Raw genomic sequence first — 44,682 nt, 5'->3', positions numbered from 1 at the left:
ACTCGGCGTGCAGCACGGGCTCGGTGGTCCCGGCGTGCAGGACCGGTTCGGCCGACTCGTCGCGCATCATGGGGTCGGCCGGCCCGGCGAGGACCACCCGCCCGATCGACTCGGCGTGGATGAGCGGCTCGGTCGACTCGGCGTGCAGCACGGGCTCGGTGGTCCCGGCGTGCAGGACCGGTTCGGCCGACTCGTCGCGCATCATGGGGTCGGCCGGACCGGCGAGGACCACCCGCCCGATCGACTCGGCGTGGATGAGCGGCTCGGTCGACTCGGCGTGCAGCACGGGCTCGGTGATTCCGGCGTGCAGGACCGGTTCGGCCGACTCGTCGCGCATCATGGGGTCGGCCGGACCGGCGAGGACCACCCGCCCGATCGAACCGGCGTGCACGACCGGCTCGGTCGCCCCCGTGCGGTCGACCGACGTGCCCGGTCCAGCGGACCTCACCGGCTCGGTCGATGCGGCGCTCACCGCCGGCTCGGTCGCCGCGGGGCCGGTCTCTGCGGGGGCGCCCTGGTCCGCCCCGGTGCCCCTGCCCGCCCGCTGGTGCGGCATCGGCAGGCGCGCGTCCGCGCCGGCGGGCGTGCCCCGCGTGGAGGACGCTTCCACCGGCGGCGGGACAGCCGACGTCACCTCGGCCGAGGCCGGCGCCGTCTCGCGTGTCAGCCGCTCCGTCGTCAGCATGATCAGCCCGCCCGCCGCCACCACCCCGCAGCCCAGGGCGAGCACGGTGCCCGTGGTGCCGTAGCGGAACGTCTCGCCGAACATCAGGATGCCGACCGCGGCGGCCAGCACCGGGTTGACCACGGTCAGGGTGGCGAGCGGGGCGGCGAGGCCGCCGCCCCGGTAGGAGGCCTGGGACAGCAGGACGCCGGCGACCGCGAACAGGCCGATCACCGCGAGCGAGGGCAGGTCGCCCAGCGCGATGCCGTGGCTCCAGTCGACGGCCACGGTCTTGGTGAACACCGACGACATGCCGAACGCGATGCCGGATGCGGTGGCGAGCAGCACGCTGCGCACGGCCGGGTGCCGCTGCGCGGCCAGGCCCGCGAACATCAGCGCCACCACCGCCCCGCCGGTGACCAGCGCGACCGCCAGCCGTTGGGCCGGGGCGAGGGAGTGCGCGGAGGAGGAGCCGACCAGGGAGAGCAGACCGGCGAGGCCCAGCGTGGCCATGAGCGCGCCGCGCCAGGCGGTCGCGCCGGCCCGGCGGCCGACGCACAGCGCCGCGAGCGGCAGCGCGAAGACGATGGTCAGCGCGCCGAGCGGCTGGACCAGGCTGAGCGGCCCGTACGCCAGCGCCACGACGTGCAGCACGCCGCCGAGACCGTTGAGCGCCAGCGCACCCCACCAGCCCGGCCGGCGCAGCGGCAGGTACCCGCTGTCGGGGGAGGACACCGCGACCTGCTCCTGCACGATCGCTCCGCCCGCGTAGGCGAGGGCGGAGACGACCGACAGGAGCACGGACAACGCCAGGGCGCTCATCGGTGTCTCCTCTGCGTGCGACGGGCGTCCTGGGCCCGGCGCGGCGTACGGTCGGCTTCCATGGCCAACACTCTGCCCGCCCGGTTGCTTCCCGTCGTCGTACCTGAGCACGCAATGCGTCCTACTGCCGATGGAGTACAGCAGCGGCCTGATCATCCCCTGGACGGGTGAGGGCGGGCGGGCACCCGCCCGATCACCCCTGCGCCGCGCCTGGTACGAGTGTCTGTCGTGGACCTGGACCCGGATCTCTCAGCCCTGCGCCCGCTCGGCGGCTTCTTCGCCCTGCGCGTCCTCCCGGGAGCCGCCGACGGCACCGGCGCACGACGGCCGCCGACCCTCGCGGAGGGCTACGCGGGGGCGGCCACGGAGGCCGACAGGGATCCGGTGACGCTGCGCGTCGTCACCGTCGCCGGCCGACTGCGGACCGGTGAACCCCGGGTCGCCGCCTCCCTCGCCCAGCAGGGGCTGGCCGCCCGGCTGTGGTCGGTGGCCCTCGGTTGTGCCGTCCTGTACGGCCGGCTGCCCGACCTGGACCCGCGCCTGCTGCGCTGGGACGCCCGCGCCACGGTCCCCGACGATCTGTGGCTCACCGAGCTGCGCCCGCTGCCCGGCGACGCGACCACCCTCGCCGACGCCGTGCTGCACGGCCACCTGGAACCCCTGACGGCGGTCCTGCGGGCCCGCTACGGCGTCGCGCCGGGCCTGCTGCGGGGCAACGCGGGCTCCGCGCTGGCCGCGACCGCACGGGAGCTGAGCCGCTGGGCCCGCGCCCAGGGCCGTACCGACGTCGCGGCCCGCACCCGCGCGCTCACCGGGGAACTCTTCGCCCACCCCCTGCTGAGCGCCACCGGCACCCGCACCGGCACGGCGTTCCGGCGCCGCAGCTGCTGTCTGTACTACCGGGTGCCCGGCGGCGGGCTCTGCGGCGACTGCTGCCTCACCCGTCCGCCGCTTCCGTCCCCTCGCTCGTCCCCGCGCTCTTCCCCGGGCGCCGCATCTGGGTGACCATGAGGGGAACCTGCCACCGAGACCAGGGGGTTGTCGGGTGCGAGTGGGACTGCTGACCCGGGAGTACCCCCCGGATGTGTACGGCGGCGCCGGGGTCCATGTGGAGTTCCTCGCCCGCGAGTTGACCGCCCTGGTGGACCTTGAGGTGCACTGCTGGGGCGAGGGGCGCGGCGTCGGCGTCGTACGCCACCGGCCCTGGTCCGTCCTCGACGGCTCCAACGACGCGCTGCGCACCTTCTCCGTGGACCTCGCCATGGCCGCGGCCCTCGAAGGCCGCGAACTCGTCCACTCCCACACCTGGTACGCCAATCTCGCCGGCCATGTCGCCAAGCTGCTGCACGGCGTCCCGCACGTGGTCACCGCACACTCGCTGGAGCCGCTGCGCCCCTGGAAGGCCGAGCAACTCGGCGGCGGGTACGCGCTGTCGGGCTGGGCCGAGCGCACCGCGATCGAGGCCGCCGACGCGGTGATCGCCGTCTCCGGCGCCATGCGCGACGACATCCTCGCCTGCTACCCGGCCCTCGACCCGGCCCGCGTCCACGTCGTCCACAACGGCATCGACACGCGTCTGTACCGGCCCGATCCCGGCACCGACGCGCTCACCCGGCACGGCATCGACCCCACCCGCCCGTACGTCCTGTTCGTCGGCCGGATCACCCGGCAGAAGGGCGTGCCCCATCTGCTGCGGGCGGTACGGGACATCGACCCCGGCGCCCAGGTCGTGCTGTGCGCGGGCGCGCCCGACACCCCCGAGATCGACCGCGAGTTCCAGGAGCTGTTCGAGGAGCTGCGCCGGGTCCGGGCGGGCGTCTTCTGGATCCCCCAGATGCTGCCGCGCACGGAGGTGATCCAACTCCTCACGCACGCGACGGTGTTCGCCTGCCCGTCGGTGTACGAGCCGCTCGGCATCGTCAACCTGGAGGCGATGGCCTGCGGCACGCCGGTCGTCGCCTCCAGGGTGGGCGGCATCCCCGAGGTCGTGGACGACGGCCGTACCGGTCTCCTGGTCGACGTGGACGACGACTTCGAGTCCGGGCTCGCCCGCGCGCTGGACACCGTCCTCGGCGATCCGGACGCGGCCCGGCGGATGGGCGAGGCCGGACGGGCCCGCGCGGTGGGGGAGTTCGGCTGGGACGCGGTGGCCCGCCGCACCGCCGGACTCTACGAGGAGATCGTCAAGCAGGCTTAGTCCGGCCCACTCGGGGCAACCATGGTTCAACCACGGTGAGGGGAGCGGCGATGCGTCGTGGAGGGCCTTCCGTACTCGGGATCGTGCTGGCCGGAGGCGAGGGCAAACGCCTGATGCCGCTGACCGCGGACCGCGCCAAACCGGCCGTCACCTTCGGCGGCACCTACCGCCTCGTCGACTTCGTCCTGTCCAACCTCGTCAACGCCGACGTACTGCGCATCTGTGTGCTGACCCAGTACAAGTCGCACTCGCTCGACCGGCACATCACCACCACCTGGCGGATGTCCAGCCTCCTCGGCAACTACGTCACCCCGGTCCCCGCCCAGCAGCGCCTCGGCCCGCGCTGGTACCTGGGCAGCGCCGACGCCATCCTGCAGTCGCTGAACCTCGTCCACGACGAACAGCCCGAGTACGTGGCCGTGTTCGGCGCCGACCACGTCTACCGCATGGACCCGCGGCAGATGCTCGCACAGCACATCGAGGGCGGCGCGGGGGTGACGGTGGCCGGCATCCGGGTGCCGCGCGCGGAGTCCTCCTCCTTCGGGGTGATCACCCCGGGCTCGGACGGCCGTACCGTCGAGCGCTTCCTGGAGAAGCCCGCCGACCCCCCGGGCCTGCCGGACGACCCGGAGAAGGTCTTCGCCTCGATGGGCAACTACGTCTTCACCACCAAGGTCCTGATCGAGGCACTGCACCGGGATGCCGAGGACAGCCAGTCCGTGCACGACATGGGAGGCTCGATCCTGCCCCAGCTGACCGCGCGCGGCGAGGCGCAGCTCTACGACTTCAGCGACAACCACGTGCCCGGCGAGACCAGCCGCGACCAGGGCTACTGGCGGGACGTGGGCACCCTGGACGCCTACTACGAGGCGCACATGGACCTGATCGCCGAGCGCCCCGCGTTCAACCTCTACAACCGGCAGTGGCCCATCTACACGCACTCCTACCAGCTCTCCCCGGCCCGCTTCAACGCGGGCGGCATCGCGAGCGAGTCCATCATCAGCGCGGGCTGCCTGATCCGCGGCCAGGTCACCCGGTCGGTGCTGTCGCCGGGCGTACGGGTCGACCCGGGCGCGGTCGTGCAGGGCTCGGTGCTGCACGACAACGTGCACGTCGGCCGGGGCGCGGTGGTCCGCGGTGCCGTGCTGGACAAGAACGTCGAGGTGCCGCCCGGCGCGACGATCGGCGTCAATCCGGAGCGGGACGCCGAGCTGTACACCGTGTCCAAGGGCGGGGTCATCGCGTTGGGGAAGGGGCAGCGGGTGCCCTGACGGACGGGACGTCAGCGGCCCTCACGGCGCGACGCGTTCGACATCACCCTCTCGGAATGCCCAGGTTTGCACCGTCGGCCGTCCAGGATGCAGGCAACGACGTCCAACCTGCGGAGGTCATCCGACATGAGAGGGACCCGGCGCACACGGCTGTGCCTGGCCGGGGTGATGGCAGCGTCCGCGCTGATCGCCACCCCCGCCGCACGCGCCGCCGAGCGGACCGACGGCCACCTCACCGACCTGGTCAACCCGTTCATCGGGAGCCAGAACGAGGGCAACACCTTCCCCGGCGCGGCCGTGCCCTTCGGCATGGTGCAGCTCTCCCCGGACACCGGGCACAGCACCGGCTACGACTACGCGCAGAACCGTATCCGCGGTTTCTCCCTGGTCCACCTCTCGGGCGTCGGCTGCCGCATCGGCGGTGACCTGCCCGTGCTGCCCACCACCGGCGACGTCACCCAGACGGATTACGCCCAGTACGCGGCGGCCTTCTCGCACGACGACGAGGAGGCGAGCCCCGGCTACTACCGGGTCGGCCTCGCCTCCGGCATCCGCGCCGAACTCACCGCGACCGCCCGCACCGGCGTCCAGCGCTACACCTTCCCGGCCACCGACAAGGCCAACGTCCTGCTGAACGCGGCCCAGTCGCTGCACAAGGCGGTGAGCAGCGCGGTGCAGATCCTGGACGACCGCACCGTGCGCACCGAGATCACCGGCCACGGCTTCTGCCGGGACACCGGCCCCTACACGGTCTACACGATCACCCGCTTCAGCCGGCCCTTCACCGCCTACGGCACCTGGGACGACGGGACCGTCACCCCGGGCGCCCGGAGCGGATCCGGCGGCGCCTACGTCCGCTTCGACACCACCCGGAACCGCACGGTCGAGGCGACCACCGCCCTGTCGTACGTCGACTCGCGCGGCGCCGCCGGCAACCTGCGCGCCGAGGGCGGCCGGGCCTTCGACGCCGTACGCCACCGGGCCCGCGAGGAGTGGGAGCGCCGGCTCGCCGCCGTCCGGGTGCGCGGCGGCACGCCCACGCTCCGCCGGACCTTCTACTCCTCGCTGTACCGCTCCCACCTCGCGCCCAACATCGGCAGCGACGCCGACGGCCGCTACTTCGGCTGGGACCGCCGTACCCACCGCGCCCGCGGCTTCACCTACTATCAGAACTGGTCGCTGTGGGACACCTACCGCACCCAGGCGCAGCTCCTGGCGCTGCTCGCGCCGCGCGAGGCGCGGGACATGGCCCGGTCGGTGGTCGCGATCGACGAGGACGGCGGGTGGCTGCCCAAGTGGGGCTACGGCCCGGTCGAGACCAACATCATGAGCGGTGACCCGGTCACCCCGTTCCTGACCACCGCGTACCGGATGGGGCTCCTGAAGGGGTTCGAGGAGCGGGCCTACCGCGCGCTGAAGAAGAACGCCGACGGCGTGCCGCCCGCCGAGCACCCGGGCATCGGCCGGGAGGCCAACGCCGAGTACATCGCGGACGGTTTCGCGCCCTACGTCAAGGGCCGGCCGTACGCCAAGATGGGCGACTCCGACTACCACCACGGCGCCTCCGTCACCCTGGAGTACGCGCTCGCCGACGCGATGCTCGCCCAGATGGCCCGCGGTCTCGGCCACGAGGACGACGCCGCCCGCTATGCCGCCCGCTCGCGCAACTACCGGAACGTCTTCGACCCCGGCACCGGCTTCTTCCGCGCCCGGGACGCCTCCGGCGCCTTCACCGGCTCGTCCGACCCGGCCCGCGGCACCGGCTTCCACGAGGGCACGGCCTGGCAGTACCAGTGGCTCGTCCCGCAGGACGTACCGGGCATGGTGGGGTTGATCGGCGGCACACGTGCGGCCAACGCCCGCCTGGACGCCTTCTTCGCCTACGACCGGCTGCTGGCGGACCCGGCAACGACGACCTCGGCACGATGTCCGCCTGGAACGTCCTGTCGTCCATCGGCCTCTTCCCGGTCCAGCCCGGCTACGACACCTGGGGCCTGACCACGCCGGTCTTCGACCGCGTCGACCTCGCCCTGGACCGCCGCTACTGGCCCGCCGGCCGGCTGACGGTGACTGCCCCCGGCACCTCGGGCACCGACCGCTACGTCCAGGCCGTGCACACGGACGGCAGGGCGCACGGCCGGACCTATCTGACGACCGGAGCGCTCCGCTCCCTGCGCTCCCTCGCCTTCACGGTCGGCCCGCGCCCGTCGGAGTGGGGTACGTCACCCGAAGCGGCGCCGCCCGTTCTGAAATGACCTCAGCCGTCGCCTGCGTCCCGCCGCTCTCACCGGTGGCGGGACTTAACCGGGCGTTAACTGAGCGTAGCGTGATCGTACTTGACCGTAATCGCTCAGCAGGGATTGACTGCTGATCCACCCCTCGTCGACGCGTGAGGCAAGCCCTTGACTTCCGACCTGCTGGCTCCACTCGACCTGGCTTTCTGGAACATGGAGTCCGACCGGCACCCGATGCACCTCGGCGCGCTCGGCGTCTTCGCCGCGCACTCGCCCACCGCCGGGGCCCACGCCGCCGACCTGCTCGCTGCCCGGGCCGCCGCTGTACCCGGCCTGCGCATGCGCATCCGCGACCTCTGGCAGCCACTCGCCTTCGGCGGCGCCACCCGCGAGACCGACCCGGACTTCGACCCCCTGAACCACGTACGGCTGCACGCCCCGACCGACGACTTCCACGCCGCCGCCGGGCGGCTGATGGAGCGCCCCCTGGAACGCGGCCGGCCGCCCTGGGAGGCGCATGTGCTGCCCGGCGAGGACGGGGTGTCCTTCGCCGTGCTCTTCAAGTTCCACCACGCCCTCGCCGACGGGCTGCGCGCGCTGAAGCTCGCCGCCGGCGTCCTGGACCCCGTCGACCTGCCCGAGCGCGCGCCCCGCGCCGTCGAGCCGCCGCGCGGCCTGCTGTCCGACGTGCGCCGGCTGCCCGCGCGGGTGCCCGGGCTGTTCCGGGACGCGCTGTCCGACGTGGGCCGGGCCCTGGACATCGGCGCCTCGCTCGCCCGGTCCACCCTCGGCATGCGGCCGTGCGCCGCGCTGACCTCCACGCCCAGCGGCACCCGCCGCACCGCCGGGGTCGTCCTCGACATCGACGACGTGCACCGGGTGCGCAAGAGCGCCGGCGGCACCGTGAACGACGTCCTCATCGCCGTCGTCGCCGGCGCGCTGCGCCGCTGGCTGGACGAGCGGGGCGACGGCAGCAGGGGGGTGGCGCCCCGCGCCCTGATCCCCGTCTCCCGGCGCCGGCCGCACACCGCCCAGCCACAGGGCAACCGGCTCTCCGGGTACCTGATACGGCTTCCGGTGGGCGAGCCCGACCCGCTCGGCCGTCTGGAAACGGTGCGGACCGCGATGATCCGCAACAAGGACGCGGGTCCCAACCGGGGCGCCGGCGCGGTGGCGCTGCTCGCCGATCACGTGCCGGCGCTCGGGCACCGGCTGGGCGGGCCGCTGGTCGGCCAGGCAGCCCGGCTGTGGTTCGACATCCTGGTCACCAGCGTGCCGCTGCCCGGACTGGGGCTCCGGCTCGGCGGCCACGAGCTGACCGAGGTGTATCCGCTGGCCCCGCTCGCGCCCGGCCAGGCGCTGGCGGTCGCGATCTCGACGTATCGCGGGCGCGTGCACTACGGGCTGGTCGCCGACGCGGAGGCCGTGCCCGACCTGGACCGGTTCGCTCGCGCGGTGTCGGCGGAGGTGGAGACGCTCCTGGCCGTCTGCGACGGCTGAGCACCGGGCAGGGATGCTCACCAGCGCGGCTCTCGTCGCCGGGCGCGGGTCCCCCCCCGTGCCCGGCGAGCGCGCCGGGCGCGCTGCGGGTGAGGCCCGCCGTGGCCCGTGCGGTACGCGGCAGCCGTTTTCTTCCGGCCGCGGGCACGGCCCGGGGCGGCGACGGCAACGTCCCACCCGGGCTGCCGTTCCGTAGCTGTTCGGCAGGGGGGTGCGGCGAATTGCTGGGGGCCGCGGTGTCCTGCCCCGGCTGCCGCCCCGGCTGGGTGATCCGCGTTCCGTCCCGCCAGGGGCGCCGCCCTTCGCCGCCGTGGGCCGCTCCGATCCGCACCGGCTGCCGCCCCGGTCCGTGATCCGCAGCTGTTCCGCTGGCGGTGCGGCGTATTGCCGCAGGCCGGGATGTTCCGCCCCGGCTGCTGCTGCGGTCGGTGGTCCGCAGTTGTTCCGTCGGGGTGCCGCGTATTGCTCTGGGCCGCAACGTTGCCCCACGCTGCCGCCTCGACTGGGTGATCCGCAGCCGTTCTGCCAGGTGCGCCGCCCGTCGTCGTGGGCCGCACCGGTCCGCCCGGGCCGCCACCGTCCCGGTCCCTGTGCCTCAGCCGTCTCATGAGCGACCGCCTTTCAGCCCCCGCCGGAGGCGTCCCGTGCCTGCCCCCGTCGCAGGTGTCCCGTGCCCGCCCCCGCCGGAGGCCGTTCCGTGCCCCCCGTCGCAGGCGTCTCGTGCCCGCCCCGTCGCAGGTGTCCCGTGCCCGCTCCCGCCGGAGGCGTCCCGTGCGCGCCCCCGCCGGAGGCCGTTCCGTGCCCGCTCCTGCCGGAGGCCGTTCCGTGCCCGCTCCTGCCGGAGGCCGTTCCGTGCCCGCTCCTGCCGGAGGCCGTTCCGTGCCCGCCCCCGTCGCAGGCGTCCCGTACCTGCCCCCGTCGCAGGCGTCCTGTGCCCGCCCCCGCCGGAGGCCGTTCCGTCGGGACCCGTCGGCCGGGTCGTCCCGCCGAACGCGCGTATCCCCACGGGCGCCGCCCCCGTCCGGCCGTGATCGCCCAGGGCAGCGGTTTGGTGCCCTGGGCCGGGCTCCGTAAAATTCGCTGTTCGAAAGCGGGCGCGAGTCGGAGCGCTGCGCGGGTGATCAGGGAAGCGGCAACGCGATGACGGTGACAGACGACGGCTCGGCGGCGATGGACGTGCCCACGGACGCCGCCATGGACGAGGCGGTCCACGGGCCCGGTATCGACCCGGAGCGGCTTGCCGTCTGCCTGAGCGTGCTGGAGGAACTGGACCGGCTCGACGTCGACCACCCCGACGCGATCGCGGTCCGCCGTGCCACCTCGCACATCTACCGGACGGTGAAGCAGCGCCGCCGCCAGGAGCGCCGGGCCGCCAAGACCGCGCACGACCGCGCCGTCACCGAGGCCACCGCCACCGGCTCCGCCGAGCGCATCGACGACGAGACCGAGGGGATCCTGCCCTCCTCCAAGGTCGATGCCGGCCGGATCGCGGGCATACTCCAGCGTCCGCGCTCCTGCTACATCTGCAAGCAGCGCTACACCGAGGTCGACTACTTCTACCACCAGCTGTGCCAGAAGTGCGCCGCCGAGAACCGCGCCAAGCGGGACGCCCGCGCCGACCTCACCGGCAAGCGCGCCCTGCTCACCGGCGGCCGGGCCAAGATCGGCATGTACATCGCGCTGCGCCTGCTCCGTGACGGCGCGCACACCACCATCACGACGCGCTTCCCCAAGGACGCCATCCGCCGCTTCAAGGCGATGGAGGACTCCGCGGACTGGATCCACCGCCTGGAGGTCGTCGGCATCGACCTGCGCGACCCCGGCCAGGTCGTCGCGCTGGCCGATCAGGTCGCCGCGGCCGGTCCGCTGGACATCCTGATCAACAACGCCACGCAGACGGTGCGCCGCCTGCCCTCCGCCTACGCCGCCCTGGTCGACGGGGAGAGCGCCCCGCTGCCCGCCGGCGAGCTTCCCGCCCACCACGTCATCGGCGCCTTCAACTCCGGCGCGGTCGACGGCCTGGCCGCGCTGCCCCTCGGCACCAGCGGCCTCGAGGCGCAGAAGGTCGCCGACCTGGCGCTGGTCGCGGGCAACGCCAGCGTCGCCCGGCACCTCGACGGCACCGCGATCGACGCGGGCGGTCTGCTCCCCGACGTCGTGGAGTCCAACACCTGGGTGCAGACGATCGAGCAGATCTCCCCGGTGGAGCTGCTGGAGACCCAGCTGTGCAACTACACGGCGCCGTTCATCCTGATCAGCAAGCTCCGCCCGGCCATGGCCGACGCCGCCGGGAAGGCGGCGAGCGGACGGGCGTACATCGTGAACGTCTCGGCCATGGAAGGCGTCTTCAGCAGGGGCTACAAGGGCGCGGGCCACCCGAACACCAACGCCGCCAAGGCCGCCATGAACATGGTGACGCGGACCAGCGCCCACGAGATGTTCGAGACCGACCGCATCCTCATGACCTCGGTCGACACCGGTTGGATCACCGACGAGCGTCCCCACTACGACAAGCTGCGCCTCGCCGAGGCCGGCTTCCACGCACCGCTCGACCTGGTCGACGGCGCCGCCCGCGTCTACGACCCGGTCGTGCGCGGCGAGGCGGGCGAGGACGTGTACGGCGTCTTCCTGAAGGACTACGCACCCGGCAAGTGGTAGCCACAGCAGACTGAGGGCACAGCCGCCGCACGGTCACGCGCGGGCGTGAGCCACGGCGGCGGGGCCGCGCACGGGACACGGCGGCCGCCGTGCCCTCAGTCGACCGCGCCGAGCCGTGCGTGGCGGGCCGCCACCAGTTCCAGCACCGTGCGCCAGTCCTCCAGCACGCCCGCGTCGAAGCCGGCCGTACGGCTCTCCTCGCCGGCTTGGCGCAGCCGCAGCACATCGTCGTCGGCCGGGTCCGCGTCCCCGCGGACCAGCCGGAACACCCGCTCCCCGAGCAGGGCGCGCACCGCCTCGGCCGCGCTGCGCGCCCGGGCCGCCTCGTCGCCCGGGCAGAGCACCGGCCCGATGCCCCGCACCAGCCCCGCCACCTGGAGCTCCTTGTCGGCGGGACGGCTGCGGCGCAGCAGCGCCGCGGTCCGCAGCGCCTGCTGGGGCCGGCCGGCGTACAGCAGATCCATCAGCTCCTCGACACTGCGCAGCTCCATGCGTCAGCCCTTCCGCGAGTCAGCCGTTGCCGCGCCAGCAGAACATGACGAGCTTGCCGCCGGGCCAACGGCGCTTGAAGAGGTGTTCGCCCCTGTAGGCCACACGGGTGATTCACCGCGTCGTCCGTGTGAGCGGCTTGTTTCAAAAGGCCCCGTATTAGGGGGTATTGAGGAGCAGCGCGAAGTGCATCGGTTACAGCTTGTTTGCATTCCCTATCGAGCGGATGCCCGCTCATTTGGTTAGTCTGGAGCCGGCGGACACCAGCACCGGGGTTTCACCCACACCCACCGTCCGTCCTGGGGCGAGCCGGCGGACAACGGCCTGCTCTGACAGAGGAACCGGCGCCACCGCGTCCGAACCGGCCTTCCATCCAGACCCGAGCGGGCGTCGAGCACCGGAGCGCGGACTGTCCGGTACGCCCCGAGGGTGACCCGACACATAAGGAGTGCGCGGTGACACCGGAGAAGACGAATCGCGAGCAGCGCCCCAAGGAACACACGGAGCGCGTGGGCCGCCGGCCCGGAGAACTCGGCAGCCTCGACGTGTGGGCCCGGTCCGCCCCGATCCGCCTCGCGGGTTACGAGGACGACCTCGCCGAGCCCCACATCCTGCCGAGCGTGGACTGACCCGGTCGGTCCCCTCGCGATCGCCGCCCGCGTGGGCGTGACAGACGCACGCCCATGCGGATCGCAGAAGCCGCGGCCCGGACACCGGCCGCGGATCCGGCCTCCCCTACCCGGGACACCGGTCCCGCCGCGCATCACCCAGCGGACGCCGGCCCCGCACCCGGCTCCGCCACCGGTGCCGTCCGCCGCCACGGGCTCAGCTCCTCCAGCTCCCGCGCCAGCTCCAGCAGCACGGCCTCCCTACCCGGCCGGCCCACGAGCTGTACGGCACACGGGGCGCCCGAGGGCAGACTGCCGGCCGGCACGGACATCGCCGGCCAGCCCGTCAGGTTCCACGGCGGGGTGAAGGGCGAGTAGGCGGTGTTCGCCAGGACGTTGCGCAGCCAGCCCCGCTCGTGCCACGGTCCGGCCTGCGGTGAGCGGCGGGCCAGGGCAGGGGTGAGCAGCACGTCGTACTCGGTGAGGAACGGCGTCAGCCGGGCGCGCAGCCGCTCGCGCGCCGCACCGGTGCGGACCGGCCGGACGAACCGGCGGCCCACGGCCGCGTGCACCCGGGTCCGGCGGGCCAGCGACGCCCGGTCCAGGCCCTCGGCGTCCACCGCGGTACCCGCCGTCCAGTGCTGGAGCGCGGTCACGCCCAGGGAGAGCGGGTACGGCGGCTCCGCCCGCACCACCTGATGCCCCGCACGCGCCAGCACGCCGGCCACCTGCCGGACCGCGGTCGTATACGGCCGGCTCACGCTCACCCCCGCGAGCGGACTGCGCAGGCCGACGGCGATCTTCCGGCGCGCCCTTTCCGGCGGCCGGACGAACTCCGCGTCCGCGAGGACCGCCAGCATCAGCCGCAGGTCCTCGACCGTCGTGGCCAGCGGACCGTTCTCCGACATGCCGAACCAGTCACCGTCGCCGATCCCCGCCGGCACCACTCCGTGCCCGGGCTTCAGCGTGACCAGACCGCAGTTCGCCGCCGGGATGCGCAGCGAGCCCATCCCGTCGTTGCCCAGCGCGAGCGGCACCAGTCCCGCGGCCACCGCCGCCGCGCTGCCCCCGGAGGAGCCGCCCGCCGTGCGGGAGAGGTCCCAGGGGTTGCGGGCGATGCCGTACGGGCCCTCCGTGGTGCCGAAGACACACAGCTCGGGCACGTTCGTCAGCCCGACGACCACCGCGCCCGCCGCCCGCAGCCGGGCCACCGTCACATGGTCGTCCGCGGCCGGGGAGTCCGGGGTGGCGGCCGAGCCAACCCGGCACGACTCGCCACGCACCGCGAGATTGTCCTTCACCGCCAACGGCACGCCCGCCAGCGGCAGCCCGGTCAGATCGGCGCGGGACGCCAGCTCGTCGGCCTCGGCGAGCGCCGCCTCCGCCCGGACCTTCCGGAACGCCCCGATCCGGCCGTCGAGCCGCTCGATCCGCGCGAGGTGCTCGGCCACCACCTCCCTCGGCGTCACCCGCTTCTCGCGGACGGCGGCGGCGATCTCGGCGGCACTCCGGCCGGCCCAGTTGCTCACGGGCGCTCCTCGTTACTCATCGGTACGGAAGGCGGGCAGGGAGAACTGTGCCCGCTCAGGGGGCCGCACGTCGAGAGGCCGTGCACCGTCATTGACTTCCAGCGGAGGGCCCGACAACGATGTCAAGGCGCAGTCGTCACAGCAGGTACGTCCCGTCCCTCATGGAGGCCTCCGCTCGTGAACCCCACCAGACGCACGGTCCTGATCGCCGCCGGCGCCGCCGCCCTGACCCCCGCGCTGCCCGCGCAGGCGGCTCCGCGAGCCGCCGCCGCGACCCCGCCGTACGCCTCCTACTGGTACCCGGACTCGCTGCCCGCCGGCAGCCCCGGCCCCGGCATCACCTGGCGCAGCCTGAAGAGCTGGCGCGCGGCCGACGACCCCGACCTCGCGTTCAACGCCGCCTCCATACCGCTCGCCGCCCGCTTCACCCCCACCCCGGCGAACACCACGGCCCGCTCCGGACAGGCCCGCGTCCAGGCCCTCGTCTCCTTCGGACCCACCTCCGCCAACCCCTCCCAGGGCTCGGCCACCGCCGACTACTACGCCCTGACCCACTGGGCGTACATCGACGAACTGGTGTTCTGGGGCGGCTCGGCAGGCGAGGGGCTGATCCTCGCGCCGAACGCCCCCATCGTGGACGCGGCCCACCGGCACGGCGTCCCCGTCCTCGGGAACATCTTCCTGCCCCCGGTGGCCTACGGAGGACAACTCCAGTGGACCCGGGACCTGGTGCAGAAGGACGCCGCCGGCCACTACCCGCTCGCCGCGCAGCTCGTCGCCGTCGCGGCGGCGTACGGCTTCGACGGCTGGTTCGTCAACGCCGAGACCAGCGGCGGCAACACCGCGCTCGGTACGGCCATGCTGGGTTTCCTCAAGGAGCTGAAGGCGCTCGCGGCGGCCCGGGGGCAACGGGTGACCTGGTACGACGCGATGACCGTGAACGGCACGGTCAGCTGGCAGGGCGCGCTGAACAGCCAGAACCAGGCGTTCTTCCAGGCCGCCGACGACATGTTCGTGGACTTCCGGTGGAGCGCGGCCACGCTCGCCGCCTCCGGCACGAAGGCGGACCAACTGGGGCGCAGCCGCTACGAGTTGTGGGCGGGCGTCGACGTCGAGTCGAACGGGTCCGGTACGTCCGTGAACTGGGACGCGATCGTCCCGGCCGGCAAGCCGCACCTCACCTCGATCGGCTTCTACCGGCCCGAGTGGACCCGCAACCACCTGCCCGCCGACCAGCGCGCCCCCGAGGACTTCCACGCGGCCGACGACCGCTTCTGGACCGGGCGGTCGCTGGACCCGTCGCGGCCCGACGCGAGCGATCCGTGGCGGGCGCCCGCGGTGTCCGTGGCGGACCGGTCGACGGTGACCTCGGTGCCGTTCGCGAGTGTGTTCAACACCGGGCACGGCCTGCGGTGGTACGAGGAGGGGGTCGTCACCTCGGACGCGCCCTGGAACCACCTCGGGCTCCAGGACCGTTTGCCGTCGCGGCGCTGGGCGGTCCGCACGACGGGGGAACGGCCGGCGGTCTCCTTCGACTTCGCCGACGCCTGGCGGGGCGGGAGCAGTGTGCTGGTCGCGGGTGAACTGGATCAACCAGCGGTGGTGGATCTGTACGCGACCCGGCTGCCGGCCGGTGTGAACACGGTTGTCGAGCTGACGTACCGGAGCGAGTCCGGGGATGTGAACGTCGAGCTGGCGGTGGCGACGGCCGAACCGAGCGCGCCGGGGGCGACACCGCCGTACACCTATCTGGCTGTGAACCCGGTCGACAAGGGAGTCCGTGTGCGGTCCGTCAACGGCTGGCAGACCGTGACCGTACCGCTCACAGGTCTTTCCGGCACCGTCCGCGCGCTCGGCGTCCGGCTCACCGCGAACGAGGGCCCGGTGCGCTGGCGCCTGGGCGGTGTGGCCGTACGGGACACCGTCACCGCACCCGCCGCCCCCACCGGCGCCCGCGTCACCGCGGCGAACGGCGGCGACCTCCGCCTGGCCTGGACCGCCGCCCCGGGAGCCGTCCGCCACTACACGCTCCACCGCCTCCTCCCCGACGGCACCCTCCGCTTCCTCGGCGCCACCGGCCAGCGCGCCTACTTCGTCACCGGCCAGCGGCCCGAACAAGGGGAGACGGCCGCACGGTTCGAACTGCGGGCGGTGGGGGAGCTCTACAACGCCTCGACCCCCGTGACCGTGACCCACCCCTGGTAGTCACCCGGAACCGCGGGGAGCACCCCGGCCGCGAGTCCGTGCCGATGCGGGTCGCGGTATGGCGTGCGCCGGTTGAGCCGGTGCCGGTCGAGGAGGGCCTGGCGGCCGAGGCCGAGCCGGTCTCGGCGGGGGCCGGTGGGAGTCGGTGGGGTGCTCCGTGGGGGACGAGCCGGTTCCGGGTGACCGGGACCGTGCCCGAGGGCGTGGGCGGGCACGGAGGGTCGGGGTGTCGGCTAGCCGCCGAGCTGGGCCCGTAGCCACTCCTCCACCTCGCCCACGTGGGCGGCTGCCGCCGCCCGGGCCGCTTCCGGGTCGTGGGCGGCGAGGGCGCGGTGGATGGCGGCGTGTTCGCGGCGGGTGCGTGCGAAGGCGCCCTCCTCCTGGTAGCCGCGCCAGACGCGGGCACGGAAGGTGCGCGAGGACAGGCCGTCCAGGATGGCTGCCATGGTCTCGTTGCCGGCGGCGGACGCGATCTCGCGGTGGAAGGCGAGGTCGTGGGCGAGGATCTCCTCGGGGTCGTCGGTGGCGTTCATGGCCGCCAAGTGCTTCTCGACCGCGACCAGTTGGTCGTCGGTGATGCGCGCGGCGGCCAGCGCGGTCGCCGTCGACTCCAGGATCCGGCGCACCTCCAGGAGTTCCACCAGGCGCGGGCCCCGGGACAGGTCGGCTACCACCCCGAAGGTCTCCAGCAGGTCGCCGGCCTCCAGCGCGGTGACGTAGATGCCGGACCCGTGTCGTGCCTCCAGGACGCCCATGACCGTCAGGGCGCGGATCGCCTCCCGCGTCGAGCTGCGCGAGATGCCGAGCCGAGCGGCGAGTTCCCGCTCGGTGGGCAGTCGCTCGCCCGGCTCCAGCCGGCCCTCGGCGATCATCGCCTTGATCTCGTCGATGGCGCGCTGGGTCACCGTGCCCTTCTGCGGGGCTGCCTCGTCCACGCCACTCCTCCAGTCACCGCGGTGCGTCGCAGTCTAGTCAGCCGAGTGGTCCGACCACTATGCGTCGGCAGCCGGAATTTTCGCTGCAAGAGGGTGTTCCACCGCCTGAGTGGTCTGATAAGTATGCGGTCGTCTGCTCGAACCCCCTCGACGAGGAGCCGCGAGATGCCCGCCAGCACAGTGAGCAAGCGCAGCAGGTCCCGGATCACCGGCGCGGCGGCCCTGGCCGTCGGTGCCTCGCTCGTGCTCGCCGCCTGCGGCAGCACCAAGGACACCGCGAGCGTGGGAAGCGGCGGCATCGGCAAGGTCGGTGTGATCCTGCCGCTGCTGACGTCGCCGTTCTGGCAGTCGTACAACGACTACGTGCCCAAGATGGCCAAGTCCGAGGGTGTCGAGGTGCTGAAGACGGTCAACTCCAACAGCGACCCCTCGCAGCAGATCACCGACATCGGCAACGAACTCAACCAGGGCGTCAAGGGACTGGTCGTCGCGCCGCTGGACAGCGCCGCCGTCCAGGCCGGTCTCGACCAGGCCGAACGCAAGGGCGTGCCGGTCGTCGCCGTGGACGTGGCGCCCGACAAGGGCAAGGTCGCCATGGTGGTGCGCGCCGACAACGTCGCCTACGGCAAGAAGGCCTGCGACTACCTCGGGCAGCACGTGAGCAGCGGCAAGGTCGTGCAGATCATGGGTGACCTCGCCTCGGTCAACGGCCGCGACCGCTCCGAGGCGTTCCGCACCTGCGTGAAGGAGAAGTACCCGAAGCTCAAGGTGCTGGAGATCCCCGCCAAATGGGAGTCCGACACCGCCGCCGCCAAGCTCGACACCCTCCTCAACGCCAACCCCGACATCAAGGGCATCTACCTCCAGGCGGGCGGCGTCTACCTCGCCCCGACCCTGCAGACCCTGAAGTCGAAGAACATGCTCAAGGCGGCCGGGCAGAAGGGGCACATCGCGATCGTCTCCAACGACGGCATCCCGCAGGAGTACGAGGCCATCCGCAAGGGCCAGATCGACGCCACCGTCTCCCAGCCGGCCGACGCCTACGCCAAGTACGGCCTGTACTACATCAAGGCGGCGATGGAGGGGAAGAAGTTCGAGCCCGGCCCGACCGACCACGACTCCACGATCGTCAGGCTGCCCAGCGGCATCCTGGAGGACCAGCTGCCCGCCCCGCTGGTCACCAAGGACAACGTCGACGACCCCAAGCTGTGGGGCAACTCGGTCCGATGAGCCAGGGTCCTCAGAGCCACGGTTCGATGGCCACCCCGCCCATCGACACCACGCCACTGGTCGAAGCACGGGACGTCGTCAAGCGGTACGGCCCCACGGTCGCCCTCGCCGACGGCCGGCTCGCCGTGCTGCCCGGCGAGTCCCACGCCCTCGTCGGCCGCAACGGCGCCGGCAAGTCCACGCTGGTGAACATCCTCACCGGCCTCCAGGCGCCGGACGCGGGCACCGTCCGCTTCGACGGCGAACCCGCGCCCCCGCTCGCCGACCGGGACGCCTGGCGCCGCAAGGTCGCCTGCGTGTACCAGAAGCCCACGGTCGTACCGGAGCTGACCGTCGCGGAGAACCTCTTCCTCAACCGGCAGCCGCAGGCACGGGGACTGATCAGCTGGCGCCGGCTGCGCATGGAGGCCGCCCGCCTCCTCGCCACCTGGGACGTCCACGTCGACCCGGAGGCCCGCACCGCCGACCTCAAGGTCGAGGACCGCCAGATGGTCGAGATCGCCCGCGCGCTGAGCTTCGGCGCCCGGTTCATCGTGCTGGACGAACCCACCGCCCAGCTCGACAACCGGGAGATCGAGCGGCTGTTCAGCCGGATGCGGGCGCTCCAGGACTCCGGAGTGACCTTCCTGTTCATCTCGCACCACCTTCAGGAGGTGTACGAGGTCTGCCAGACCGTCACCGTGTTGCGGGACGCCCGCTGGATCACGACGGCTCCCGTCGCCGAGCTGCCCAGGGCGGCCCTGGTGGAGGCCATGGCGGGGGAGTCGATCGCCGAGCAGGCGCGCCCGCGCGGCACGGTGACCGACGCGGCGGCCCCGGTCGTGCTCGACGTGCGCGGCCTGACCTCCACCGCGTACGACGGCATCGACCTCACCGTCCGGCGCGGTGAGGTCGTGGGACTCGCCGGGATCAGCGGCAGCGGCAAGACCGAGCTGGCCGAGACCCTCGCCGGACTGCACACCCCGACCGGCGGCTCGGCGCTGCTCGAAGGAGAGCCGCTGCCCTTCGGCGACGTGTGGGCGGCGCTCGACGCGGGCGTAGGCTGCGTGCCCCGCGACCGGCACGAACAGGGACTGGTCCCCGGCATGACCGTCGGCGACAACTCCACCCTGAGCGTCCTGGACCGGCTCGGCCGCTTCGGCTTCGTGAGCACCGACCGCAGACGCGGCTTCGCCGACGAGCTGATCGACCGCCTCGACATCCACACCGAGGGCCCCGGACAGCCCGTCTCCGACCTGTCCGGCGGCAACGCGCAGAAGGTCGTCATGGCCCGCGCCCTGGCCTCCGACCCCCGCCTGCTCGTCCTGATCAACCCCACGGCGGGCGTCGACGTGAAGTCCAAGGAGTCCCTGCTGGCCCGGATGGACAGCGCCCGCGAGGACGGCACGGCCGTGCTCGTCGTCTCCGACGAACTCGACGATCTGCGCCGCTGCGACCGCGTCCTCGTCCTCTTCCACGGCCGCATCGTCGCCGAGCACCCGGCCGGCTGGCGCGACCACGAGCTGATCGCCTCCATCGAAGGAGTGGACCATGGCTGACACCAAGGCCCCGCCGCTCACCTCGCCCCGCCTTCCCGACCAGCGGGCCACCCGGGCCGTGCTGCTCCGCCGCGCCCGGGAACTCGCCCTCGTACCGGCCCTGTTGCTGCTCATGGTGCTGGGCGCGGTGGTCAACGACTCGTTCCTCACCGAGCGGAACCTGATCTCGATCCTGGGCGCCTCGGCCGCCCTCGCCATGGTGGTGCTCGCCGAGTCGCTGGTGCTCATCACCGGCAAGTTCGACCTGTCCCTGGAGTCGGTCGTCGGTATCGCGCCCGCCGTCGGGGCGCTCCTCGTCCTGCCCGCGGCGCAGTCCGGCTGGGGCACCGGGTTGCCGGCGCCGGTCGCCCTGCTCGCGATCCTCGTCGCGGGCGCGGCCGTCGGCGCCTTCAACGGCGTCCTGGTCGTGAAGTTCAAGCTCAACGCCTTCATCGTGACCCTGGCGATGCTCATCGTGCTGCGCGGGCTCCTGGTCGGCGCCACCAAGGGCAAGACCCTGTTCGGCATGCCCGACAGCTTCTACTCGCTGGCCACCACCACCTTCCTGAACATCCCGATGTCGGTGTGGCTCGCCGCCGTCGCCTTCGCCGTCGCGGGGGGCGTGCTCAAGTACCACCGCGTCGGCCGCGCCCTGTACGCCATCGGCGGCAACGCGGAGGCCGCCCGCGCCGCGGGCATCCGCGTGGAGCGCGTGATGCTCGGCGTGTTCGTCGTCGCCGGTGTCCTCGCCTCCGTCGGCGGCATCATGCAGACCGGCTACGTCGGCGCGATCAGCGCCAACCAGGGCCAGAACATGATCTTCACCGTGTTCGCGGCGGCGGTGATCGGCGGCATCAGCCTGGACGGCGGCAAGGGCACCATGTTCGGGGCCCTGACCGGCGTCCTCCTCCTGGGCGTCGTGCAGAACCTGCTCACCCTCGCCCAGGTGCCGTCGTTCTGGATCCAGGCCATCTACGGCGGCATCATCCTCGTCGCCCTGATGATCGCCCGTGTGACGACGGGCCGCGCCCAGGACTGATGAACCGTCACCTCCTCCCAGCAGAAAGGGCATCCGTGTCCGACGCCCCCGCCCGTGTCATCGCGGTCGACACCCACGACATCCGCTTCCCCACCTCGCGCGAACTGGACGGCTCCGACGCGATGAACCCGGATCCCGACTACTCGGCGGCCTACGTCGTGCTGCGCACCGACGCCGCCGACGGGCTGGAGGGACACGGATTCACCTTCACCATCGGGCGGGGCAACGACGTCCAGGTCGCCGCGATCGACGCGCTGCGGGGCCATGTGCTGGGCCGCGACGTCGAGGAACTGTGCGCCGACCCCGGCTCGCTCTTCCGGGACCTGATCGCCGACAGCCAGTTGCGCTGGCTCGGCCCCGAGAAGGGCGTGATGCACATGGCGATCGGGGCCGTCGTCAACGCCGCCTGGGACCTCGCCGCCCGGCGGGCCGGCAAGCCGCTGTGGCGGTTGCTCGCCGACGCCGAACCCGAGTGGCTGGTCAGCCAGATCGACTTCCGGTACATCACCGACGCCCTCACCCCCGAAGAGGCCCTCGACCTGCTCAGGCGCGGCAGAGCCGGTGCCGAGGAGCGCCGGGCCCGGCTCCTGGAGCGCGGCTTCCCTGCCTACACCACCTCTCCGGGCTGGCTCGGCTACGACGACGACAAGCTCGGCCGGCTCGCCGCCCAGGCCGTCGCCGACGGCTTCCGGCAGATCAAGCTGAAGGTCGGCGCCGACCTCGACGACGACATCCGCCGCTGCCGGGCGGCCCGCGCCGTCGTCGGACCGGAGATCCGCCTGGCGATCGACGCCAACCAGCGCTGGAACGTCGACGAGGCGATCCGCTGGACCAACGCCCTGGCCGAGTTCGGCCCGTACTGGATCGAGGAGCCCACCAGTCCCGACGACGTCCTCGGCCACGCCACGATCCGCCGCGCGGTCGCCCCCGTGAAGGTCGCCACCGGCGAACACGTGCAGAACCGGATCGTGTTCAAGCAGATGCTCCAGGCCGGGGCCCTCGACATCGTGCAGATCGACGCGGCCCGCGTCGCCGGGGTCAACGAGAACCTCGCCATCCTGCTCCTCGCCGCCAAGTTCGGCGTCCCCGTCTGCCCGCACGCGGGCGGGGTCGGTCTGTGCGAACTCGTCCAGCACCTGTCGATGTTCGACTACCTGGCCGTCTCCGGCAGCACCGAGGACCGGGTCATCGAGTACGTCGACCACCTCCACGAGCACTTCGTCACCCCGGTCGTCATCCGCGACGGCCACTACACGGCGCCCACCGCGCCCGGCTTCTCCGCCGCCCTGCGCCCGGAGTCCCTCGCGCGGTACGCGTTCCCCGGCGGCACCTACTGGGCCGCCGACCCCGACACCCAGAAGGGACAGGCGGCATGAGCGACTTCGCGGGACTGAGGGCCCTGGTGACCGGCGGCGCGTCCGGCATCGGCCGGGCCACCGCCGACCTCCTCGCCGCCCGCGGCGCCCAGGTCGCCGTCCTCGACCTGGACCCGTCCGCGGTGGAGAAGCCGCTCCTCGGGCTGCGCGCCGACGTCACCGACGACGCCTCGGTGCGTACGGCCGTCCAGGACGCGGCCGAGGCGCTCGGCGGGCTGGACATCCTGGTGAACAACGCGGGCGTCGGCGCCCAGGGCACCGTCGAGGACAACGACGACGCCGAGTGGCGGCACGTCTTCGACGTCAACGTCCTCGGCATGGTCCGCACCGCCCGCGCCTGCCTGCCGTACCTGCGCCGCGCCGCCACCGCCCGTCCGGGCACCGCGGCGATCGTCAACACCTGCTCCATCGCGGCCACCGCCGGACTGCCGCAGCGCGTCCTGTACAGCGCCACCAAGGGCGCCGTGTACTCCCTGACCCTCGCCATGGCCGCCGACCACGTCCGCGAGGGCATCCGGGTCAACTGCGTCAACCCCGGTACGGCGGACACCCCGTGGATCGGCCGGCTGCTGGACGCGGCCGAGGACCCGGCCGCCGAACGCGCCGCCCTGGAGGCCCGCCAGCCCACCGGACGGCTGGTCTCCGCAGCCGAGGTCGCGGGTGCCATCGCCTACTTGGCCAGCCCCCTCTCCGGTGCCACCACCGGCACCGCCCTCGCCGTCGACGGCGGCATGCAGGGCCTGCGGCTGCGTCCGGCGGCGGACCGGTGACCCCCCTGGGCCGCGGCGGCGTCGAAGTCACTTCCCTGGGCTTCGGCGTCGCCGCCCTCGGCAACCTCTACACCCCGGTCGGCGACGAGCAGGCGCACGCGGCCGTACAAGCGGCCTGGGAACGCGGCATCCGCTACTTCGACACCGCCCCCCACTACGGCCTCGGACTGTCCGAACGCCGCCTGGGCGCGGCCCTGCGGGAGCACGACCGCGCCGACTACACGGTCTCCACGAAGGTCGGCCGCCGCCTGGAGCCGGCCGACGGCACCGGCGACGACCTCGCCAACGGCTTCGCCGTACCCGCCACCCACCACCGCGTCTGGGACTTCACCGCCGACGGTGTCCGCCGCACCCTGGAGGCGAGCCTGGAACGCCTCGGCCTCGACCGGGTCGACGTCGTCTACCTCCACGACCCCGACGACCACGCCGAAGAAGCCTTCCGCGAGGGCTACCCGGCCCTGGAGAAGCTCCGCTCGGAGGGCGTGGTGGGCGCCATCGGCGCGGGCATGAACCAGGCGGAGATGCTGGCCCGCTTCGTCCGTGACACGGACGTCGACGTGGTGCTCTGCGCGGGCCGGTACACCCTCCTCGACCAGAGCGCGGCCACCGAGCTGCTGCCCGAGGCGGTACGGCGGGGCGTGTCCGTGGTCTTCGGCGGCGCCTTCAACTCCGGTCTGCTGGCGGACCCGACACGCAAGCCGACGTACGACTACACCCAGGCGCCCCAGGACTTGCTGGACCGCGCGCTGCGGATCAAGGCGGTCGCCGAGCGCCACGGCACCACCCTGCGCGCCGCCGCCCTCGCCTTCTGCTCCGCGCACCCGGCCGTGGCGAGCGTCCTGGCCGGTGCCCGGTCGGCGGCCGAAGTCCACGACTGCGCCGACCAGTTCGCGACGCCGGTGCCGGACGCCTTCTGGCGGGAACTGCGCGCGACCGGCCTGCTGCCCCCGGAGGAACCGTCATGAGGGTCGCCCTGCACACCAAGGTCCGCGCGGACCGGATCGCCGAGTACGAGGCGGCCCACCGCGCGGTCCCGAAGGACCTCACCGACGCCATCCGCGCCGCCGGAGCCACCTCCTGGACCATCTGGCGCAGCGGCACCGACCTCTTCCACGTCCTGGAGTGCGCGGACTACGCCCGCCTGCTCGCCGAGCTGGAACGGCTCCCGGTCAACGCGGCCTGGCAGACCAGGATGGCGGACCTGCTCGACGTGGCGCACGACTACTCCGCCGAGGGCGCCGCCGCCACCCTGCCCGTCGTATGGGAGCTGCCGTGAGCGTGGACGCCCACCACCACGTCTGGGACCTGACCGTCCGCGACCAGGACTGGATCCGCGGCCCCGAACTCCAGCCGCTGCGTCGGAACTTCACCGTCGCCGACCTGGAACCCGAGGCCCGCGCCGCCGGAGTCGACCGTACCGTCCTCGTCCAGACGATCACCGTGCCCGAGGAGACCCCCGAGTTCCTCGCCCTGGCCGCCGCCCACGACCTGATCGCCGGGGTCGTCGGCTGGACCGACCTCACCCGCCCCGGCATCGCCGACGAACTGGCCCGGCTGCGCGCGCTCCCCGGCGGCTCCTACCTGAAGGGCATCCGGCACCAGGTGCAGGGCGAACCCGACCCCGAGTGGCTGCTGCGGCCCGACGTCCTGCGCGGCCTGGCCGCCGTGGCCGACGCCGGACTGGTGTACGACCTCGTGGTCCAGGCCCACCAGCTCCCGGCCTGCGTGGCGGCGGCCCGGGCCCTGCCCCAGCTCACGTTCGTCCTCGACCACCTCGGCAAGCCGCCCATCGCCTCCGGGGACCGCGCGTCCTGGGCCGCCGCCCTGCGGGCCCTCGCCGACCTGCCCAACACCGTCGCCAAACTGTCCGGCCTGGTCACCGAGGCCGGCCCGGACACCCGGAACCCGGCCGGTCTGCGCCCGTACGTCGACATCGCCCTGGACGCCTTCGGCCCCGCCCGTCTGATGACCGGCTCGGACTGGCCGGTGTGCACCCTGGCCATGTCGTACACCGACGTCCACGCCCTCACCCGCGAGCTGACGGCAGGGCTCGGCGACGCGGAGCGCACGGCGCTGTTCGAGACCACCGCGACCCGCGTCTACGACCTCTGAACCGCGCCCGCGAGCCGTGTCGGCGGCAGGTACTCCCGCACGAACGTCCGCTCCCAGCACGCCCCCGTCTCCCGCAGCTCCCGCCAGGTCGTGTACCGGTACCGGAACAGCCGGGCCCGGACGTAGCGCGGCGGGGTGTCGGGCGGGAACGGGGAGCGGCGCAGCAGCCGCAGCGTGTCCCGGTCGTTCTCCAGCAGGCGTTCCACCAGGCCGCCGAACCACTCCCCGGCGTAGGCGGGCGACAGTGCCGCGAACCACATCAGCCAGTCCAGGCGCAGATGGTAGGGGGCGAACTGGCGCGGCCAGCGGCGGGGATCGCCGGGCTTGCCCTTGAAGGTGTACTCCCGCCAGTCCGAGTCCGAGTCCGGGTGCGGGGTGTCGTCCAGCGTGCCCTCGACCACCACCTCGTAGCGGATCCGGCTGACGCTGCCGAACGCGCCGTAGGTGTTCACCAGGTGCAGCGGGTCGAAGGAGCGGTTCATCACCTGGCGGCGGGAGACCATGTTCACCACCGGGCGGTAGCTGAGGAAGAGCAGCAGCGCGGCGACCGCGAGCACCAGCACCTCGTACCACAGCGGCGCCGACGGCACCCTCGGCGCGGTCGCCGGCAGATGGAGCGCGGACAGCGCCAGCACGATGGTGATCCAGTTCAGCCAGGAGAAGTTGCCGGAGAGTACCAGCCACAGCTGTGTGAGGATCATCAGCGCGGCGGCGGCCGAGGCGACCGGCTGGGGAGTGAACAGCAGGACCGGTACGACGAGCTGGGTGACGTGGTTGGCGGCCACCTCCACCCGGTGCAGCGGCTTCGGCAGATGGTGGAAGAACCAGCTCAGCGGGCCCGGCATCGGCTGGGTCTCGTGGTGGTAGTCCAGGCAGGTGAGCCGCCGCCAGCAGGCGTCGCCCCGCATCTTGATCAGCCCGGCGCCGAACTCCACCCGGAACAGGATCCAGCGCAGCAGGAACAGCACCACGACCGGCGGCGCCACCTCGCCGTTGCCGAGGAACGCGGCCAGGAACCCCGTCTCCAGCAGCAGCGACTCCCAGCCGAACGCGTACCACGTCTGGCCCACGTTGACGATCGACAGGTACAGCGCCCACGGCACCAGCCACAGCAGGATCCCCGCCCACAGCGGCAGCAGCGAGTCCGCCCCGGCCAGCAGGGCCGCCGAGACCGCGCAGCCCGCCCAGGCACAGGCCGCGAAGAAGCGGTCGGAGTAGTGCAGGTGGAACAGGCTCGGCGCGTGCCGGAACCGCACCCGGGCCAGGTGGCGGGGGATCGGCAGCATCCCGCGCTCGCCCAGCAGGGCCCGGAACTGCAGGGCCGCCGCCAGGAACGCCACCAGGTACACAGCGGCCAGAGCCCGCTGGAAGACCAGCCGGCTGAGCCAGTAGTCGGGTGCGGTGAACCAGTCCACGGCTGTGCGCGCCCTCCTGTGCGCCGGCACCGGCGCCGCTGTCGTCACGGCGTTCCCCGAGTTGCCAGCCAAACCTGAGCGATGCCAACAATAGGGCGTAATCACCCACAGTGATGCGGAGTGTGCGGTGCGGATACCCACCCGATCCATCGTCGCGGCCTGGGCGCTCTCGGTGGCGCTCCTCGCCGCGGGCTGCGCGGGCGCCGGTGTCAAGCAGACCAGGGCGGGCGAACTGGTCCTCCTGGAGGCCGCCACCGACCGGGGGCCCGACCCCTTCACCGACTCCACGGACACCAGACCGGAGTCGCCCCGGGGTACCGCCCGGGTCCAGCCGGGCGACGTCGAGGCACCCCTGCGTGCCGCCCGTACCGTGTCCGGCGCCACACCCGGCCTGTACCGGGGCACCCCGCGCGTCGCCGCCTGTGACGTCGAGCGGCACATCGGCCGTCTGGCGGCGGACGAGGCCAAGGCCGACGCCTTCGCCCAGGTGGCCGGCGTCACCCGGTCGGCGCTCCCCGGCTATCTGCGCGGCCTGACGCCGGTCGTCCTGGGCGCCGACACCCGCGTCACCAACCACGCCTACCGCGACGGTCAGGCGGCCCACTACCAGGCCGTGCTCCAGGCCGGCACCGCCGTACTGGTCGACGACCGGGGCGTACCCCGGGTGCGCTGCGCCTGCGGCAACCCGCTCAAGGCGCCCGCGCCGACCCGCGGCGGTGCCGGGGCCCGGGGTACCCCCTGGGCCGGCTACGAGCCGGACCAGGTGATCGTGGTGGCGCCGGCGCCCCGGGTCGTCACCAGCATCACCATCGTGGACGCCGCGACCCGTACCTGGATCGAGCGCCGGGTCGGCCCCGACGTCCGCCGGGACCGGGTCGTGTCCCCGCCCGCGCGGGCCTCGGCCAGCCCGGTCCCGTCCGACCCGGCGGACGCCGAATCGACGGTCACCGGGCGGCCCAGCCTGCGCGAGAGCGGCCCGGCGGCGTCGCCGTCCGCGTCCGGTACGCAGCGGTCCCCGGCGGGTACGCCGTCGTCCCCGACCGGCTCCGTGGCGCCGGGCGGCCGTGGCGACGCGCCGAACAGCGCCAGCGGCCTCACGCACCGGAACACCGGGACGACGGCGGAGGAGCCGCCGCTCGCCGAGGACGCGCCCGACCCCGACCCCGTTCCCGACCCGGCCCGCGATCTCTCCCTCGACCTCTCCCTGGACCCCTCGGACCCGGGCGCCTCGGATCCGGGTCTCGCCGATCCGGACGCCGCCGACTCGGGCCTGTCCGTTCCGGGGGCCTCCGATCCGGGCGCCTTCGATCCAGACACCTCCGATGCGGGTCCCTCTGGTCCAGCGGATCCAGGCAAGTCCGGACAGGGCCTCTCCGACCCGGACCCGTCCGCCGCCGCCGACGTGCCCGCGATCCCCGGCCTCCCCGACCGCGGCGGGCTGATCCCGGGCGACCCGCCCGCCGCCCGGTCCGGCACCGCGCCCGCCCGCCCCTCGAACGAGCCCGGCGGCTGAGCGCGGGTCCGGGTCCGCCGAGCCGTCGCCGAACACACCGGCCCGGCGCGGCGCGGAACCACCGCCCCCACCCGCCCCTCGTGTCGCCGATCAAGTCGAAGAATCGGCCGGTTCCTGGCAAGGTGGCCCCATGGCCGATCGGGGAGCGAGCGCCCTGTCACTCCCGGAGGACTGGCCCGCACACCCGGACCCGATCCTCGCGCTCAACCGCATGGGCAGCTTCGACTGGGACCTGGACGTCGGTCTGTTCCACATGGACGCCCAGGCCTTCGAGGTGTTCGACCTGCTGCCCGAGGAGTACGACGGGCGCCCGGAGACCCTGGTCGTCAGGGTGCCGCCGCCGGAGGCCGCCCGGCTCGACGCGGTGGTCGCCCGGGCGATCAAGGACGGCAGCGAGAACTACGGCGCCTACTTCCGCATCCGCTGCCGTGACGGCACCATGCGCTGGACGCACACGCAGGGCTACATCCGGCGTGACGACACCGGCCGCCCGCGCCGGGTCGTCGGCATCGTGCGCGACGCCACCGAAGAACTCGCCGACAGCGCGGCGCGCAGCCTGCGGGCCGCCCAGGACCAGGCGTTCCGGCAGCAGACCAGCGTCGTCCAGGTCATCTCCGCCGCGCTCGCCCACGCCCGCAGCGTCCAGGACGTCATCGACGTCCTCAAGGACACCCACGGCATCCGCCATCTCGGCGCGGCCAGCCTGGTGATGGGCCTGGTGGAGGCCGGCCGGATCCGGCTGGTGGCCGAGGGGCCCGTCGGCAGCTTCGTCCCCGGGACCCGCGTCACCCGGATCGACGAGCCGTACCCGATGAGCGAGGTCGTCCGTACGCTCAGCCCCCGGTTCATCGAATCGCCCGAGGAGTTCGCCGAGGGCTACCCGATCCTCTGGCCGCACCTCACCGACCTGCACATCACCTCGGCCGCCTACCTGCCCCTGATCGCCCAGGCCCGCCCGATCGGCGCGATGGGCCTGCTCTACGACGACCGCAGCGGCTTCTCCGCCGAGGAGCGCGCCGTCCTCGTCGCGCTGGGCAGCAGCATCGCCCAGAGCCTCATGCGGGCCATGCTCTACGAACAGGAGAAGGACCTCGCCCAGGGCCTCCAGCAGGCCATGCTGCCCCGCACCATCCCCAGCGTCCCCGGTGCCGACGTCGCGGTCCGCTACCGTTCGGCCGCCCTGGGCCGGGACATCGGCGGCGACTGGTACGACCTCATCCCGCTGCCCGGGGGCCGGGTGGGCGCGGTCATCGGGGACGTCCAGGGCCACGACACGCACGCGGCGGCCGTCATGGGCCAGCTCCGCATCGTGCTGCGCGCCTACGCCGCCGAGGGCCACCCCCCGGCCACCGTGATGGCCCGCGCCTCCGTCTTCCTGGACGAACTCGACACCGACCGCTTCGCCACCTGCCTGTACGCCGAGGCGGACCTGTCCACGGGGGTCGTCCAGATGGTCCGCGCCGGACACATCGACCCGCTGGTGCGGCACAGCGACGGGAGCTGCGCCCGGGTCGGCGTCGAGGGCGGGCTGCCGCTCGGCCTGTCCGCCGAGTTCGGGCGGCTGGAGTATCCCGTCGCCACCCTCGAACTCGACCCCGGCCACACCCTGCTGCTGTGCACCGACGGGCTGGTCGAAGAGCCCGGCACCGACTTGGACGACGGCATGCGCGGCCTGGTGGCCTCCGTCTGCGACGGCCCCCACGACGTGCGCGAACTCGCCGACCGGCTGATCCAGCTCGCCGAGGAGCGGGGCGGCGACGACGACGTGGCCCTGCTCCTGCTGCGCCGCCGCAGCCGGGAGGCCACGCGGGGCGGCGGCCGGCTCCGGCAGCATGTGTCGCCCGGCGACCCGGAGGCCCTCACCCAGGCCCGGCACATGATCCAGGCCGCGGTCCGCGCCTGGGGCGCCCACGACCTCGCCGACGAGATCGAGCTGGTCGCCGGTGAGCTGATCACCAACGCGCTGATGCACACCGAGGGCTCCGCGATCGTCACCCTGCGGGCCCTGGACGACGGCGACCGCAGGCTGCGCATCGAGGTCGAGGACGGCTCCAGTGCCCTGCCGCGGCGCCGCGACGCCGGGGAGATCGGTGTCTCCGGCCGCGGCCTGGTCCTGGTGGAACGGCTCGCCGACAGCTGGGGCGTGGAGGCCCGGGGCGGCGGCAAGGCGGTGTGGTGCGAGTTCCGGGTGCCGTGACCACCGGTCGGGCGTCACGGCGGGGGCGTTGTCGGCGCCGGATGGCACCCTGGACGTATGCCCGAACTGCCCGAGGTAGCAGCGCTGACGGACTTCCTCACCGAGCACCTGGTCGGACGACGGGTGGTGCGGGTGCTGCCCGTGGCCATCAGCGTGCTGAAGACGTACGACCCTCCGGTCACCGCCGTCGAGGGAGCCGAGGTGACGGCCGTGCGCCGGCACGGCAAGTTCCTGGACGTCGAGACGGACGGCGGGCTGCATCTGGTGGCCCATCTGGCCCGCGCCGGCTGGCTCCAGTGGAAGCACCGGCTGCCGGACGGCCCGCCGAAGCCGGGGAAGGGCCCGCTGGCGCTGCGCGTGGCGCTGGAGACGGGGGAGGGCTTCGACCTGACCGAGGCCGGCACCCAGAAGCGCCTCGCCGTGTACGTCGTCCGCGACCCGGAGGAGGTGCCCGGCATCGCCCGCCTCGGCCCCGATCCGCTCGCCGACGACTTCGACGAGGACCGCTTCGCCGCCCTGCTGCAAGGCGAACGGCGACAGCTGAAGGGCGCCCTGCGCGACCAGTCGCTGATCGCGGGCGTCGGCAACGCCTACAGCGACGAGATCCTGCACGCCGCGAAGATGTCCCCGTTCAAGCTGGCCGCCTCCCTCACGCCGGAGGAGACCCACCGGCTGTACGAGGCGCTGCGCGACACGCTCACCCAGGCGGTCGAGCGCTCCCGGGGCGTGGCCGCCGGGCGGCTGAAGGCGGAGAAGAAGAGCGGCCTGCGCGTCCACGGCCGCACCGGCGAACCCTGTCCGGTGTGCGGCGACACGATCCGGGAGATCTCCTTCAGCGACTCCTCGCTCCAGTACTGCCCCACCTGCCAGACGGGCGGCAAGCCCCTGGCCGACCGCCGGCTGTCCCGCCTGCTGAAATGAGCCCGGCGCTCAGCGCCGGCTGTCGCGGAGGCCGATGACCACCGCTCCCCACCAGCACACCTGGGACACGAGAGCCGCGGCGGCGCCGAAGCCGAGCACCGGCGCGGTCACCGTGCCCGTACCGTGACCAGCCGTTTCCCGTCCGTGGTGCGGATGTCGAAGCGGGCGATCTGGTCGGGGTGCATCGCGGTCGAGCCCATCGCGGTGGTGGGCCGGGTGCCGTCACCCGCGTTGGTCCAGCCGGCGACGACCTGTTCCGTGCCGTCGCGGCCGACCGCGACCAGCCGGCAGGTGTGCGCTCCGGAGCCGTCCTTGACCTCGAGCCGCAGATCGCTGCCCCAGTCCTCCTCCGCCGAGGTGACCCGCGCCCACACCCCGGTGTCGGGATCGGTGGCCGCGGCGACCTGTGCCGCCGGGTCGGTGTGGCCGGAGAACGCCACGATCCCGGGGCCGGCCACGGCCAGCACCACGGAGGCGGCCAGGCCGTACAGCATCCGGCGGCGCCGCGTCCGCCGCAGGTGCGCCAGCTCCCCGAGCAGGCGGTCCAGCAGCCGGGGGCCGGGCTGTGCCATGGGGTTCACGAAGCGCGGCGTGGCCCGGCGGTACAGCATCAACTGCCGGGTGGTGGCCCCGAATCCGGTCACGTGTGCCGCGCACTGAGGGCACTCCATGAGGTGGTCCTCGAAGCGGAAGGCCTCCGCCTCGTCCAGCACGCCGAGCGCGTACGCGCCGACGTCGCGATGCCTTTCCAGGGACCTCATGCCGAATCCTCGTGCCGATGGGTGCGGGTGGGGTTACTCCTTGCTCCCACCCGTACGCAGCCGACCGCCGAATCACTCAAGCCGTGCACGAAATCGCGGACAAGAGATTCGGAGCGGCCCGGCCCGCGGATTGGTGTGAATTCCGGAAGGTTCAGAAGAGGTGGATCGCGAGGTGCCCGAGGGGCAGCCCGAGCCGCCAGGCCGGGGTCCACACCTTCGGTCCCTCGTCCTCCCCGAGCACCGCGCCGCCGCCCGGCACCGCGTCCAGGTCCGGCGCGAGCAGTTCCGTCTCCTCCAGCCAGCGCCAGGCGTCCTCCGCCAGTGCCAGGTCGGGGCACGGCGTGCCGGAGCCGGCCGCCCGCTCCGTCAGCTCGGCGATGCGCTCCCGCACCCAGTCCTGCCACGGCTGGTCGTAGGCGGTCAGCGACAGCCAGTTCTCCAGCTGGGAGATCACCCGGATGCCGGACAGCTCCCCGTCGGTGTCGGACAGGAAGACGGTCAGCGCCAGCGCGTCCCGGCCGGCCCGGAACTCGAAGGACGTCGGTGGCATCAGATCGCCGGTGCGCAGCAGCTCGTCGGCGATGTACTCGGCGTACAACCAGGCCATCGGAACGGCCAGTTCGCCGCCGTCGGCGCCGTGTGTGCTCTCGTGACCTCTGTCCAGCATCCCTTCCTGCCTTCCTCCGGTGCGTGCGCGTCGCCCGAGCCCCGTCGGGACTCAAGCCCCGGTGCCCGCCGGAACGCGGATGAGGACAGCCCATGCCCGAACGGGGGCCGCAGCAAGGCGCTTTACCGAGGTTTGACCCGGCTTCCGGTTTCAGCGCAGGTCGGCCGCATAACCCGGAAGGCCCCGGCGCAGGGCGCGCAACGCGTAATACGCGCGGGATTTCACGGTACCGGCTGGAATCCCCAGGGTCTGCGCCGCTTCCGCCACACTGGCCCCGCGGAAATACACGAGTACCAGCACGTCACGGTGTTCCGGAGTGAGTGTCTTCACAGCCTCCCGGACGTCGAGCCTCGCTGCGGCCCGTTCGGCGTGGTCGGCGGTCACCCGCGCGTTCTCGGGGACCTCGTCCCCGACCTCGGGCGGTCGCGCCTGCCGAGCCCGCCGGGCGTCGATCGCGAGCCGCCGGGCCACGGTGAGCAGCCAGGGCCGTACGGAGTCGTAGCCGTCGGCGTGCAGTGCCTCGGGATGCTGCCAGGCGCGCACCAGGGTCTCCTGGACGAGGTCCTCGGCGCGCTGCCGGTCTCCGTCGCAGAGCCTGAACAGCAGGGCGAACAGGGGTCCGCCGTGCTCGCGCTGGAGCGCGGCCAGCTCGTGCTCGGCGGTCGTCGTCCCGGGGGTGAGTGAGGTTCCGGCCGTCATGGCCGTATGGCAGCGCAGGGCGCCGCCGGCGGACAGGGGGCGGACCCGGTTGTGCGACGGACGGTCGAACGCGTCGGCGAACGGTCGGACGAGCGGTACGCCGGAACCCGGGCGAGCGGTATGTCAGGACTCCGGACGGACTAAGGACAGCTCTCGGGCTGTTTATCCGACTCGCCAGCTTCATACCCATATGCCCGTGACGGCTTCGTCTGTATATACGACAATCTTGGGGTGAGTTGATGATCGGACGCAGACAGCAGGTGGCCCTGGCCCTGACCGCCGTCCTCGCGGCCGGAGCCGCCTGCCAGAACCAGCACCGGGAGTCCGGCACGGAGGGACACTCCGCGCCCGCCGCCGCGGACGGCTTCACCCTCGTGGCCTCCGGAGACGTCCTGCCGCACACCTCCGTCATCGAGCGCGCCTCCTTCGACGCCGGCGGCAGCGGCCACGACTTCCGCCCGATGCTCTCCGGCATCCAACCGGTCGTCTCCCGCGCCGATCTGGCGCTGTGTCACATGGAGACCGTCTACGGCGCCGACGGCGACTACGCCGGGTACCCCGACTTCAAGTCCCCGCCGCAGATCGCCCAGGCCCTGGCCGCCACCGGCTACGACGGCTGCTCCACCGCCTCCAACCACGCCCTGGACGACGGCGCCACCGGCATCCGGCGCACCCTCGACGCCATGGACCAGGCCGGCATCCGGCACGCCGGGACCGCCCGCGACGAGGCCGAGGCCCGCTCGGTCACGCTCCTGCGGGCGGGCTCTGCCAAGGTCGCCCACCTGTCGTACACCTTCGGCACCAACGGCAACGCGCTGCCGCCCGGGCAGCCCTGGGCGGTCAACCTGATCGACGCCGACCGGATGATCGCCGACGCCCGCGCGGCCCGGCGGGCCGGCGCCGACGTGGTCGTGCTCTCCGTGCACTGGGGCACCGAATGGCAGGACGAGCCCGACCGGCAGCAGCTCACGCTCGCCCAGCGGCTCACCGCCTCGGCCACGGCCGGCCGCCCGGACATCGACCTGATCCTCGGCACCCACGCCCACGTCCCGCAGGCGTACGAGAAGGTCAACGGCACCTGGGTGATCTACGGGATGGGCGACCAGATCGCCGGCGAGATGTACAACGGCGAGGGCGCCCAGGACCCGCGCGGCAACGAGTCCACCCTCGGCCGCTTCACCTTCGCCCCGCCCGCCCGGCCGGGAGAGGCCTGGCGGGTCACCAAGGCCGAGTTCGTCCCCCAGCTCTACGACCTCGACGCGGGCCGGGTCGTCGACCTCAACAGGGCCATCGCCGAGGGCGCCGAGCTGGAGGGGGTGCGCGACCGGATCAGGGACGTGGTGCTCAGCCGGGGCGCCGGGCAGGACGGCCTGGTCATGGCGGAGTGACTACGAGGCCGGCCGCTCCGCCAGCACCGAGCGCCGGTAGGAGTATCCGAAGTAGATGCCGCAGCCGATCGCGAACCAGACCGCGAACCGCACCCAGGTCTGCCACTGCAGGAACGTGATCAGCCAGATCGAGAACAGGACCCCCAGCGCGGGCACGACCGGCATCCCCGGCGTCCGGAAGGTGCGCGGCAGCTCCGGCTGCCGGTAGCGCAGCACGATCACCGCCGTGCACACCACCACGAACGCTAGCAGGATGCCGATGTTGGTCAGCTCGGCCGCCTCACCGATCGGTACGAACCCGGCGATGACGGCCGAGGCCAGCCCCACGATCCAGGTCACCCGGGTCGGCACGTGCCGCGTCGGGTGCGTCTTCGCGAACCACCGGGGCAGCAGTCCGTCCCGGGACATCGAGAACCACACCCGCGTCACGCCCAGCATGAACGTGAACATCACCGTGAGGATGCCGATGATCGCCCCGACCGCGATCACGTCCGCGAGCGCGCCCAGACCCACCGACTTGAACGCCGTGGAGAAGCCGCTCTCCTTGTCGATGTCCTTGTAGTTCTGCATGCCCGTCAGCACGAGACAGGCCGCCACGTACAGCACCATGGAGATCACCAGCGAGTAGATGATCGCCTTCGGCATGTGCCGCTGGGCGTCCTTCGACTCCTCGGCCGCCGTCGACATCGCGTCGTAGCCGAACACCGCGAAGAACACCGTCGCGGCGCCGGTGAACGCCCCGCTGATGCCGAACGGGAAGAACGGGTGGTAGTTGGCCGTGTTGATGTGGAAGACGCCCACCCCGATCACCAGCAGCACCACCAGCACCTTCAGCGCCACCACGAACGTCTCGAAGCGGGCCGCGCTGCGGATGCCCTGGTTCAGCAGCCAGGCGATCAGCAGACAGAGCAGGGCCGCGAACAGGTCGACCCGGTGCCCGGTCCCGGTGCCGGGCGCGCCCAGCATCCACCGCGGCAGGTCGGCGCCCATCTGCTCCACCAGGAAGCTGAAGTAGCCGGAGATGCCGATGGCCACCACGGCCACGATCGCGGTGTACTCCAGCAGCAGGTCCCAGCCGATGAACCAGCCCGCGAACTCGCCGAGCACCGCGTAACCGTAGGTGTAGGCCGACCCCGCCTTCGGGATCATCCCGGCGAACTCGGCGTACGACAGTGCCGCGCACGCGCTCGCGACACCGGCGATCAGGAACGACACCAGCACCGCGGGCCCGGCCGTGCCGTTCGCCACCGTGCCGGCCAGCGTGAAGATGCCCGCGCCGATGATGCCGCCCACACCGATGGCGGTCAGCTGCCAGAGCCCCAGCGACTTGTCCAGCCGGGTGCCCTCGCCGACCTCCGTCTCCTCGATGTGCTCGATGGGTTTGCGGCGGAGAATCCCCTCACCCGCGCGGAGCCTGTCCATGGGCCTCACCTCTTCGCCGACGGCAAACGGCTGACGGCGGATCATGATGGCTCAGCGAAGAGCCCCAGGGAAGGCGCCACGCACGGCCCACACGGTGTCCGGATCCGACCGGCGAGACGTACGCGCGGCGCCGCGAGCCCCGGGTGCGGGCCGGTGAGCGGTGCGCCCGGTCTCCTCGCCGACGAGGACGAGTCAGGGCGAGCCGGCGACCCCGGCCGGCCGGCAGGGCCTCGTCGTGAACGGCCGCTGATGATCACGGGGCCCTGGCGTCCTGCCCGGCTCCCGGCCGACCCGGTCTCCCCGACTGGGAGCGGTGAGGGCTCTAGGGGGCGGCCCGATCCCCGGCGCGGGCGCGGTCACCCCCGGCCCCTGCCGCCGCACGCCCCGCCCCGAGCCCAGCGACCGGGTGGCACTCGTACCCTCGCCGGCCGGTCGGTCAGCGTGAGGCATGACCGGCCTGTGCCGCCTGCCGCGCACCTCGACGGTCCGTGCGCCGCGCTCACCTCCGCGGAAGCGCCCCCTACGGCACGACCGTCACCGGCCAGCGGCCCGTCTTCACCAGGCGGACCGCCACCGAGCCGACGATCCGGTGGCCCGCCTGTTCCGAGGCACCCACCACCACCGCGTCCGCCTTCAGCTCGTCCGCCGCCTTCACCAGCCCGTTGTAGGGGTCGCCGCGGAAGGTGTGGAACTCCCAGCGCACCTCGAAGGTCCCCTTGAGCCGCTCGGTCCCCTCCCGGATCTGCGCGACCAGGTCCTCGGCGATCTCGTCGGTGGTCTCCGCCACCGGCGCCCCGAGCGCCGCCCCGGCCGCGAGCACCGGTTGTACGTACACCACCGCCAGCAGCGCGCGCTGGCGCCGGGCCAGACCCGCCGCGTACGCGGCGGCACGCATCGAGGAGTCGGAGCCGTCCACGCCGACCACGATGACCTTCGGTCCGTCCGTGCCCCGTTCGAACCGGTGTTCATGCGAGTGCTGCTCGTGATGCTGTTCCGTCACGGCACGAGGCTATCGGAATCGACCGTTCCTGGTGAACGCCTGTTCACGGGGGGCCGCTCGACGGGCGAGGCACGGCGGCCCTTCCTAGAGTCGGAACCATGACCGCCACCGCGGAGCCCGCCCCACGGAGGGCCGCCACGGCGCCGACACGCCCGCCCGCCGGCGGACGCCTCGGCCGGGTCCCGGAGGCCTTCGCGACCCTCTTCGCCGCCCTCGGCCTGCTGTGCGCCCTGCTCGCGATCATCAGCCCGCTGCGCCGGCCGCTCCGCCCGCTGGTCCGCACCCTCGACCTGCTCCTGGTCCCCATCAGCGACAACCTCGCCTACGCCGTCTTCCTGTTCCTGCTGGCCGGCGCCACCGCCGCCCGCAAGAAGGCCGCCTGGTGGCTGGTCGTCGTCTATCTCGGCCTGCTCGTCCTCACCGACGCCCTCGGCGCCGCCGTCGGCCTGTACGCGGAGTCGCTGCCGTCCCTCGCGCTGTGCGCGCTGCTGCTGCTCCTGCTCGTGCTCGCGCGCGGGGAGTTCTACGCCGTCTCCCGCCGCGGGGCCGTATGGCGGGCCTTCGCCGTGCTCCTTGCCGGGCTCGCCGTGGCGATCCTGCTCGGCTGGGGCCTGCTGCTGCTCTTCCCGGGCACGCTCCCGGCCGGCCAGCACCTGGCCTGGGCCGCCGACCGGGTGTGCGGCGGGCTGGTCCCGGGCAGCGCCTTCGGCGGCCGCCCACCGCGCCAGGTGACCTTCGTGCTCGGCCTGCTAGGCGCCCTCGCCCTGCTGAACGCGGCCGCCACGCTGTTCCGTTCCCAGCGCCTGGAAGCCGCCCTGCACGGTGACGAGGAGGCCCGCATCCGTGCCCTGCTGGCGGCGTACGGCGACCGGGACTCCCTCGGCTACTTCGCCACCCGGCGCGACAAGGCCGTCGTCTTCTCACCCAGCGGCAAGGCGGCCGTCACCTACCGCGTCGAGGCCGGGGTGTGCCTGGCCTCCGGGGACCCAGTCGGCGACCCGGAGGCCTGGCCGCGCGCCGTCGACGCCTGGCTGGACCTGGCCCGCCGGCACGCCTGGGCGCCCGCCGTCATGGGCGCCTCCGAGGCCGGCGCCCGCGCCTGTGCCCGCGCCGGCCTGGGCGCCCTCCAGCTCGGTGACGAGGCGATCCTGCACGTCCCGGGATTCGACCTGACCGGCCGCGAGATGCGCGTCACCCGGCAGGCCGTGCACCGGGTCCGCCGTACCGGAGCGGTCTGCCGCATCCGTCGCCACGCGCACCTCGGCGAACGCGAGATGGAGGAGATCGTCCGCAAGGCCGACGCCTGGCGGGACACCGAGACCGAGCGCGGCTTCTCCATGGCCCTGGACCGGCTCGGCGACCCCGCCGACGGCGACTGCCTGCTCGTGGAGGCCCTCGGCGAGGACGGCCGGCTGCTCGCGCTGCTCTCCTTCGTGCCCTGGGGCCGCGACGGCGTGTCCCTGGACCTGATGCGCCGTGACCGGGCCGCCCCCAACGGGGTCATGGAGTTCATGGTCGCCGAACTGTGCTCCGCCGCTCCGAAACTGGGCGTGCGCCGCATCTCCCTGAACTTCGCCGTCTTCCGGTCCGTCTTCGAGGAGGGCGCCCGCATCGGCGCCGGACCGGTCCTGCGGCTGTGGCGCCGGCTGCTGCTGTTCCTCTCCCGCTGGTGGCAACTGGAGGCCCTGTACCGCTCCAACGCCAAGTACCGCCCCGAGTGGTACCCGCGCTTCATCTGCTACGGCGACACCGCCTCCCTCGCCCGCATCGGCCTCGCCTCCGCCATCGCCGAAGGCTTCGTCTCCGTCCCTTCTCTGCGCAAACTCTGGAGAAAAGGGCACCCGGAGGACGGACGGCGGCCCGCCACCACGGCGGGCCCGCCGTCCGTGCCGGTGTCCGGCCTCGCCGGAGGGGACGGGGCCGGGCCCGCGACCCCGGACGCGGGCCTGCCCGACCAGGTCCGTGTCCGGTACCGCACCCTGGACCGGCTGCGCGCCACCGGCACCGATCCGTACCCCGTGGGCGTCCCCGCCCCGACCCACGCCCTCGCCGACGTCACCCCCGGCGCGGACGTCACCGTGGCCGGACGCGTCATGCTGGTCCGCGACTTCGGCGGCATCGTCTTCGCCGTGCTGCGCGACTGGTCCGGCGACCACCAGATCGCCCTCACCCGCGACGGCTCCGGCCCGGCACTCGACCGCTTCACCCGCGACACCGACATCGGCGACCACATCACCGTCACCGGTCACGCTGCCCTCAGCGACAAGGGCGAACCCACCGTCTTCGTCACCTCCTGGCAGCTCACCGGCAAGTGCCTGCACCCCCTGCCCGACAAACGGCGCGGGCTCACCGACCCGGAGGCCAAGGTCCGGCGCCGTCACCTGGACCTGATCACCAGCCCCGACGCCCGCGCCGTCCTGCGCACCCGCTCCGCCGCCGTCCAGGCCCTGCGCCAGGGGCTGCTGGACCGCGGCTACCTGGAGGTCGAGACCCCGATGCTCCAGCGGGTCCACGGCGGCGCCAACGCCCGCCCCTTCACCACCCACATCAACGCCTACGACCTCGACCTGTACCTGCGCATCGCCCCCGAGCTGTACCTCAAGCGGCTATGCGTCGGCGGCCTGGAGAAGGTCTTCGAACTGGGCCGCACCTTTCGCAACGAGGGCGTCTCCCACAAGCACAACCCCGAGTTCACGATGCTGGAGGCCTACCAGGCGCACGCCGACTACGACGTCATGCTCGACCTCGCCCGCGAACTGGTCCAGGGCGCCGCGACCGCCGCCCACGGCTCCCCGGTGGTCCGCAGGGACGGCGCCGAGCACGACATCTCCGGGACCTGGCCGGTCAAGACCGTGTACGGGGCGCTCTCCGAGACGCTCGGGGAAGAGATCGGCCCCGGCACCGAACTGCTGCGGCTGCACCGGCTGTGCGACCGCACCGGGGTGCCGTACACCGCGGACGACGGGCCCGGTGACGTGGTGCTGGAGATGTACGAACGGCTGGTCGAGCACCGGACCGGAGCGCCCACCTTCTACAAGGACTTCCCGGCCGACGTCTCCCCGCTGACCCGGCGGCACCGCGCCGACCCCCGGCTCGCCGAACGCTGGGACCTGGTCGCCTTCGGCACCGAACTCGGCACCGCCTACTCCGAGCAGACCGACCCCGTCGAGCAGCGCCGCCGGCTCACCGAGCAGTCGCTGCGGGCCGCCGGCGGCGACCCGGAGGCCATGGAACTGGACGAGGACTTCCTCCAGGCCCTCGCCTACGCCATGCCCCCGACCGGCGGCCTCGGCCTCGGCGTCGACCGGGTCGTCATGTTCCTCACCGGTCTGACGATCCGCGAGACGCTGCCCTTCCCGCTCGTGCGCCGCCGCTGAGACGTCCGTTGCCCACTGCGCCGTCCGGGTGCATTACCGCCGCCGCACCGGTGCCGTTGTGGTGCGCCGGAGCCCGGTGGGGCGACTGATGGGTCATGCAGAAGGATCAGTTGTTCACGCGGCGCCGGATGCTCCTCGCCGGCGTCGCCGCCCTGGGAGCCGCGGGCACCGCCGGAGCCGTCCTGGCGCAGGGCGGCGAGGAGACCGCCCGGACCGCCGCGGCCCCCGTCGCCGGCCCGCAGGCCCGTCAGGCGCTCAAGCCCTCGGCCTTCCGGCTCCAGCCGCTCGCCGGAGACGGACCGCCGCGCGCCGCGCCCCGCAGGCTGAAGGTGCGCAAGGAACCCATCATGCGGGTCTCCGGAAGCGGCCGGCACATGGTGCTGACCTTCGACGACGGCCCCAACCCGGAGTACACCCCGCACATCCTGGACACCCTCGCCAAGTACGACGTACGGGCCATGTTCTTCGTCTGCGGCGAGTGCGTCGTGCAGAACAGGGAACTGCTGGCCCGGATGGCCGACGAGGGCCACGTCGTCGGCAACCACACCTGGACGCATCCCCTGCTGACCGAGCTGAACCGCCGTGAGATCCGCTCCGAGATGGAGAGCACCAGCGACGCCATCGAGGACTCCTACGGCGAGCGCCCGCAGTGGTTCCGCGCTCCCTACGGCGCCTGGAACCGCGCCGCGTTCCAACTGGGCGCGGAGATGGGCATGGAGCCGATGGCCTGGACCGTGGACACCACCGACTGGATGGTGCCCGGCACCCGCACCATCATCGACCAGGTGGAGAGCGGCGCCGCCCCCGGTGTCGTGGTGCTCTCCCACGACGCCGGGGGCGACCGCTCGCAGACCGTCCGCGCGATCCGCGAATGGCTGCCCTATCTGATCGACTCCGGGTACCGCCTCACCGTGCCGCGCCGGCGCGTGTGACGTCGTCCGGCCGTACTCTTTCGCCCCGCCGGGCCGCGGTGGTTCACACGACCGCGGCCAGGCGGGCGAAGACCACGACATTCCCGTCGTAGCCGTTCTGCTTCGAGAAACCACCGCCGCAGGTGATGACCCGGAGTTCCGGTGCGCCCTTCGAGCCGTACACCCGGTCGCCCGGGAAGTTGCTCTTCTCGAAGACCTCGACCCCGTAGATCTCGAACACGGCGGTCCTTCCGTCCTGGCGCAGGACCTCGACCTGGTTGCCCTTCTTCAGCGCCCCGAGGCCGTAGAACACGGCGGGGCCCTGCTTGTTGTCGACGTGTCCGACGATGACCGCGGTGCCCTTCTCCCCCGGGGACACGGCGCCGGTGAACCAGCCGGCCAGGCCCGGGTTCTCCGGCGGCGGCGCCGCGACCCAGCCGTCCGCGTCCAGCCCGACCTGCACGACGGGCGCGTCCACCCGGATCGCCGGGATCCGGACCCGCTGCACGGGGGAGAACGGCAGGGCGGGCGCCGGTGAGAAGGTGCCCAGGGTGGCGCGGGTGTCCGGAGCCGCCGCGGTGGCGGGTTGCGGCGGGCCGACGTCGAACTCGCCCGAACCGTTGCGAATGAGCGCCAGGCCGGTCAGCAGAACAAGCGCTATCACGCCCCAGGGGGCGCGCTTCCTCCGCCGCTCCTCCTCTTCGGCAAGCTGGGCCAGCTTGGACGCAGACATTCGTCACCCCTCTCGACGCGGGCCTCGCCACGTCCCTCGCGCATGGGAAAACGCTAAGTCCCGCGCGTGCGGCGGGCGACGGGTCGAACGGCGAACGGGTGGCCTCGCACCCGGCCGGTGCGCCATCCGAGTTGCCGTTTCCAGATAATTTCTGACGGTCCGTGACCTGCGGCAATATCCGATTGTGTGGTTGTCGGTCGGCGTGTCGGCTCACCAGGACGGACCATTCTCGACATGCGGGCGTGTTCTGCGCGTCTGAGGGTCTACCCGGGAGGTGTTTTCTCGCCGATCCACCGGGGACGGGACCCGGGGCGCCTCCCGCGGAGGATCACATGCGCAACCAACGCGCCCTGGCGGCGGCGTGCACCGCGGTCGCCGTGCTCGGGCTCGCCGCCCCTGACGCCGTCGCGGACGGCATGGGCAACGGCGGCGGACCGAGCAGCACCGACAACAACAACGCCACGGTCATCGTGCCCGGTACCGGCAACATCGGCACCTTCAGTGGGAACGGCGTCCTGCCCGGGAACGGCGTCTTCCCGGGGAACGGGAACTTCAACGGGAACGGCCATTTCAACGGCAACGGCAACGGCAACGGCAACGGGAACTTCAACGGGAACGGTAACGGCCGCGGGAACGGGAACTTCAACGGCAACGGCAACGGCCGCGGGCACGAAGGCAACGGCCGTGGCGGTGAGGGCAACGGTCGCGGGGGCGAGGGCTTCGGCAACGGACGCGGAGACGACTTCGGCCGCGGGAACGGATTCGGAGGAGAGGGGTTCGGGGGCCATGGCGACGAGTTCGGCAACTCGGGCGACATCTTCGTCACGCCCGACATCGTTTCGGCCGGGGGCCGCCTCACCATCATCGTGAACGGCTGCCGGCGCGGTACGGCGAGTTCCGACGCCTTCGGCACCATCGACCTGGAACAGTTCCACGACGACACCGCGCGGGGCGTCGCCATCGTCGACCGCGACGCCGGCCGCGGCCGGTACGACGTCACCGTCCGCTGTGACGGCCGCACCCTGACCCGCCGTGGGGCGTTCAGCGTCATCGGCGGCGTCAACGGCGGTTTCGGCGGAAGCAGGACCAGCGGGGCGACGCCCACCGACATGGCCATCGGCGGTGGCCTGGTGGGCGCGGCCGTGCTCGGCAGCGGTGCCTTCTGGATGCGCCGTCGGCACGAGAAGCGCGTCTGAGCCCCCGGTGCGCCGCGGAGGCCACCGGATCCGTCCCCGCACCCTGAGCACACGCACGTCGACAGGCCTTCGCCCCGGTTCCTCGCGGAAGCGGGGGCGAAGGCCTGCGGTGGCTGCCGTCCCGGCCGGGCGGCAGAGGCCGCTCCGGCGGGGCGGCCGGGGTTACCCGGTGATGCCCGGGAACAGGCTCTGGAACGGCTCCGCCGTCACCGCGATGCCCCGGCTGTAGGGCGCGTCGAAGTCCCAGATGAGGAACAGCATGAAGGCGATGGTCGCGGAGAACAGCCCGGCCAGGACCAGTTCGCGCCGGGTGCGCCGGATCTGCAGCGCGAACACCATGCCGATGGTGATCAGCGCGCCGCAGAACAGCCCCCACCACACGACCGGCGGCATGGTGGCCCCGGTGGAGTCGGCGCGCGCGTTGCGCGCCTGGTCGGCGGTGGCCATCTGGTCCAGCAGCGGCTGGTAGGCCTGCGCCTCGAAGTCGTTCTTCGGCCGGTAGTCGGTGACGGCCTCCCGGACCTTGTGCAGCAGTTCGGTGCCGCGGTCCGTGACCCGCTCGTCGTCCGCCATCCTCCGCCACTCGGTGTGGACGACGTAACCGACGTAGGCGTCGATGTCCGCGCGGATCCCGTCCCGGACGTCCGGCGGGTACACCCGGACCCGCTCCGAGATCTCGTGCAGCGCCTGGGCCTCGGTCTGCACGTGGTCCTGGGCGGTGTTGCGCGCCTCCCACACGCCCGCGATGGCCAGGCCCAGGACGATGGCGTAGATGACGCCGATCCACATCGTCATGTACTCGATGACGTCCGGGGTCTCGCTGGGATCCTCGTCCTCGGCGGCCGTCCGGTGCCGTAGCAGCGTGATGACGACCACCACGCCGCAGGCCCCCAGCATCGCGAGGACGAGAACAAGCCAATCCGACAACTGATGCCTCCAGGAGTGAAGGGGCCCGCGCGTCAGCGCGGGCGCAGCGCCGCTACGGCGACGATCGCGGGGACGGTGATGAGCAGCACGTAGGTGACCGGCGAGGTGTGACCCCGCGTGGGGCGGCTGATGGCGTGGGGGTGGTACGCCGGGTAGCTCACCGGGGTCACGGAGGGCCGTGGGGTGGGCTTGGGCGTCGGCTTCGGCGTGGGTCTCGGCGGCGCCGGCGGTGCCGGGGGCGGTGTCGGCCGGGGTGCCGGAGGAGCGGGGGGCGCCGGAGCGGGCCGGGCGGGCGGTCGCGGCGTGGGGGTCGGCTTCGGCGGCGGTGGCGGCGTCGGACGTGGCGTCGGCGTCGGCTTGGGTGTCGGTGTCGGTGTCGGTGTCGGTGTCGGTGTCGGC

General features: G+C 73.0%; 34 protein-coding genes and 3 pseudogenes. 24 read left to right on the top strand and 13 right to left on the bottom strand.

The annotated features are described in order from the left end of the window. Positions 1-649: 649 nt before the first annotated feature. Positions 650-1,486: pseudogene (locus OO52_RS54820) on the bottom strand (DMT family transporter); the annotation flags it as partial. A 228-nt stretch (positions 1,487-1,714) separates the two neighbouring features. On the opposite strand from OO52_RS54820, the gene OO52_RS41895 reads away from it, so the two are divergent. From OO52_RS41895 to OO52_RS41870, 6 genes and pseudogenes are all read left to right on the top strand, one after another. Then, positions 1,715-2,491 carry a (2Fe-2S)-binding protein gene (locus OO52_RS41895; RefSeq protein WP_030657549.1) on the top strand — a complete coding sequence of 259 codons (777 nt, stop codon included), beginning with the start codon at positions 1,715-1,717 and terminating at the stop codon, positions 2,489-2,491. A gap of 40 nt (positions 2,492-2,531) precedes the next feature. Beyond that, on the top strand, positions 2,532-3,683 hold the full coding sequence (gene glgA, locus OO52_RS41890; RefSeq protein ID WP_078877601.1) for a glycogen synthase: 1,152 nt from the start codon (positions 2,532-2,534) through the stop codon (positions 3,681-3,683). 50 nt (positions 3,684-3,733) lie between these two features. Beyond that, complete coding sequence (gene glgC / locus OO52_RS41885) at positions 3,734-4,954, top strand: glucose-1-phosphate adenylyltransferase (protein WP_030657545.1); 1,221 nt, start codon at positions 3,734-3,736, stop codon at positions 4,952-4,954. 126 nt (positions 4,955-5,080) lie between these two features. After that, positions 5,081-7,209 (top strand): annotated as a pseudogene (locus OO52_RS41880) (GH92 family glycosyl hydrolase). 147 nt (positions 7,210-7,356) lie between these two features. Beyond that, positions 7,357-8,688: a wax ester/triacylglycerol synthase family O-acyltransferase gene (locus OO52_RS41875; protein WP_030657542.1), complete on the top strand. Its 1,332-nt coding sequence runs from the start codon at positions 7,357-7,359 to the stop codon at positions 8,686-8,688. Positions 8,689-9,828: 1,140 nt separating this feature from the next. Beyond that, positions 9,829-11,346, top strand: a complete 1,518-nt coding sequence (locus OO52_RS41870) for an SDR family NAD(P)-dependent oxidoreductase (RefSeq protein ID WP_030657540.1) — start codon at positions 9,829-9,831, stop codon at positions 11,344-11,346. A 95-nt stretch (positions 11,347-11,441) separates the two neighbouring features. Here OO52_RS41870 and OO52_RS41865 read toward each other — a convergent pair whose 3' ends face one another. Beyond that, positions 11,442-11,837, bottom strand: coding sequence for a hypothetical protein (locus tag OO52_RS41865; RefSeq protein ID WP_030657538.1), 396 nt, complete (start codon positions 11,835-11,837; stop codon positions 11,442-11,444). A 453-nt stretch (positions 11,838-12,290) separates the two neighbouring features. Here OO52_RS41865 and OO52_RS50325 point away from each other — a divergent pair, with 453 nt between their 5' ends. Beyond that, positions 12,291-12,464, top strand: a complete 174-nt coding sequence (locus OO52_RS50325; protein ID WP_106972161.1) for a hypothetical protein — start codon at positions 12,291-12,293, stop codon at positions 12,462-12,464. A gap of 134 nt (positions 12,465-12,598) precedes the next feature. On the opposite strand, the gene OO52_RS41860 is transcribed toward OO52_RS50325, so the two are convergent. Then, positions 12,599-13,972 carry an amidase gene (locus OO52_RS41860; RefSeq protein ID WP_030657536.1) on the bottom strand — a complete coding sequence of 458 codons (1,374 nt, stop codon included), beginning with the start codon at positions 13,970-13,972 and terminating at the stop codon, positions 12,599-12,601. 177 nt (positions 13,973-14,149) lie between these two features. Here OO52_RS41860 and OO52_RS41855 point away from each other — a divergent pair, with 177 nt between their 5' ends. Then, positions 14,150-16,177 carry an endo-beta-N-acetylglucosaminidase gene (locus OO52_RS41855; RefSeq protein WP_030657534.1) on the top strand — a complete coding sequence of 676 codons (2,028 nt, stop codon included), beginning with the start codon at positions 14,150-14,152 and terminating at the stop codon, positions 16,175-16,177. A 32-nt stretch (positions 16,178-16,209) separates the two neighbouring features. Beyond that, a pseudogene (locus tag OO52_RS53475) lies at positions 16,210-16,389 on the top strand (hypothetical protein); the annotation flags it as partial. 21 nt (positions 16,390-16,410) lie between these two features. On the opposite strand, the gene OO52_RS41850 reads toward OO52_RS53475, so the two are convergent. Next, a complete protein-coding gene (locus tag OO52_RS41850) occupies positions 16,411-17,112 on the bottom strand; it encodes a FadR/GntR family transcriptional regulator (RefSeq protein ID WP_030657533.1) in 702 nt (233 codons plus the stop codon). A gap of 165 nt (positions 17,113-17,277) precedes the next feature. Between OO52_RS41850 and OO52_RS41845 the strand changes: the two genes are divergently transcribed. From OO52_RS41845 to OO52_RS41810, 8 genes are read left to right on the top strand one after another with little or no spacing between them, the layout of a single operon-like run. Beyond that, entirely contained in the window at positions 17,278-18,342 is a 1,065-nt protein-coding gene (locus OO52_RS41845; RefSeq protein WP_030657531.1) for a sugar ABC transporter substrate-binding protein, read from the top strand. A gap of 26 nt (positions 18,343-18,368) precedes the next feature. Beyond that, positions 18,369-19,880 carry a sugar ABC transporter ATP-binding protein gene (locus OO52_RS41840; protein ID WP_030657529.1) on the top strand — a complete coding sequence of 504 codons (1,512 nt, stop codon included), beginning with the start codon at positions 18,369-18,371 and terminating at the stop codon, positions 19,878-19,880. Beyond that, positions 19,873-20,898 (top strand): ABC transporter permease, encoded by a 1,026-nt coding sequence (locus tag OO52_RS41835; RefSeq protein WP_030657527.1) that lies wholly within the window; start codon positions 19,873-19,875, stop codon positions 20,896-20,898. The genes OO52_RS41840 and OO52_RS41835 overlap by 8 nt, the downstream gene beginning before the upstream one ends. A gap of 35 nt (positions 20,899-20,933) precedes the next feature. Continuing rightward, on the top strand, positions 20,934-22,274 hold the full coding sequence (locus OO52_RS41830; protein ID WP_030657525.1) for an L-fuconate dehydratase: 1,341 nt from the start codon (positions 20,934-20,936) through the stop codon (positions 22,272-22,274). Next, positions 22,271-23,044, top strand: a complete 774-nt coding sequence (locus OO52_RS41825; protein WP_030657523.1) for an SDR family NAD(P)-dependent oxidoreductase — start codon at positions 22,271-22,273, stop codon at positions 23,042-23,044. Before OO52_RS41830 ends, OO52_RS41825 begins: the two co-directional genes overlap by 4 nt. Beyond that, entirely contained in the window at positions 23,041-24,009 is a 969-nt protein-coding gene (locus OO52_RS41820; RefSeq protein ID WP_030657521.1) for an aldo/keto reductase, read from the top strand. Before OO52_RS41825 ends, OO52_RS41820 begins: the two co-directional genes overlap by 4 nt. Further along, the gene (locus OO52_RS41815; RefSeq protein ID WP_030657519.1) at positions 24,006-24,320 is read left to right on the top strand and encodes an L-rhamnose mutarotase; all 315 of its coding nucleotides are present in this window, start codon (positions 24,006-24,008) and stop codon (positions 24,318-24,320) included. Before OO52_RS41820 ends, OO52_RS41815 begins: the two co-directional genes overlap by 4 nt. Then, positions 24,317-25,156 carry an amidohydrolase family protein gene (locus OO52_RS41810; RefSeq protein WP_030657517.1) on the top strand — a complete coding sequence of 280 codons (840 nt, stop codon included), beginning with the start codon at positions 24,317-24,319 and terminating at the stop codon, positions 25,154-25,156. Before OO52_RS41815 ends, OO52_RS41810 begins: the two co-directional genes overlap by 4 nt. Here OO52_RS41810 and OO52_RS41805 read toward each other — a convergent pair. Further along, the gene (locus OO52_RS41805; protein ID WP_030657515.1) at positions 25,144-26,571 is read right to left on the bottom strand and encodes a lipase maturation factor family protein; all 1,428 of its coding nucleotides are present in this window, start codon (positions 26,569-26,571) and stop codon (positions 25,144-25,146) included. The two genes, OO52_RS41810 and OO52_RS41805, sit on opposite strands and share 13 nt — an antisense overlap. Before the next feature lie 127 nt (positions 26,572-26,698). On the opposite strand from OO52_RS41805, the gene OO52_RS41800 reads away from it, so the two are divergent. The 3 genes from OO52_RS41800 (at position 26,699) to OO52_RS41790 (ending at position 31,202) form a co-directional block, all read left to right on the top strand. After that, positions 26,699-28,084, top strand: coding sequence for a DUF6777 domain-containing protein (locus tag OO52_RS41800; protein WP_030657513.1), 1,386 nt, complete (start codon positions 26,699-26,701; stop codon positions 28,082-28,084). Positions 28,085-28,214: 130 nt separating this feature from the next. After that, complete coding sequence (locus OO52_RS41795; RefSeq protein WP_030657511.1) at positions 28,215-30,281, top strand: SpoIIE family protein phosphatase; 2,067 nt, start codon at positions 28,215-28,217, stop codon at positions 30,279-30,281. Positions 30,282-30,338: 57 nt separating this feature from the next. After that, the gene (locus OO52_RS41790; protein ID WP_030657509.1) at positions 30,339-31,202 is read left to right on the top strand and encodes an Fpg/Nei family DNA glycosylase; all 864 of its coding nucleotides are present in this window, start codon (positions 30,339-30,341) and stop codon (positions 31,200-31,202) included. A gap of 107 nt (positions 31,203-31,309) precedes the next feature. Here the strand turns inward: OO52_RS41790 and OO52_RS41785 are convergent, their stop codons facing one another. The 3 genes from OO52_RS41785 to OO52_RS41775 form a co-directional block, all read right to left on the bottom strand. After that, on the bottom strand, positions 31,310-31,963 hold the full coding sequence (locus tag OO52_RS41785) for a zf-HC2 domain-containing protein (protein WP_030657507.1): 654 nt from the start codon (positions 31,961-31,963) through the stop codon (positions 31,310-31,312). Positions 31,964-32,114: 151 nt separating this feature from the next. Further along, positions 32,115-32,630 carry a hypothetical protein gene (locus OO52_RS41780; protein WP_030657505.1) on the bottom strand — a complete coding sequence of 172 codons (516 nt, stop codon included), beginning with the start codon at positions 32,628-32,630 and terminating at the stop codon, positions 32,115-32,117. 150 nt (positions 32,631-32,780) lie between these two features. Further along, a complete protein-coding gene (locus tag OO52_RS41775; RefSeq protein ID WP_030657503.1) occupies positions 32,781-33,329 on the bottom strand; it encodes a sigma-70 family RNA polymerase sigma factor in 549 nt (182 codons plus the stop codon). Positions 33,330-33,568: 239 nt separating this feature from the next. Between OO52_RS41775 and OO52_RS41770 the strand changes: the two genes are divergently transcribed. Further along, positions 33,569-34,717, top strand: a complete 1,149-nt coding sequence (locus OO52_RS41770; protein ID WP_030657501.1) for a CapA family protein — start codon at positions 33,569-33,571, stop codon at positions 34,715-34,717. On the opposite strand, the gene OO52_RS41765 is transcribed toward OO52_RS41770, so the two are convergent. Together OO52_RS41765 and OO52_RS41760 are read right to left on the bottom strand one after the other, a co-directional pair. Further along, positions 34,718-36,139, bottom strand: a complete 1,422-nt coding sequence (locus OO52_RS41765; protein WP_030657498.1) for an amino acid permease — start codon at positions 36,137-36,139, stop codon at positions 34,718-34,720. Between the two features lie 520 nt (positions 36,140-36,659). Then, on the bottom strand, positions 36,660-37,139 hold the full coding sequence (locus OO52_RS41760; protein WP_030657496.1) for a universal stress protein: 480 nt from the start codon (positions 37,137-37,139) through the stop codon (positions 36,660-36,662). Between the two features lie 98 nt (positions 37,140-37,237). Here OO52_RS41760 and lysX point away from each other — a divergent pair, with 98 nt between their 5' ends. Further along, complete coding sequence (gene lysX / locus OO52_RS41755; RefSeq protein WP_030657494.1) at positions 37,238-40,516, top strand: bifunctional lysylphosphatidylglycerol synthetase/lysine--tRNA ligase LysX; 3,279 nt, start codon at positions 37,238-37,240, stop codon at positions 40,514-40,516. A 95-nt stretch (positions 40,517-40,611) separates the two neighbouring features. Beyond that, on the top strand, positions 40,612-41,448 hold the full coding sequence (locus OO52_RS41750; RefSeq protein ID WP_030657492.1) for a polysaccharide deacetylase family protein: 837 nt from the start codon (positions 40,612-40,614) through the stop codon (positions 41,446-41,448). Between the two features lie 43 nt (positions 41,449-41,491). On the opposite strand, the gene OO52_RS41745 is transcribed toward OO52_RS41750, so the two are convergent. Continuing rightward, entirely contained in the window at positions 41,492-42,160 is a 669-nt protein-coding gene (locus OO52_RS41745; RefSeq protein ID WP_030657490.1) for a class F sortase, read from the bottom strand. A 332-nt stretch (positions 42,161-42,492) separates the two neighbouring features. On the opposite strand from OO52_RS41745, the gene OO52_RS41740 reads away from it, so the two are divergent. Then, positions 42,493-43,356: a hypothetical protein gene (locus OO52_RS41740; RefSeq protein ID WP_030657489.1), complete on the top strand. Its 864-nt coding sequence runs from the start codon at positions 42,493-42,495 to the stop codon at positions 43,354-43,356. Positions 43,357-43,518: 162 nt separating this feature from the next. Here OO52_RS41740 and OO52_RS41735 read toward each other — a convergent pair whose 3' ends face one another. Next, positions 43,519-44,283, bottom strand: a complete 765-nt coding sequence (locus OO52_RS41735; RefSeq protein ID WP_030657487.1) for a DUF4239 domain-containing protein — start codon at positions 44,281-44,283, stop codon at positions 43,519-43,521. A gap of 32 nt (positions 44,284-44,315) precedes the next feature. Continuing rightward, positions 44,316-44,444, bottom strand: a complete 129-nt coding sequence (locus OO52_RS54120; RefSeq protein ID WP_257726943.1) for a hypothetical protein — start codon at positions 44,442-44,444, stop codon at positions 44,316-44,318. Between the last annotated feature and the right edge of the window lie 238 nt (positions 44,445-44,682).

It is taken from the genome of Streptomyces flaveolus (assembly GCF_000716535.1).
Classification (GTDB): domain Bacteria; phylum Actinomycetota; class Actinomycetes; order Streptomycetales; family Streptomycetaceae; genus Streptomyces; species Streptomyces flaveolus_A.
This window is presented reverse-complemented; position numbering and strand designations above follow the sequence as displayed.

Coding starts and splice junctions, on each gene's coding strand:
- glgC (WP_030657545.1), top strand. CDS start 3,734: ATGCGTCGTGGAGGGCCTTCCGTACTCGGGATCGTGCTGGCCGGAGGC.
- OO52_RS41870 (WP_030657540.1), top strand. CDS start 9,829: ATGACGGTGACAGACGACGGCTCGGCGGCGATGGACGTGCCCACGGAC.
- OO52_RS41865 (WP_030657538.1), bottom strand. CDS start 11,837: ATGGAGCTGCGCAGTGTCGAGGAGCTGATGGATCTGCTGTACGCCGGC.
- OO52_RS41845 (WP_030657531.1), top strand. CDS start 17,278: ATGCCCGCCAGCACAGTGAGCAAGCGCAGCAGGTCCCGGATCACCGGC.
- OO52_RS41840 (WP_030657529.1), top strand. CDS start 18,369: ATGGCCACCCCGCCCATCGACACCACGCCACTGGTCGAAGCACGGGAC.
- OO52_RS41835 (WP_030657527.1), top strand. CDS start 19,873: ATGGCTGACACCAAGGCCCCGCCGCTCACCTCGCCCCGCCTTCCCGAC.
- OO52_RS41825 (WP_030657523.1), top strand. CDS start 22,271: ATGAGCGACTTCGCGGGACTGAGGGCCCTGGTGACCGGCGGCGCGTCC.
- OO52_RS41815 (WP_030657519.1), top strand. CDS start 24,006: ATGAGGGTCGCCCTGCACACCAAGGTCCGCGCGGACCGGATCGCCGAG.
- OO52_RS41795 (WP_030657511.1), top strand. CDS start 28,215: ATGGCCGATCGGGGAGCGAGCGCCCTGTCACTCCCGGAGGACTGGCCC.
- OO52_RS41790 (WP_030657509.1), top strand. CDS start 30,339: ATGCCCGAACTGCCCGAGGTAGCAGCGCTGACGGACTTCCTCACCGAG.
- OO52_RS41785 (WP_030657507.1), bottom strand. CDS start 31,963: ATGAGGTCCCTGGAAAGGCATCGCGACGTCGGCGCGTACGCGCTCGGC.
- OO52_RS41780 (WP_030657505.1), bottom strand. CDS start 32,630: ATGCTGGACAGAGGTCACGAGAGCACACACGGCGCCGACGGCGGCGAA.
- OO52_RS41775 (WP_030657503.1), bottom strand. CDS start 33,329: ATGACGGCCGGAACCTCACTCACCCCCGGGACGACGACCGCCGAGCAC.
- OO52_RS41770 (WP_030657501.1), top strand. CDS start 33,569: ATGATCGGACGCAGACAGCAGGTGGCCCTGGCCCTGACCGCCGTCCTC.
- OO52_RS41765 (WP_030657498.1), bottom strand. CDS start 36,139: ATGGACAGGCTCCGCGCGGGTGAGGGGATTCTCCGCCGCAAACCCATC.
- lysX (WP_030657494.1), top strand. CDS start 37,238: ATGACCGCCACCGCGGAGCCCGCCCCACGGAGGGCCGCCACGGCGCCG.
- OO52_RS41750 (WP_030657492.1), top strand. CDS start 40,612: ATGCAGAAGGATCAGTTGTTCACGCGGCGCCGGATGCTCCTCGCCGGC.
- OO52_RS41745 (WP_030657490.1), bottom strand. CDS start 42,160: ATGTCTGCGTCCAAGCTGGCCCAGCTTGCCGAAGAGGAGGAGCGGCGG.
- OO52_RS41740 (WP_030657489.1), top strand. CDS start 42,493: ATGCGCAACCAACGCGCCCTGGCGGCGGCGTGCACCGCGGTCGCCGTG.